Annotated in this window: 65 protein-coding genes (1 of these 65 only partly in view); 16 read left to right on the forward strand and 49 right to left on the reverse strand. The window is 35.7% G+C overall.

Translation table 11 applies throughout. The annotated features are described in order from the left end of the window. Positions 1–115 precede the first annotated feature (115 nt). From P6N22_RS09355 to P6N22_RS09445, 19 genes are all read right to left on the reverse strand, one after another. The gene (locus P6N22_RS09355) at positions 116–757 is read right to left on the reverse strand and encodes a type II secretion system protein (RefSeq protein ID WP_280332349.1); all 642 of its coding nucleotides are present in this window, start codon (positions 755–757) and stop codon (positions 116–118) included. A gap of 81 nt (positions 758–838) precedes the next feature. After that, positions 839–2653 carry a citrate/2-methylcitrate synthase gene (locus P6N22_RS09360; protein ID WP_280332351.1) on the reverse strand — a complete coding sequence of 605 codons (1815 nt, stop codon included), beginning with the start codon at positions 2651–2653 and terminating at the stop codon, positions 839–841. Positions 2654–2662: 9 nt separating this feature from the next. After that, positions 2663–4000, reverse strand: a complete 1338-nt coding sequence (locus tag P6N22_RS09365) for an ATP citrate lyase citrate-binding domain-containing protein (RefSeq protein WP_280332353.1) — start codon at positions 3998–4000, stop codon at positions 2663–2665. 89 nt (positions 4001–4089) lie between these two features. After that, complete coding sequence (locus P6N22_RS09370; RefSeq protein ID WP_280332355.1) at positions 4090–5283, reverse strand: hypothetical protein; 1194 nt, start codon at positions 5281–5283, stop codon at positions 4090–4092. Continuing rightward, positions 5280–5849: an aminodeoxychorismate/anthranilate synthase component II gene (locus P6N22_RS09375; RefSeq protein ID WP_280332357.1), complete on the reverse strand. Its 570-nt coding sequence runs from the start codon at positions 5847–5849 to the stop codon at positions 5280–5282. Before P6N22_RS09375 ends, P6N22_RS09370 begins: the two co-directional genes overlap by 4 nt. Before the next feature lie 54 nt (positions 5850–5903). Beyond that, a complete protein-coding gene (locus P6N22_RS09380) occupies positions 5904–6947 on the reverse strand; it encodes an AI-2E family transporter (RefSeq protein WP_280332359.1) in 1044 nt (347 codons plus the stop codon). Between the two features lie 10 nt (positions 6948–6957). Next, positions 6958–7758 (reverse strand): ABC transporter permease, encoded by an 801-nt coding sequence (locus P6N22_RS09385; RefSeq protein WP_280332360.1) that lies wholly within the window; start codon positions 7756–7758, stop codon positions 6958–6960. A 5-nt stretch (positions 7759–7763) separates the two neighbouring features. Beyond that, a complete protein-coding gene (gene flgK / locus P6N22_RS09390; RefSeq protein WP_280332362.1) occupies positions 7764–9644 on the reverse strand; it encodes a flagellar hook-associated protein FlgK in 1881 nt (626 codons plus the stop codon). 1 nt (position 9645) lies between these two features. Then, positions 9646–10074, reverse strand: a complete 429-nt coding sequence (locus tag P6N22_RS09395; RefSeq protein ID WP_280332363.1) for a hypothetical protein — start codon at positions 10072–10074, stop codon at positions 9646–9648. Between the two features lie 31 nt (positions 10075–10105). Further along, positions 10106–10306: a flagellar biosynthesis anti-sigma factor FlgM gene (locus P6N22_RS09400; RefSeq protein ID WP_280332365.1), complete on the reverse strand. Its 201-nt coding sequence runs from the start codon at positions 10304–10306 to the stop codon at positions 10106–10108. Between the two features lie 74 nt (positions 10307–10380). Beyond that, positions 10381–10686, reverse strand: coding sequence for a rod-binding protein (locus tag P6N22_RS09405; protein WP_280332367.1), 306 nt, complete (start codon positions 10684–10686; stop codon positions 10381–10383). Beyond that, a complete protein-coding gene (locus P6N22_RS09410; RefSeq protein WP_280332369.1) occupies positions 10686–11732 on the reverse strand; it encodes a flagellar basal body P-ring protein FlgI in 1047 nt (348 codons plus the stop codon). The genes P6N22_RS09405 and P6N22_RS09410 overlap by 1 nt, the downstream gene beginning before the upstream one ends. Before the next feature lie 37 nt (positions 11733–11769). Further along, positions 11770–12369, reverse strand: coding sequence for a 16S rRNA (guanine(966)-N(2))-methyltransferase RsmD (gene rsmD, locus P6N22_RS09415; protein ID WP_280332370.1), 600 nt, complete (start codon positions 12367–12369; stop codon positions 11770–11772). Further along, a complete protein-coding gene (locus tag P6N22_RS09420; RefSeq protein ID WP_280332372.1) occupies positions 12359–12532 on the reverse strand; it encodes a hypothetical protein in 174 nt (57 codons plus the stop codon). Before P6N22_RS09420 ends, rsmD begins: the two co-directional genes overlap by 11 nt. Before the next feature lie 179 nt (positions 12533–12711). Next, complete coding sequence (locus P6N22_RS09425) at positions 12712–13089, reverse strand: hypothetical protein (protein ID WP_280332373.1); 378 nt, start codon at positions 13087–13089, stop codon at positions 12712–12714. 3 nt (positions 13090–13092) lie between these two features. After that, a complete protein-coding gene (locus P6N22_RS09430; RefSeq protein WP_280332376.1) occupies positions 13093–13755 on the reverse strand; it encodes an exonuclease domain-containing protein in 663 nt (220 codons plus the stop codon). Next, on the reverse strand, positions 13749–14261 hold the full coding sequence (locus P6N22_RS09435; RefSeq protein ID WP_280332379.1) for a hypothetical protein: 513 nt from the start codon (positions 14259–14261) through the stop codon (positions 13749–13751). Before P6N22_RS09435 ends, P6N22_RS09430 begins: the two co-directional genes overlap by 7 nt. Positions 14262–14263: 2 nt before the next feature. Then, a complete protein-coding gene (locus tag P6N22_RS09440; protein ID WP_280332380.1) occupies positions 14264–14689 on the reverse strand; it encodes a hypothetical protein in 426 nt (141 codons plus the stop codon). A 72-nt stretch (positions 14690–14761) separates the two neighbouring features. After that, positions 14762–14974 carry a hypothetical protein gene (locus P6N22_RS09445; protein WP_280332382.1) on the reverse strand — a complete coding sequence of 71 codons (213 nt, stop codon included), beginning with the start codon at positions 14972–14974 and terminating at the stop codon, positions 14762–14764. A 143-nt stretch (positions 14975–15117) separates the two neighbouring features. On the opposite strand from P6N22_RS09445, the gene murA reads away from it, so the two are divergent. Then, the gene (gene murA / locus P6N22_RS09450) at positions 15118–16380 is read left to right on the forward strand and encodes a UDP-N-acetylglucosamine 1-carboxyvinyltransferase (protein ID WP_280332384.1); all 1263 of its coding nucleotides are present in this window, start codon (positions 15118–15120) and stop codon (positions 16378–16380) included. A gap of 7 nt (positions 16381–16387) precedes the next feature. Here the strand turns inward: murA and P6N22_RS09455 are convergent, their stop codons facing one another. Both P6N22_RS09455 and P6N22_RS09460 read right to left on the reverse strand, forming a co-directional pair. Then, positions 16388–16762: a helix-turn-helix transcriptional regulator gene (locus tag P6N22_RS09455; RefSeq protein WP_280332386.1), complete on the reverse strand. Its 375-nt coding sequence runs from the start codon at positions 16760–16762 to the stop codon at positions 16388–16390. Positions 16763–16776: 14 nt separating this feature from the next. Further along, entirely contained in the window at positions 16777–17667 is an 891-nt protein-coding gene (locus P6N22_RS09460) for a DnaJ C-terminal domain-containing protein (RefSeq protein WP_280332388.1), read from the reverse strand. A gap of 92 nt (positions 17668–17759) precedes the next feature. Here P6N22_RS09460 and P6N22_RS09465 point away from each other — a divergent pair, with 92 nt between their 5' ends. Both P6N22_RS09465 and P6N22_RS09470 read left to right on the forward strand, forming a co-directional pair. After that, a complete protein-coding gene (locus P6N22_RS09465; RefSeq protein ID WP_280332390.1) occupies positions 17760–18257 on the forward strand; it encodes a SprT-like domain-containing protein in 498 nt (165 codons plus the stop codon). A gap of 108 nt (positions 18258–18365) precedes the next feature. Beyond that, positions 18366–19460, forward strand: a complete 1095-nt coding sequence (locus P6N22_RS09470) for a methyl-accepting chemotaxis protein (protein WP_280332394.1) — start codon at positions 18366–18368, stop codon at positions 19458–19460. Between the two features lie 46 nt (positions 19461–19506). On the opposite strand, the gene purH is transcribed toward P6N22_RS09470, so the two are convergent. Beyond that, positions 19507–21042, reverse strand: a complete 1536-nt coding sequence (gene purH / locus P6N22_RS09475; RefSeq protein ID WP_280332395.1) for a bifunctional phosphoribosylaminoimidazolecarboxamide formyltransferase/IMP cyclohydrolase — start codon at positions 21040–21042, stop codon at positions 19507–19509. A 112-nt stretch (positions 21043–21154) separates the two neighbouring features. Here purH and P6N22_RS09480 point away from each other — a divergent pair, with 112 nt between their 5' ends. After that, on the forward strand, positions 21155–22111 hold the full coding sequence (locus P6N22_RS09480; RefSeq protein ID WP_280332396.1) for a 6-phosphofructokinase: 957 nt from the start codon (positions 21155–21157) through the stop codon (positions 22109–22111). A 14-nt stretch (positions 22112–22125) separates the two neighbouring features. Here P6N22_RS09480 and P6N22_RS09485 read toward each other — a convergent pair whose 3' ends face one another. The 9 genes from P6N22_RS09485 to P6N22_RS09525 form a co-directional block, all read right to left on the reverse strand. Next, complete coding sequence (locus P6N22_RS09485) at positions 22126–22686, reverse strand: hypothetical protein (RefSeq protein ID WP_280332397.1); 561 nt, start codon at positions 22684–22686, stop codon at positions 22126–22128. A 42-nt stretch (positions 22687–22728) separates the two neighbouring features. Beyond that, positions 22729–23985, reverse strand: a complete 1257-nt coding sequence (locus tag P6N22_RS09490; RefSeq protein WP_280332398.1) for a SagB family peptide dehydrogenase — start codon at positions 23983–23985, stop codon at positions 22729–22731. A 2-nt stretch (positions 23986–23987) separates the two neighbouring features. Beyond that, entirely contained in the window at positions 23988–24284 is a 297-nt protein-coding gene (locus P6N22_RS09495; protein WP_280332399.1) for a hypothetical protein, read from the reverse strand. Between the two features lie 54 nt (positions 24285–24338). Continuing rightward, entirely contained in the window at positions 24339–25043 is a 705-nt protein-coding gene (locus P6N22_RS09500; RefSeq protein WP_280332400.1) for a pirin family protein, read from the reverse strand. Between the two features lie 21 nt (positions 25044–25064). Continuing rightward, positions 25065–25628 carry a YceI family protein gene (locus P6N22_RS09505; protein WP_280332401.1) on the reverse strand — a complete coding sequence of 188 codons (564 nt, stop codon included), beginning with the start codon at positions 25626–25628 and terminating at the stop codon, positions 25065–25067. Further along, complete coding sequence (locus tag P6N22_RS09510) at positions 25625–26086, reverse strand: MarR family transcriptional regulator (protein ID WP_280332402.1); 462 nt, start codon at positions 26084–26086, stop codon at positions 25625–25627. The genes P6N22_RS09505 and P6N22_RS09510 overlap by 4 nt, the downstream gene beginning before the upstream one ends. Before the next feature lie 79 nt (positions 26087–26165). Beyond that, positions 26166–26867: a hypothetical protein gene (locus tag P6N22_RS09515; RefSeq protein ID WP_280332403.1), complete on the reverse strand. Its 702-nt coding sequence runs from the start codon at positions 26865–26867 to the stop codon at positions 26166–26168. 12 nt (positions 26868–26879) lie between these two features. Further along, positions 26880–28016, reverse strand: a complete 1137-nt coding sequence (locus P6N22_RS09520) for a VWA-like domain-containing protein (RefSeq protein ID WP_280332404.1) — start codon at positions 28014–28016, stop codon at positions 26880–26882. Beyond that, positions 28013–29017: a MoxR family ATPase gene (locus tag P6N22_RS09525; protein WP_280332405.1), complete on the reverse strand. Its 1005-nt coding sequence runs from the start codon at positions 29015–29017 to the stop codon at positions 28013–28015. The genes P6N22_RS09520 and P6N22_RS09525 overlap by 4 nt, the downstream gene beginning before the upstream one ends. Before the next feature lie 149 nt (positions 29018–29166). Between P6N22_RS09525 and P6N22_RS09530 the strand changes: the two genes are divergently transcribed. Further along, positions 29167–31866 carry an ATP-dependent RecD-like DNA helicase gene (locus P6N22_RS09530; protein ID WP_280332407.1) on the forward strand — a complete coding sequence of 900 codons (2700 nt, stop codon included), beginning with the start codon at positions 29167–29169 and terminating at the stop codon, positions 31864–31866. A 14-nt stretch (positions 31867–31880) separates the two neighbouring features. On the opposite strand, the gene P6N22_RS09535 is transcribed toward P6N22_RS09530, so the two are convergent. From P6N22_RS09535 to P6N22_RS09560, 6 genes are read right to left on the reverse strand one after another with little or no spacing between them, the layout of a single operon-like run. Then, the gene (locus P6N22_RS09535; protein ID WP_280332409.1) at positions 31881–33101 is read right to left on the reverse strand and encodes a VWA-like domain-containing protein; all 1221 of its coding nucleotides are present in this window, start codon (positions 33099–33101) and stop codon (positions 31881–31883) included. Beyond that, positions 33082–34089, reverse strand: a complete 1008-nt coding sequence (locus P6N22_RS09540; RefSeq protein WP_280332410.1) for a MoxR family ATPase — start codon at positions 34087–34089, stop codon at positions 33082–33084. The genes P6N22_RS09535 and P6N22_RS09540 overlap by 20 nt, the downstream gene beginning before the upstream one ends. Positions 34090–34097: 8 nt before the next feature. Further along, the gene (locus P6N22_RS09545) at positions 34098–34286 is read right to left on the reverse strand and encodes a hypothetical protein (protein ID WP_280332412.1); all 189 of its coding nucleotides are present in this window, start codon (positions 34284–34286) and stop codon (positions 34098–34100) included. A 1-nt stretch (position 34287) separates the two neighbouring features. Next, positions 34288–34728: a GNAT family N-acetyltransferase gene (locus P6N22_RS09550; protein WP_280332415.1), complete on the reverse strand. Its 441-nt coding sequence runs from the start codon at positions 34726–34728 to the stop codon at positions 34288–34290. Further along, a complete protein-coding gene (locus P6N22_RS09555; protein ID WP_280332417.1) occupies positions 34718–35158 on the reverse strand; it encodes an ankyrin repeat domain-containing protein in 441 nt (146 codons plus the stop codon). Before P6N22_RS09555 ends, P6N22_RS09550 begins: the two co-directional genes overlap by 11 nt. Before the next feature lies 1 nt (position 35159). Then, entirely contained in the window at positions 35160–35657 is a 498-nt protein-coding gene (locus P6N22_RS09560; RefSeq protein WP_280332418.1) for a hypothetical protein, read from the reverse strand. A 105-nt stretch (positions 35658–35762) separates the two neighbouring features. Between P6N22_RS09560 and P6N22_RS09565 the strand changes: the two genes are divergently transcribed. From P6N22_RS09565 to P6N22_RS09590, 6 genes are all read left to right on the forward strand, one after another. Then, on the forward strand, positions 35763–36152 hold the full coding sequence (locus P6N22_RS09565; protein WP_280332420.1) for a 4Fe-4S dicluster domain-containing protein: 390 nt from the start codon (positions 35763–35765) through the stop codon (positions 36150–36152). Positions 36153–36156: 4 nt separating this feature from the next. Continuing rightward, positions 36157–36537 (forward strand): 4Fe-4S dicluster domain-containing protein, encoded by a 381-nt coding sequence (locus P6N22_RS09570; protein ID WP_280332422.1) that lies wholly within the window; start codon positions 36157–36159, stop codon positions 36535–36537. 99 nt (positions 36538–36636) lie between these two features. Beyond that, positions 36637–37032: a hypothetical protein gene (locus P6N22_RS09575; RefSeq protein WP_280332424.1), complete on the forward strand. Its 396-nt coding sequence runs from the start codon at positions 36637–36639 to the stop codon at positions 37030–37032. Between the two features lie 100 nt (positions 37033–37132). Continuing rightward, positions 37133–39034 carry a sensor domain-containing diguanylate cyclase gene (locus P6N22_RS09580; protein WP_280332425.1) on the forward strand — a complete coding sequence of 634 codons (1902 nt, stop codon included), beginning with the start codon at positions 37133–37135 and terminating at the stop codon, positions 39032–39034. 52 nt (positions 39035–39086) lie between these two features. Continuing rightward, positions 39087–40544 carry a nitrogenase cofactor biosynthesis protein NifB gene (gene nifB, locus P6N22_RS09585; protein WP_280332427.1) on the forward strand — a complete coding sequence of 486 codons (1458 nt, stop codon included), beginning with the start codon at positions 39087–39089 and terminating at the stop codon, positions 40542–40544. 24 nt (positions 40545–40568) lie between these two features. Continuing rightward, positions 40569–40850, forward strand: coding sequence for a hypothetical protein (locus tag P6N22_RS09590; RefSeq protein WP_280332430.1), 282 nt, complete (start codon positions 40569–40571; stop codon positions 40848–40850). A gap of 10 nt (positions 40851–40860) precedes the next feature. Here the strand turns inward: P6N22_RS09590 and P6N22_RS09595 are convergent, their stop codons facing one another. Then, the gene (locus P6N22_RS09595; protein WP_280332432.1) at positions 40861–42060 is read right to left on the reverse strand and encodes an FAD-dependent oxidoreductase; all 1200 of its coding nucleotides are present in this window, start codon (positions 42058–42060) and stop codon (positions 40861–40863) included. Positions 42061–42162: 102 nt separating this feature from the next. Here P6N22_RS09595 and nifV point away from each other — a divergent pair, with 102 nt between their 5' ends. From nifV to P6N22_RS09620, 5 genes are all read left to right on the forward strand, one after another. Continuing rightward, positions 42163–43269 carry a homocitrate synthase gene (nifV, locus tag P6N22_RS09600; protein WP_280332434.1) on the forward strand — a complete coding sequence of 369 codons (1107 nt, stop codon included), beginning with the start codon at positions 42163–42165 and terminating at the stop codon, positions 43267–43269. Continuing rightward, a complete protein-coding gene (locus tag P6N22_RS09605; RefSeq protein WP_280332436.1) occupies positions 43260–44075 on the forward strand; it encodes a hypothetical protein in 816 nt (271 codons plus the stop codon). Before nifV ends, P6N22_RS09605 begins: the two co-directional genes overlap by 10 nt. 154 nt (positions 44076–44229) lie before the next feature. Next, the gene (locus P6N22_RS09610; RefSeq protein ID WP_280332438.1) at positions 44230–44436 is read left to right on the forward strand and encodes a CCE_0567 family metalloprotein; all 207 of its coding nucleotides are present in this window, start codon (positions 44230–44232) and stop codon (positions 44434–44436) included. A gap of 8 nt (positions 44437–44444) precedes the next feature. Beyond that, complete coding sequence (locus P6N22_RS09615) at positions 44445–44678, forward strand: hypothetical protein (protein WP_280332440.1); 234 nt, start codon at positions 44445–44447, stop codon at positions 44676–44678. Positions 44679–44686: 8 nt separating this feature from the next. Beyond that, positions 44687–45679, forward strand: coding sequence for a hypothetical protein (locus P6N22_RS09620; protein ID WP_280332442.1), 993 nt, complete (start codon positions 44687–44689; stop codon positions 45677–45679). A 47-nt stretch (positions 45680–45726) separates the two neighbouring features. Here the strand turns inward: P6N22_RS09620 and P6N22_RS09625 are convergent, their stop codons facing one another. The 11 genes from P6N22_RS09625 to nifD form a co-directional block, all read right to left on the reverse strand. Beyond that, positions 45727–46080: a hypothetical protein gene (locus P6N22_RS09625; RefSeq protein WP_280332443.1), complete on the reverse strand. Its 354-nt coding sequence runs from the start codon at positions 46078–46080 to the stop codon at positions 45727–45729. Further along, positions 46080–47294, reverse strand: a complete 1215-nt coding sequence (clpX, locus tag P6N22_RS09630; RefSeq protein WP_280332445.1) for an ATP-dependent Clp protease ATP-binding subunit ClpX — start codon at positions 47292–47294, stop codon at positions 46080–46082. The genes P6N22_RS09625 and clpX overlap by 1 nt, the downstream gene beginning before the upstream one ends. Further along, positions 47291–48115, reverse strand: coding sequence for an SIR2 family protein (locus P6N22_RS09635; RefSeq protein WP_280332447.1), 825 nt, complete (start codon positions 48113–48115; stop codon positions 47291–47293). The genes clpX and P6N22_RS09635 overlap by 4 nt, the downstream gene beginning before the upstream one ends. Beyond that, positions 48108–48647 (reverse strand): hypothetical protein, encoded by a 540-nt coding sequence (locus P6N22_RS09640; protein WP_280332449.1) that lies wholly within the window; start codon positions 48645–48647, stop codon positions 48108–48110. Before P6N22_RS09640 ends, P6N22_RS09635 begins: the two co-directional genes overlap by 8 nt. Further along, positions 48637–50166 carry a sigma 54-interacting transcriptional regulator gene (locus P6N22_RS09645; protein ID WP_280332450.1) on the reverse strand — a complete coding sequence of 510 codons (1530 nt, stop codon included), beginning with the start codon at positions 50164–50166 and terminating at the stop codon, positions 48637–48639. The genes P6N22_RS09640 and P6N22_RS09645 overlap by 11 nt, the downstream gene beginning before the upstream one ends. A gap of 81 nt (positions 50167–50247) precedes the next feature. After that, the gene (gene nifT / locus P6N22_RS09650; protein ID WP_280332452.1) at positions 50248–50457 is read right to left on the reverse strand and encodes a putative nitrogen fixation protein NifT; all 210 of its coding nucleotides are present in this window, start codon (positions 50455–50457) and stop codon (positions 50248–50250) included. Between the two features lie 3 nt (positions 50458–50460). Next, a complete protein-coding gene (locus P6N22_RS09655; protein WP_280332454.1) occupies positions 50461–52101 on the reverse strand; it encodes an FAD-dependent oxidoreductase in 1641 nt (546 codons plus the stop codon). A 2-nt stretch (positions 52102–52103) separates the two neighbouring features. Continuing rightward, entirely contained in the window at positions 52104–53213 is a 1110-nt protein-coding gene (locus P6N22_RS09660) for an aldo/keto reductase (RefSeq protein ID WP_280332456.1), read from the reverse strand. Positions 53214–53377: 164 nt separating this feature from the next. Next, complete coding sequence (locus P6N22_RS09665; RefSeq protein ID WP_280332458.1) at positions 53378–53797, reverse strand: TOBE domain-containing protein; 420 nt, start codon at positions 53795–53797, stop codon at positions 53378–53380. 105 nt (positions 53798–53902) lie between these two features. Then, a complete protein-coding gene (nifK, locus tag P6N22_RS09670; RefSeq protein ID WP_280332460.1) occupies positions 53903–55450 on the reverse strand; it encodes a nitrogenase molybdenum-iron protein subunit beta in 1548 nt (515 codons plus the stop codon). A gap of 1 nt (position 55451) precedes the next feature. Further along, positions 55452–56313, reverse strand: partial view of a nitrogenase molybdenum-iron protein alpha chain gene (gene nifD, locus P6N22_RS09675; RefSeq protein ID WP_280332462.1) — the 3' portion only. It continues 605 nt past the right edge of the window; 862 of the gene's 1467 nt are visible here — the last part of the coding sequence; its start codon lies beyond the right edge, outside the window; its stop codon occupies positions 55452–55454.

Below are 56313 nucleotides of genomic sequence, written 5' to 3' on the forward strand. Positions count from 1 at the left end.
GAAGATTCTGACCCTCTTTCGTTGGCCTCTCATCGTTTGTGGACGGGAATTATAGGGGATTATTCCTTAAAGATTCATTAAAATCTAAAAGGTTTCCGAAAAGTTTTCGTTTTTTCTAATTTGCTATATATGGATAACCTGTTTCATGAGCAATAGTTATTATTACACTTCCAGTATTTCCTGTTAAGGTAATATTACAATCAGCTGTCATAAGTTTTCCTGCCGGATATGGAGAGTTATAAGTAGACAAATCACCTTTGAGAGGTCTACCAAGATGATCAAATGCTATTCTTTCACTTCCGTTATCTTTACAAGAAGCAGTTAACGCAATATTTGCAATACCATAATTTCTTCCTAAGTTCACACTTGTTGTTGCTTCAGGATCATTATAGTTGATTGCACTATCCCCACCTGTTAATTTTTTTGATTTATCTTGAGGATTTGTTGCAATTTCATTTTCTAAATTTGCATTTCCATTATTGTCACTATCAGAAAATATTGTATAACTTTCTTGATTGTTTGTATTGGCAGAGTTTATAAAGCTTAACTGCCATCTACCTTTATACCATTGATTATTACTTGCATCATACTTGTCATCAACTAAAGCTAAATGTTGCGTGTAACGTAAATGCGAAACTAATTGTATTGCAGCTTCACGTACAGGATCACGTTCCATTCTTGGTAATATAACAGCTGCTAAAATACCCATAACAATGATTACAAAAATTAATTCTAACATAGTAAAAGCTTTTTTCATGCTTCTAGTATATCGTAAAAATTTGGAATTTGGAAGAAAATTAAAATTTGAAGAAAAAAAGAAAGAAGTAAAGCGAAGAGATTAAATCTCTTCTGCTTTTTGTACGTCGTAAAGGATATCGTCCATTGGATGGCGATACATTGGCATTGCAAGACGTTTTTCATCAAGTACGTGACCGATGAAACCGATTGTACGTCCAGCGATGAAGAATGCGTTTAGTGTACCAGAAGCGATAAATTCATTGATCTCTTCTTCAGGGTAACCTAATGCTCTCCACATATCTACCATTAAGATACCGATAGTACCGTCAACGTTAAGAATTAAGTTCTCTTTTTTACTTGTAGTTAGAGCTTCAACAGTTCTAGCATAGTCAAGTAATGGAGTTTTAGGGAAATTTTCCGCTGCATAATCCATTAAACCTTTAACACGAAGGTCTGGGTTTTTAAGAGATTTAATACGGTGACCGATACCTGGGATCGGAATACCTAATTTTTTCATATGGTTTAGGAATTCAGCCGGAGTTAAACCGTTATCGTCTGCATATTTGAAATGCTCTGCAGCACCGTCAATTGCACCACCGAATCTTGGACCGATTGTTAAAAGACCAGTTACAAGTGATTCAACAACTGATTTACCAGCACGTGCAGTTACTTTCGCATTGTGAGCACCAGATACTGCCGGACCGTGGTCAGCAACAGTTTTGATTACAGTTTCGATGAAATCTGTAGCCCATTTTGGATATTGTTTTTTGAACCAAAGAAGTGAAATAACATCACCGATACCTTTACCAGTACTTGGTAAAGCAACTGAAGAGATTGGGAATCCTGCGTAAGTAGCTTCTTCACCTCTATCATCAGAAATTGTACAGATGAATTGTTTTGAACGTCTAACTTTTGGTACAACATTCATTTCCGGCTCAGCGATATCTTTAATTACACCCTCAGCTTTTAATTTACCGTAAACTTCAGCAATTTTTGCCGGTAAATCATTGAAAGTTGCAGGTACATAGATACCAGCTTCAGCCATTGCTTTATTTTTAGCTTCAGCAGTTTCAGCAGCAGCATTTGCAGATGCACCAGCGTGACCGAATTGAACACCTGAATCATAATATTTAGCAATTGTACCGATACACCATGCGATGATTGGTTTAGTAATTTTTCCTGATTTAACAGCTTCGATTACTTTGTACTCTTCAGTACCACCAACTTCACCAAGAAGAATCATATATTTAACTTCTGGATTATCTTGCATACGAAGAAGGTTATCGATGAAAACAGAACCTACGAAACGGTCACCACCGATCGCAACACCTTCTGCAATACCATCAGCATTAATCGCAATAATGTTTGAAAGTTCGTTGAATAAACCACCAGAACGAGTTACAAGACCACAAGAACCTGCACGGTGAAGTTTAGAGTTTACGATATTTTCAATTGTACCACCAACGTTAGCAATTTTGAATGCACCTGGAGAGATACCACCAACTGTTGCAGGTCCGATAACGATAACACCAGCATCACGAGCAGTTTGGTTCATTTTTCTTGCTAATCTTTCAGGGATACCTTCAGCAGTAATCATGATAGATTTGAAACCACCGATTTCTAAAGCTTCCATAGTTACATCATAAGCAGTTCTGAATGATGCGAAGTTTAAAAGTACATCAGCTTGTGGCTGAGCAGCTTTTGCTTCTGCAGTAGTTTTGTAAGTTGGGATCATAACTTCGTCAGCACCCCAGAAGAACTTCTCAAATTTACCAGAAGCAGTTGGTGCTACGATAGCAGCTACTGATGGTTTTTCTCTTTTGATAGTGTAATCATAGTCTAACATTCTTTGGATAGCAGTTGAGTTGTTATTCCAAAAAATTGCTTGTGTATCTTTAGTAAATAATTGTGCCATTTCTTCTCCTTATGCCTCTACTGCCATTCTAACAATGTCAGTTACGTGAGTTTCTGGTCCGTATACATCGATCCATAAACCAAGTCTGTCTGCAGCTTCTTTAATGTCTTTTAGACCTTTTTCGTAGTTTGGTCCACCACGTCTAACGTAGATTTTAATACCAACTTCTTTCATTTTGTCTGCATAGTTTTCAAATGCTTGGATGATACCTGTAAATGTTTTTGCAACATCTGTGAAGTTTGCAATAGCACCACCGATGATTAATACTTTATCTCTACCTTGAGCATCTTTAGCTCTAGTCATAAGATCTAGTAAAGTTTCAGCATAGAATTTTGTTTCACCAGTAGTTGGACCACCAGAATATTCACCATAGTTAGCAAGGTCATCGATACCTGCCATATCAGCAATAGTATCAGCGTAAACAACTGAAGCACCACCACCAGCAACCATAGTCCAGATTCTAGCATCTGGTTTTAATAAAGTTAGTTTTAAAGATGCACCAGTTTTCGCATCAGCTTCTTCAACAGCTAATACTTCAGGAGATTTTTCTTCCATACCGAATGCAGTTGGATATTCAACATCACCCCAAGCATCTCTCATTAAGAAACCTGCAGTATCGTCAAGCTTAGCAACCATATCTAAAAGCTCAATTTTGTTTCCTTGCATTACGAATGGGTTAATTTCAAGGTATGCAAAGTTTAATTCACGGTAAGCTCTGAAGAAACCAATTGCAAATTTTGCAAAGTTCTCTTTATCTTCAGCTTTTACATCTGCAGGTACATTTGCAGCAATTTTTTCAGCTATTTCTTCTTCTGTAGCAGTAATAGGGAATGCTACTTCAGTAACTTTTTCATCCCAACCTTCTTCAACTTCCATACCACCTTCAGCTGACATATATAGAACATCGTTGTCACCAACACATGTAGCAGAGATATAGTACTCTTCAGATTGGTCATGCGGAGTAAACGGCTCAACAACAAAGTGAGTTAACATATCTACTTTTGGATCACCTGTTGGAGTGTCACCGTCAAATGAAAAGTATACAGATTGTTTGTCACCTGATTTTTCATCAATCCAAGATGCAGCTTTTGCTAAAGATACATCACCTGGTTTTTGGTCTTTAAATAAAACTAAACCGTTTTTACCACGTTTACCAAATAACATATCTGGTTTTGCAACTAGTGGTTTTTCATTTAACCAAGCTTTTTCTTTTGCAGCATCTTTTAGTTCAGCACCGTTTTGAACCATGATTGTTTCATATGCATAAGTAAAGTCTGGAAAGTACTTGTTCCAATGTTTTGCTAAAATCGACTTCGCGTCATATTCTCGTATCGCTTTTTGAGCCATAGAAACTCCCTATTTTGATATTTGGGGATGATTGTATCATAAAGTTCCTAACAATTATATTCCAGAGTAAGGTTAATTATAAAATTAGCTTATTTTTTGTGAATTTTTGTAACATATGCCCTATACACAGTATGACCACTGTAACTTATTGTTACACTATTGGGCTTATTCTTATCTATTGGAAGCTCTTTGAGAGAATATTCCCTACATTTTTCAATACCGTAAAACTTTAAGCGCTGTTGCATTTTGTAATCTGTTTTAACACATTGAATGTTACGTTTGTGTAATTCTTTGGCTAAATCTTTTGCAATATACATATTGTATGCAAAGTGTTGTTTTGGATTATCCAAAACACCATAAAGATTTTTATTAAATAGTACTAGTAATGTGTGTAAAAATAGGAATAAAAAAGATAATACAAAAATGGTTTTATATCTTTTTCTAAACATTTTGAGTCTTACTCTATATGAGTGTATAAATGTTTGTGCGGCAAGAGGAAGTGCTATCATCAAGTAAGGTGCAAAGTATTCTATATCTAGTCTTTGTCTAAATGAAAGAAGTAAAGAAAAAATAAGTGCAGTAGTTGCAATGTACCATACCTTGTCTATTTTATCTGCCAAATATTTTCTATACAAGGCATATACTAAATATACAAAGACAATAGGAGAGAAAATAGCACTGTAGACTGCAATTGTGTCTAAGAAATGCCCACTTGGAACTCCGTATATTTGTAATCGATACAAATAAGCTGATATGGCCAATAAAATTAAATTATAAACTATATTTTTGTAATCTTTAGCAAATATATTATAGATGAGAACACCTAAAAGTAGATATGCAAAACCACCATCCATAAAAGCATAGATAAGTAATAAAACATTTGTATACCTGCTAGATACTCTTTGATCCAGATAGATAAACAACAGTAAACCGAATAATACTAAAAAAGCGTGACTCAATACTAATGCAGCACTCAGTATTCCCGGCAACATCACATATAAAAGAAGTAACCAAAGTCTATCCCGTGTTCGTTGCAGGTATTTGCCAGAGATACTATAAAAAAGCAAACTGCTTATAAGATGGATAAAAATTATAGGTAAACGAAGTGTGTAATCATTACTGCCGAATTTCGAGATCAAAAAGTTGAAAAATGTACTTAAAAAACTTTGTTCTTCATAAAGTACATAGGCTTCTGCCGAAGAGATAGACAAATTGTCTATCTGAAAAAAGAGTATAGTTACATCTATTCCCAATATTAAGAATAAGATGAGTTTTGGCATCATAGTTTTAAGAAGTTTCCTATGATTTCATGTCCGTACTGACTCATTATAGATTCAGGGTGAAACTGCACCCCGTATATATCTTTATCTTTTATTTTTAGAGCCATAATCTCATTATCGTCTGTAGAATATGCTGTAGGTTCAATCACTTCTGGCAAGGTATTTTTATCTACAATCAAAGAATGGTATCTTGTTGCAATAAACTCTTCTGGTAAATCTTTAAAAATTTCACAAGAAATATGCTGTTTCATCGTTGAAGTTTTACCGTGCATCATATTTTTTGCACGTACTACATCTCCACCAAAGACCTGAGCAATACTTTGATGCCCCAAACAAATTCCAAGTATTGGAAGTTTATCTTTAAAGTGTTCTATTACCGCTAAGGTCACACCTGCTTCATCAGGTGAAGCCGGACCGGGAGAGATAATAATTTTTTCAGGGTTTAGCGCTTCGATCTCTTCAATACTCATCTCGTCATTACGGATAATTTTTAGATCAGCTCCAAGCTCACGACAATACTGAACTATATTGTATGTAAAACTGTCATAGTTATCTATCATTAAAATCATTTAGTTGTTTCCTAAATATATAATACGTATTTTAAACGTATTATACATATTCTACTATTGTTTTATAATTAAAGGATCTTTCTTTTGTAAATTATCCCCATCTCCAAGCATTAAAGCCAGCCACTTTGTCTTCTCGTTGGCATTAAAAATAATCTTAGCCATAATTGTAAGCGGAATTGAAAGAAACATTCCAACTATTCCAAGTAACCATCCCCAAAAAATTAAAGACAGAAAAACAACTAAAGTGGAAACACCCAGACCTTTACCCATCACTTTTGGCTCAACTATAGATCCTATGACAATATTTACTAGTACATATACACCTGCAACGATAGAAGCACTCATAAAGCCTAATTGTACAAGTGAGATTAGCACTGCAGGTACTGCCGCTAAGATTGAACCAATGTTTGGAATAAAATTAAGTAAAAATGCAAGAACAGCCCAAAGGAAAGGATAGTCTGTCCCTATAAGCTGTAAGGCAATATAAATTACAAAAGCGGTTGCAAAAGAGATCAAAGACTTAATAACCATATAGTGTTTAATCTTATGAAAAATCTCCTCTATATGCTCTAACGAGTCTTGAGAACTCACTTGTACTTTTCTTATAAAAGTTTCTGACTCCAACAACATAAAAGCCACTGTCAAAATGATTACAAAGCCGTTTGTAAAAAGTGAACCCACACCTTGAACCATCGAAGAGACAAATTTCATGATCTGCTTAGCATTGAGCATTTCTGAAAGAGATTCTATAGATATGCTGTAGCCGAAAGATTGTAAAAAACTTGCGATATATTCATAATATATCACTAGTTTTTCTGTGTAGTCATCTACATTTACACTGAATTGGTATACAGATGTAGAGATAAGCTTCACGACAAATAATACAACGAGTAAAAAAACTCCAAGTACTGCAATTAGAGCAAGTGATGAAGGTATTTTTTTTGATTTTAAGTATGTGAATGTCGGTGCCAATATAATTGCAATAAAAACAGAAAGTAAAAAAGGAACAATGATTGAAGAAGCATTTTTAATCCCTGCCAAAACAACAACAACACTAGCAAGTACTATAAAATAGTATCCTATCTGCTTCTCTTTCATTATTCTTCCTTTAAGTAGTTTGAATATCTTTCTGATTGGTTATTTGTTGTAGATAATTCGAGATGTTAATAAGTGAGAATGTCACTAAAAATATAAAAAGACCCGGAAAAAAGCTTACCCACCATGCAATCTCTACAACATCTTTTCCACCGCTTAAAATTGTCCCCCAGCTCATTTGAGGTGCAACAATACCAAGTCCTAAGAAACTAAGACCCGATTCTGCAAGAATGGCTCCCCCTACTCCAAATGTAAAACTCACAAAATAGATAGGGGCTAAAATCGGTGCATAATATTTTAGAAGAATTTTTAATTTTGAGACATTTGCAATGTTTAGTATTTTGATATAGCCTTGAAATCCTATCTTGAAACTCTCGGCACGTATTAGCCTTGCTGTTGTCATCCAGCCCGTAATAGAAATAATGACAATTAAGACAAAAATAGAAGCATTCATATAACTTACCAATGCTAAAAGTAAGAAGAATGTAGGAAATGTAAGAAACAGGTCAACTACCAGTACAAATGTTTTATCAACTGTACCTCTAAAATATCCTGCTAGTGAACCTAATATAAGACCAATGAAAGATGCGATTAAAGCACTGCCTACTCCTATAATTAAAGAGACTTTTCCACCTTCAATCAATCGAGCTAGAATATCACGCCCTAATCTATCCGTACCCAATACATGCATCAAAGAAGGAGCTTCCAAGATAGCTTGTGGATTCAGTTCATATGGGCTTACAGTGTAAAAAAACGAACCAAAAAAAGAGAAAAAGAATAAAATAAAGAGAATGAGGCTACTGAAAACCGGCATCTACACTACTGCTTAATTCCAAGTAGTGTTTGCATCATTTGATCAACAGTTGTTATCACTTTTGCAGCTGCACCGTAAGAAGTTTGGTATTTTATAAGATTTGTCATCTCTTCATCTATACTTACTTTCGTAATAGAGTTATATTCCAGTTCCGTCGCATTAAATTGAGTACTGATTGTTTCATTACGGCTGATTGCACTATTTGTTGTAATCCCTACATATGTAGCACTTACATCAAACATTCCGTAAATTGAACTGTTGTAGTTATCTCGACCTACAGCAAAATCATACTTTTCAAATTGCTGTTGTACCATATCTAAAGCAACTCTATTGTCACCGCTTGATGTAGAATATCCAGCTCTGATTGTCGTAGGATTATTTGCCAGATCTGCATTGATTTTGATATCACGTGCATTTTTTCCATCTAAAAATCTATGAAGACCGATAGCACCTGCAAAATTTGAACCTGATGAGAATTCATTAGTTTTTAAATTATCGGCAATTGAAAAAGTATACCCTTGCGCTTTAGATGCTGCATCTATATTTAATTCTAAACGAAGCTCACCCGTTGCTGAAGGCTGAAAATTAAACTGCATAAAATCATCTACATCGTTATTTCCGTTTAGATCTCCGTTATCATCTTTATTTTCTGTAATCTGAGCTTGTATAGAGTTTGAACCTGCTACACCGGACATTGTTGTACCGGCATCGATATTTATTGTTCTTCTTGCTACTTCGTTACCGTCAACGTCATATATAATAACATCAAAAGCACCTTCGTGAATATTCAAATTTGAACTTAGTAGTGCATCACCAACGTTAAGAGGCACAATATTCGACTGCATTGATGTTGTATTACTTTGAGCATATAAATTATTAGTGCTTTCAATCAAGCCTTTTGCAAAAGCATCAAACTGTGCTACAACCGTTTGTATAATACCGTCTGTAGGCATTCCTGTCGTATCATCTAAAGCTCTACCGCGCAGATCGAAAATAGCCCCTATTTTACCACCGTTTAATTCTTCTTCTAAAGGGATCAGTGTTCCATCTTGACGCTCATATGAGACTTCAAAAAAACCATATTCACTTTTTGTTTTATCTATACGAAGAGGGTGATAAGTGCTTCCATCTACAATATTAAAACCATTTACAGAAATAGTATAACTTCCTGTTTTCGTATTTGAATTACTATCAATTTGTATATTAGCTTCAAGCTGCCCTTGATTTACATCTGCACCGATAAGTCTTGCTAAACTTCTTTCAAGTACATTTCTTTTGTCTCTTAGATCACTTGCCTCAAATGTACCTGCAGATTCTGCAGTATCAATACTTAAATTAAGTTCAGCAATTTGTGCTGCAATTTCATTCACTTGATTGATATTGAGTTCAAGCTGACTATTCACTTCTTGTTGTAAAGCAATTATTTGGTCTTGCGTGTCTTTTATGTGGTTTGTTAACGATTCCGTTTGTTTTGCCAAAGCTATTTTAATAGCATCGTTATCCGGATTATCTGCAAATGTCTGCCACATATCGTAGTATGCTGCAAGATCGGCTTTTATACCTACACCGTCAATTTCAGGAAAATAACTTGATAATTCTTCAAGCGTTTTCATCTCAAAATCACTGTACTCTTTATCAGCTGAAACTGATGCATATCTATCAAATACAAAATTATCAAATACACGTTTTATATCTAAAACACGTACGCCGTTTCCAATTTGTCCAGATGTTGTAGAAAGAGGTATAGCAGCTTCGTTTATAACTCTTTGACGTGTATAGCCTTCCGTTTCGGCGTTAGCAATATTATGACCTGTCGTATTGATAGCTACTTGTGCTGCTGAAAGTCCCGAGTAACCTATACCTAATGTATTAAATAAATTAGCCATCTTATACTCTCACTTCCAAGATTGAAGAATCTTTTGATGCAACTTTATTATAGCCCTGCATCTCAGTCGGTACTAGTTTTTCTAGAAAATCATTATATAAATTGCTTACAATAACAACTAACTTTGCATACTCTTTATTTACTTCTCTAAGTTCAGATAATTGTTCTTTTAATTGATCTAATAACGCATGCTGTTCATCATTAAGTAGTTGAGGAAGATCGACACTTGGATTTTGTGTCATAAGCGATGAAATTTCATAATCAATCATCGCTTTTTTAGACTCAAAACTTTTTAATTTTTCATCTTTAATAGAAAGTCTTTCAAATTGGGGATCATGTTGTGCTGCTTTAATATCTTCAATATCTGATTTAGTAATTTGTATAAGATCTTTTAAATCTTCTAAAGCACTTTTTAAATGATGAGTTAACATATCTTCATCCCCTGATTTGATTCACTATTTTTTAAAGTAGTTCATCCGCCATTTTTTTAGATAACGATGATAAATCTACTTTGTACTCGCCAGAGTTTATAGACTCTTTGAGTTGTTCTACCTTACTGCTATCTTTAGCATTTTCAGTACCAACATTTTCCTTTACTTTGTTTTCTGATGCGTTTTTAGCATAAATATTCTGCGCAACAGAGCTGTTTACTCTTGAAATCATAATTTTTCCTTTGTCATCTAAACATTTTCTTAACAGCTATATCGGCAGAATTATAATTTTCTAAACTATTTATATTATTTTTTTTGCGATAAATAATCATAGAGCATCTGAGAAAAACCAAAGCTTCCTGCACTTGCCTTTGAAAGCTCTTCTCTATACATAGATTTATAGATCTTATCACCCGGATCATTTTGTGAAGAGAAGATATTGTTTTCATCTTTCATAGCATTATCCATAAGCATTTTTACCATAATCGCTTCAAATGCATCTGTTTGCTCTCTTAATGCTTTGTCTTCTACTTTCGTATTGATCTGAGGGATATCTTTGTTTTGAGTAACTAACTGTGCCTGAGCCTGTAACGCATTCAATCCGTAACTCATTAGATCACCTCCAGCTCAGCTGAAATACTGCCGACACTTTTCATTGCTTCTAAAATAGCTATGATATCTTTAGGTGTAGCACCCAATTTTTGCAGTGAACGTACTAAATTGGCAACCGTCGTCGTACCTTTTTTCGTATAAAGCTGGTTATCATTCATCCCTATAACCATATTTTTATCTACAGTCATAGAGCCTTCAGGTGCAGTAATATCATTCTCTTCAACAATTTTAATAGTAATATCCCCGTGTGTCAGCATAATAGGCTTTAACTCTATGTCAACACCAGCTACAATCGTACCAGTTCTCTCGTTGATTACAATTTTGTCTTGAGGTTTATATGCCATATCTACATTTTGAACCTCTGCAAGAAATTCAATCATTGAACGGTTTTGAGGACGTTTTAATTTTACACTTCTCGAATCGATTGCGACAGCAACTTGTGTATTAAAATGCTGATTGATCGCATTTTGAACCGATACTGCGTTTGAAAATCCGGCTTCTTTTAATGATAGTGTCGCATATTCCTGGTGAAAAAGGTCAATATTAATTTCACGCTCAACCAAACCGCCGTTAAATACAAGTCCTGTAGTTGGATGAGATTCAGAACCTGCACCTCTTTGATTCATACCACCAATACTCAGCGGTCCTTGTGCTAAAGCATAGATCTTACCGTCTACCCCTTTTAAAGGTGTCATAAGAAGTGTACCGCCTTCTAAACTTTTTGCATCACCAATCGAAGAAACCGTAACATCAAATTTATCCCCTTGTCTTGCAAAAGGTTTGAGTTTTGCAGTAACTACAACTGCGGCAACGTTTTTAGATTTAATATCTACTGGATTCATATCGATATTCATCGCCTTTAGCATGTTAGCGATAGATTGAAGGGTGAATTTTGAAGTAGTACCGTCACCTGTTTTTTTCAAACCGACTACAAGAGAATAGCCGATAATCTGGTTTTCCCTTACTCCGACGATGTTTGAAACATCAGTGATTTTAGTAGCATATAGTGATGATAAAAAAAGTATAAATGTTAGTAGTATTTTCATTCATTCCCCTAAGTTGTTAAGAAGAATGAAGCAAAGTTTATTCCAATTCGTCAGATATTAGGTAAGTTAAGCTGGTTTTCCCAAACTTTTTTGTTTTTTTTGTTGTATATATACCGATTTGTTCCGGTATTTTTAGAGCACTCATATGTTCAATTATGATCATTCTTACAACTTCTTTTGGAAGATTTTCAATAAGCTGCATAGTATTATCATAAATATCTTCCATCCCCTCTCTGTAACTAAAAGGTGGATCTATATAGATATAAGCATCTTCGTTTAGGCGTTTTAAAGAGGAAACAACTGCATTGATATTTACAAAACTGTCTCCGCCGAAAACTTCACAGCTGCTCGGATCTGTTTGTGCTATGTTCTTTTTCAAAACTCTCAAAGCATCTCTGTCTTTTTCCATGAAATAAATTTTTTTCGCTCCACGGCTGAGTGCTTCTAGTCCTATTGAACCGCTGCCGCTAAATACCTCAACAAAATTCGAGTCTATTACGTCAAACTGCAGAGTATTAAAAAATGATTCTAACACTATCGCTTTTGAACTTCTTGTTGTTGTTTTTGAAGGAAGCTCTAATATTTTTCCTTTATATTTTCCCGCTACAATTTTTTTTGTTAATTTGTTACTTTTCATAAAATGCTTTTACTGCTCTTAAAATATTTTCTTTATATTCATTTGTCAAAGATTCAATTCGTTTTTCCAAAATTGAAAAATCCAAACCATCATCTTCAAAAAATTCTTCTTTTTGCTTAGATTGTTGCTCTTTTGGGCTCATTGCTTCATATCTTTTTTCCAATGCCAAAATCAGCTGCGACTTTGAGAAAGGCTTTATGAGATCTGCTTCTTCATCATTTGCTATATAAAAACATTTGGGATCGTTTAAACACTTTGTATCCCTTATAATAATGTCACTTTTTTTGCTTGAGTCTAAATATTTNTTTATATTTTCCCGCTACAATTTTTTTTGTTAATTTGTTACTTTTCATAAAATGCTTTTACTGCTCTTAAAATATTTTCTTTATATTCATTTGTCAAAGATTCAATTCGTTTTTCCAAAATTGAAAAATCCAAACCATCATCTTCAAAAAATTCTTCTTTTTGCTTAGATTGTTGCTCTTTTGGGCTCATTGCTTCATATCTTTTTTCCAATGCCAAAATCAGCTGCGACTTTGAGAAAGGCTTTATGAGATCTGCTTCTTCATCATTTGCTATATAAAAACATTTGGGATCGTTTAAACACTTTGTATCCCTTATAATAATGTCACTTTTTTTGCTTGAGTCTAAATATTTTCCCAAAAAAAGTTCTAAAGACTTTTGTAATAACGGAGATGAACACTCAACGGCTACTCTCATAAACTATCCTTGTAAATAATACTCGATCGAATATCGTAAATCTGCATCTAAATTCTCTAGTGACAACATCCAATGCAGATATTGAGGATCGCTATGCACGATCTCCTCTATATATTTTCCATTGTATTTTCCAAAACTAAACTTTTGAAGTAACACATTTTGAAAACTGAGTTCAAACATCTGCTCTTGTGAGATACTCTCAAGAAGATAATCAAAAAGAGATTTTATCATAACTACATCTTCTAACGGCTTATATATAGGTTCATTCTCATCCGAAAGCTGTAATTCATAGCGTAAATATTGTAAGTCAAATCTATCAATATCGCTTATAATATGTTTTGCAATCCGCTTTGTATCTATAATTTGTCCCGCAATACCTACACCAAAAGGTTCCAGTAAATTACGAATAAATTCATAATCATGTACGACAACTACACTTTTATCATCTAATTCTTGTAAAAACTGGTATATTTTACTATGAAGAAAAGTCCCTTTCTCTTTAATGTGCTGATTACTTATATGATGATATGCTGAAGCCTCCGGTGTAATTTTTTTCCCTTCATTAATCAGTTCTGTAAAGTAATCTTCGCCGCTTAAAACACTAACCGCACAAATCTTATCGTCAAGTTCATTTCCTGTAGCTTTGAAATCTAAAAACACTAGCATTTTACAATCCTGATTTGCTTACATCTTACACCTATAAAAATAAAAGAAAAATAGCCTGAAAGTAAAATAGCCCCATATAATACATAGATATTATAATAATCAAACAGGATAAGATTTATGATCATAAATGCAGCAGTCAGCCATATAAGAAGCATAAACCACTTTCGCCAAAACTTGACGAGGTCTCCGTATCCGATCACATCTATATACTCTTTTTTATTTGGGCACGATAAAAGCTTGAAAGTAAACCCTGCAAAACATCTGTTAAAAATATATTTAACACTTCGAAATAAAGCAATCAAGACTGCAAAATTGAGAGTGATCAAAAACCAAAAATTAAAAAGTTCAAAAAGCGCATTCAATACCTCTTGTTCTAGGGGAACAAACCCCTGTTTTATATAAAGAACAGTCGTTATTATTAATGATAGGACTACAGCTAAAACAATACTCTCCACTATCACTCTAAAAGCCCAGAACAACCAAAGCGTAAAATAAAATTTTTTCATATTTAGGAGAACTGTCCGAGCATTGTATGATAATGTTCAAGAGTCATAAAACTTTTCTCAAATCTGTAACGGATAATAAACTCTACTACTTTGTTTTTAAACTCGATATCAACGTTTTCTGCTCTACCAAAATAGCCCAAAGAGATATTTTTGCTTTTCACCTTAGCAGTCTTGTCATATGCTATTGCCAAAACCTGTAGATAACGACCCTCTTTAATCTCACCCAAATTTTCGATCTGCAGAGAAGCCCCAGAGAGGTTAATAGCTTTAAACTCAAAAAGATCTTCAAAATTGTGTACTTTTTGGTCTATTCCAATCTCTTTGTAGAGCTCTTTTAACTTTGCAAGATTTTCTTTTCTTGCAAGTTCATAATTTGATATAGATATTTTATTTGTTAAGTTTTTTAATCGGTCTAATGCTGAACTCATATATTATTCCTTCTTTTAAAATTATACAATATAAATTTCTAAAAGGTTAATATTAGTAGCACTTGGAAGATATTAAACTATAGTATCAACTTCAAAGTGATAATAATCTTTAATATCGCTATAAAGGAAGTCTTTATATTCAGGTGAAGTAATCTCATAATTGACTTTTACAAGCTCATCGTTTAGACTCTCAATTGAATAGTCAAGTTCTGATAAATGTGGAAATTTAGGCACTATATCTTCAACCGTAGTCGTACTAAAAAAATCATCCGGATTAAAACTCATTGTATCTCCTTTTTAATAATTACATTACGCTGCACTATCTATTCCTTTGTAACAATATTCAATATAATCGGGTAAATGCTAAACGGTAAATTAATCGATTTTCAGCTATAATGAGACAATTATATAAACTATAAAAGAGCAAGATGGATTATTTAAAGATAGAAGGGATAGAGTCCCTCAAGGGCACAATAAAAATTGCAGGTGCGAAGAATGCTTCGCTTCCTCTTATTGCGATGACGATTCTCGCTAAAAACAAACTCAACATTACAAATCTTCCAGACGTTGTAGATATTAAAACTCTTTTAAAACTTTTAAGCAACCTCGGTGCGGAGTGTGAATTTAACGAACATCATGTATCTGTTGATACTGCAAAAATGCATGAAACAAGAGCAACTTATGACATAGTCAAAACTATGCGTGCTTCTATTTTAGTTCTAGGACCGACTCTAGCACGTTTTGGGCACTGTGAGGTTTCTCTTCCGGGTGGATGTGCCATTGGTCAACGTCCTATTGATCTTCATCTAAAAGCATTAGAGCAAATGGGTGCAGAGATAGACATCAAAGCCGGTTACGTAGAGACAAAAGCTCCCAACGGTCTTAAAGGATGTGAAATCATCTTTGATAAGATCACTGTTACAGGTACTGCTAATATTGTCATGGCTGCAGCTCTTGCCCACGGCGAAACAATTCTCGTAAACGCTGCTCGTGAACCTGAAGTTGTACAACTTTGTGAAATTTTAAATGCTAGCGGCGTTAAAATTGAAGGTATCGGTACATCAGTATTGAAAATTCAAGGTAGTTGCGGTGAACTTCTCGATATGCCTGATTTCTCAATTATCCCTGATAGGATTGAAGCAGGTACATATCTGTGTGCAGGTGCAATTACAAACTCTGAACTTACAATTACAGATGTTGAGCCAAAACATCTTGACGCGGTTATAGGCAAACTTGAGGAGATGGGATTTAGTTTTACAATTACACAAGACACCATAACTATCTATCCTGCAAAAGAGATCAAACCAGTTAAAGTTATTACACAAGAGTACCCTGCATTTCCAACTGATATGCAGGCACAGATTATGGCTCTTGCAACTCAGGCAAACGGAACTTCTATCATTGAAGAGAGACTTTTTGAAAATAGATTTATGCACGTAAGTGAACTTCAACGTATGGGTGCAGATATATCATTAAACGGTCATATCGCTACTGTAAACGGTAAAACAGATTTAAGTGGTACTGATGTTATGGCTACAGACTTACGAGCTTCATCGGCACTGGTACTGGCTGCTTTAATTGCCAGAGGGGAAACAAACATTCATCGTATTTATCATCTTGATCGCGGATACGATTCTTTAGAGAAAAAACTTCAAAATGCTGGAGCGAAAGTAGATAGGTTAAAAGAGTAGCGACTGTCTACTCTTCAAAAATAATCATCTCGTATGTACTTCTTTTTGTTACAAGTGCTTTATCGGGAGATACTGAACGTGCATTTTTTGCACGCTGCACTTCATGACGCAATTCTGCAATCTCTTTTTCCATCGCATCAACACCCTCTTTTAATCTCAGGATAATATCAACACCTGCAATATTAACACCCAGTTCACGTGTGAGACGTAAAATCATCTTAATCTTATCAACGTCTCTTTGTGAATAGAGTCTTATTCGACCGTCTGAACGAGAAGGGCAGATAAGATTTTCTCTTTCATACTGTCTCAGTGTTTGAGGATGAATGTCTAGCATTTTTGCAACGATACTTATTAAATAAACCGGTTCGTCATAATGGTGCATGTTTTCTCCTTAATCTATTTCGGCAACTTATCTTGCATCATTTTTACTAAGTCTTCATCTAAATCTTCAACTTTAGGTAAAACAATATTTGCTTTAAGATAAAGGTCACCGCGTTTATTCGTTTTTCTGTTCATTGCTCCCATCTCTTTTACACGGAAGCTTTGTCCATTTTTCGTGTTTTGAGGCACTTTGAGTTTGATCTCTTTTTCCAGTGTTTGAATTGAGACCTTGTCACCAAAGAGTGCTGCATGAAGAGGTACATCAAAAGTTTTTGTCAGGTCATCACCCTCTCTTGTGTATTCAGGTGAAGGAGCTACTGTGATTTTTAAAAATAGATCCCCTACTCTTCCTCTTTGAGCATGCCCTTTTCCACGAACACGCATCTTCTCACCGCTTTTTACACCTGCCGGGATTTTAATGTCAAATCTATCCCCTTGTACACTTACTGAATGGCTACCGCCTAAGATAGATACACTAAAGGGAATCGTCACACTTGTTTCTATATCAAGATTCGGTTCTTGATGGAATCCTCCACCGCCACCGAAGCCGCCGCCAAAGCCGCCGGAACTAAATCCGCCTCCGCCAAAGCCGCCGAAGCCTCCGCCGCCTGAGAACATCTGACGTAATATCTCGTCTAAATCTACATTAGAACCCTGTGCACGACTAAAGTCATGGAAGTTTTGTCCACCGAACATAGAGTCACCGAATTGGTCATACTGTGCTTTTTTTTCTTTATCGCTCAATACTTCATAAGCAGCATTTATCTCTTTAAATTTTTCTTCCGCTTCCGGAGATTTGTTTACATCCGGATGGTATTGACGCGCAAGCTTTCTATAAGCTTTTTTGATCTCTGCTTCAGTAGCATTGTCTGAAATTTCCAATGTTTCATATAATGATTTACTCATAATTTGTTATCCTGTTAATATAGTTTATAGTTTTCTTATCTAAGTTTAATTATAGCACAAGACTTGAGTCAATGTCAATCAAGGTTAAAAACATGTTTAACAATAAACCTTTAGAAGTTACATTTCTTTTTATTATACTTTTCTTCAGTTCCATACTAGCCTATAACTACTACAACACTTATAGTTTCAAACATAATCCTCTACCTCAAAGTTATCAAATTTCTATCAAAAATAAAGAAAATGAAGTTTTAAAAAACATGAAATCTCATTACGGCTTTGTTTATAAGTTTCCACTCATAGTTACTGACAAACTCCAAGGAAAACTTTATGGTGTTACGGCATACGAAAATGGTCATATTTCAATCTATCTCAACAAAAATGTTATGCAGGAAAGTTTTGACTATATTATTGATGAAGTGATCCCTCATGAATACGCTCATGCCTTACTTATGCAAAAAGGATACTTGAATGAATCTAAGCAAGGACATTCACAAAAATGGCACTCTGTTTGTATAGATTTAGGTGGCAAAGAGTGTAAACAATATGTTAATCATGAGGAGATTATAAATGGTAAATTACCTTTTAATTAACTCTGCTAATAAGGTTTAAATACTTTATTCATATGTTCATTTGATTTGTAACTTTAAGATTTTTCTATGCTATAATATTTCAAATTCCTCAAATAAAAGGGAGACGTTATGGGTTTCTTTGGAAGTTCAGACACAGATTTAAAACGTATAGAAGCATTGGAAAATACAAATAGTGCTCTACAACGTGAGAATGATGATTTAAAACATCAGATTCACCAATTACAACAACAACTTGAAAACTCTGCACCGCAAACGTGCAGCAGTGTAGCTGATACTTTAATGCAGATGCAAAATGCTCAACTCAAAGCAAATTTAGTTGATATTCAAGGGAATATGGCAGAATCAGTTACTACATCTAAAACTACTATGCAATGTGCACATGGACTTTTAACCAACATTAATGTTATCAGTGATGACACTAAAGACATTGTTAAAAAACTGCATGCTTTAAATGAAGTATCTTCAAATTCGCTTCATACTGTTTCCGGACTTGCAGAACGTACAAATGACATAACAAGCATATTAGAACTTATTAAAGATATTTCAGACCAAACAAACTTATTGGCATTAAATGCTGCCATAGAAGCTGCACGTGCCGGTGAACACGGACGCGGCTTTGCCGTTGTTGCCGATGAAGTTCGTAAACTTGCTGATCGTACAGATAAAGCTGTAAGTGAGATCAATATCTCTCTTCAAACTATGAAACAAGACGTAGACAGTATCTCAGAACAATCAGGACAGATTCAAGAAGAAGTTGACAACGCTAGTAACTTTATTTCCGAAGTAGACAACAAGCTTCAAGAAAATATGGACGAGATGAAAAATGCATTTAAAGATATCAACTATACTACAGATCGTGTCTTTATGTCTTTGGCAAAACTTGACCATGTATTATGGAAAGTGAACACTTATCTCTCAGCCGTTACTCAAAAAGAGCAGTTTGCATTTGTTGACCATCACAACTGTAGACTAGGAAAATGGTACTATGAAGGTGAAGGTAAAGAAGCATTCTCACATACATCTCACTACTCACAACTTGAAGCCCCACATGCAATAGTACATAACGGTACTCACAAAGTATTTGATCTGATTAAAGATGAAAGTATTGATTTACAAGCGTTAAAAGCAGCGTTTGAAGAGATGGAAAAAGGAAGTGATTCCGTATTTAACATCTTAGATACGATTTTACATGATAAAGATTAAAATAGAAGAATAAGATAAAACCAAAAGGTTTTATCTTGGAGAGTTTTTAGTGTAAGAAGTGACGAACTTCTGAGAAGTAAAGGCTCATACCAAATTCATTAGCAGCTTCAATAATCTCCTCATCACGAATAGAACCGCCCGGTTCAATTACATTTTTAACACCAGCTGCAGCTGCAGCATCAATAGAGTCACGGAACGGGAAGAATGCTTCAGATGCCAATGCACATCCGCTTACATCAAGACCCATCTCTTTAGCTTTTTTCAGTGCACATTGAGCAGCGTCAACACGAGAAGTCATACCCATACCAACAGCAACCATTGCAGCATCTTTTACATATACTACACAGTTAGATTTTGTAAGTGAAGCAACTTTGTAAGCTATCTCAAGGTCTTTCATCTCTTCTGCAGTTGCAGCATTTTTAGACATAAGTTTTGCATTTTTAACTTCGTCATCGTTAACTTTGTCTGCATCTTGGTATACAAAACCGCCGTCAACGTGTTTGAAGTCTTTTTTGTCATTTGCAAGAACTAATCTGTCTGAACCCATCTCGAAAAGTTTGATACGTTTTTTAGCAGCAAATACTTCTTGAGCTTCTTCAGTGATGCGACCAGCAATGATAACTTCTAAAAAGATTTCATTCATTTTCTCAGCTAACTCTTTTGTTACAACACCGTTTACAGCTACAACACCGCCGAATGCTGAAACAGGATCACATTTAAGAGCCTCAACATATGCGTCTACAAGATTGTCACGGATTGCAAAACCACATGGGTTACCGTGTTTAGTGATACATACAGCATTCTCTTCACCGAAAGCAGAAGCGATTTTAACAGCACCGCTTAAGTCGTTTAGGTTATTGAAGCTTGCCTCACCTTTAAGTGTTTTGAAATTGTTTGAGAAATGTTTGTCAAACTCGTAAAGAGCTCCCGCTTGGTGAGGGTTTTCACCGTAACGAGTATCCATAACTTTTTCACCAACGATGAATTGTTTCTCACCGAAACCACCGTTGAATCTTTCATTCATGTAGTTTGCGATCATAGAATCATACGCAGCTGTATGCTCATATGCTTTGATCATGAAACCGCGACGGAAATCTTTTGTATTTTTTTCGTTTTCGATTGCATCGATTACTACAGAGTAATCTTCAACATTTGTAACGATTAATACAGAATCAAAGTTTTTCGCAGCAGAACGAACCATTGCTGGTCCACCGATGTCAATATTTTCGATAATATCATCGAAATCATCAGTTCTCTCTATTGTAGCTTTGAATGGGTAAAGGTTTACACACACTAAGTCAATCGGCTCAACACCAAGTTCTTTTGCTTGATCTAAGTGAGATTGTTTATCACGTCTATGTAAAATCCCACCGTGAACGTATGGATTTAATGTTTTAACACGCCCTTCGAAACACTCAGGGAATTTTGTGATCTCATCGATCTCGATAGCAGCCACACCGCTTTCTTGTAAAAGTTTGAAAGTACCACCTGTAGAGATTATCTCATATCCGTTTTTTACTAACGACTTACAAAAATCAACTACTCCAGTTTTGTCACTTACACTTACTAATGCTCTTTTCATAACTTACCTTGAAAAAAAATATAATGGAATTTTATCAAAACTTATATTATGATTTGATGAAGCGGAAACAATCTGCTAAAATACTCTATTATATACTTGCATTGAGGTTTATATGAGTCAAAATATAGCAATTTTATGTTCCGGCGGTGATGTGTCTGGGATGAATCCGGCACTGAAACACTTTGTCGAAGCATCTTTCAAACAAGGTTTAACGCCCTACTTCATTTATGACGGTTATGAAGGTTTAATAGACAACAATATCGAAAAAGCAACCTATGCGGATGTAGCAGGGATCATTACAAAGGGCGGCACAACCATAGGGAGTGCAAGAAGCGATCGCTTTTTAGAAAAAAAATATAGAAAAATAGCAAAGAAAAACCTCGATAAACATAAGATAGAGATGCTGATTGTTCTCGGAGGTGACGGTTCATTCCGTGGATTAGACATTTTCTATAAAGAACACGGTGTAAAATTTTGCGGTATCCCATCTACAATCGATAATGATATTCACGGCACTGAATACTCTTTAGGAGTTGATACAGCTTTAAATATGATTAGGACAGCTATTGATGCGATCAGAGACACTGCGGCTTCATTCAAACGTGCATTTGTTATTGAAACAATGGGAAGAGACTGTGGTTATTTGGCATTAGTTTCACACATAACTTCAGGAAGTGAACTCTGTTTGATACCTGAAGTACCGTATAACTTAGAGCTTTATGTAGATGAGTTTAAAAAACAACTTATGCACGGAAGAAGATACTTTTTGACTATTATTGCTGAGGGAATCAAACAAGATGCGCAAGAGATTGCCGACTGGTTTGAAAAAGAGATTGGGATAGAGACTCGTACCATCGTTCTTGGTCATATTCAGCGTGGAGGTAATCCAAGTTCTCATGATCGTTTAATGGCCTATAAATTTATACATTATGCAATAGATGCATTAATGTCTGGAAAAGAAGAATCAATCGTCTGCTATGACAAAACAGGATTTAATCTAAAAAGTATAGATTATGTTACAGGACATAAAAAAGAACTTGATCCAGAACTATTACAATGTTTGTCGTAGTGTAAGCAAATCGCTTACACTGCACCCATTAGCTGCTTAGAACTTTCACCGATAAGTTCACACATCTCTTCATAAGTTTTCTTTGCATCAGTTGTATCACTGCCTACAACCTCATCATAAACAGCTTCAATTTTTTCTTCAGCGTCCAGTTTTTTCAAATCACCTTTGTCAAGATCAAGTAATTCTAGGATCTCATTCCATACAGAACTTTCATCTAGAACATATGCAGTAAATGTAACTCCGTCATATTCAAACGTACCGTTTCCTTCTAAGTCTGTTACATATAAAACATAAATACCCTCAGGAGTAAAAAATTCTTTATATTTTTCGTACATTGGTTTGAAATCGTTAAAACTTTCAAGTTCACAAGTAAGAAATTTCATTTTTTCATCATCACATACCATGATTACTTGTCTTGCTTGAATTTTCGGAGGTAGTTTTCTATCAGGTGAAATCTGTTTTCCTTGCTCAACGATTAAGGCACCGCGGTATCCTTCTAAACTTCCAACAGCACCTGTATATGACGGTTGCCATGCTAACTCATTTTCTTTGATAAAATCTAATACTTTAGACATTGTAATCCTTTTTTTTTCAAAACGAATTACATTTAGTGTTCCCTAGCGACCGATTGCTAAAAGATAAAGAATATTGTTCTTTGTTTGCAGGAACTCTTTACACTCATCATCATAATATGCACCTATTCCACTACATCCTATTCCCATAAGTTCTGAACGAATATAGATTATGTGAGCAAGAAAACCACTTAAAATATTAACTTTTTGATACTTTTTAGCCTCATTGGAAGTAAAGAAAAAAGTAACACCGCTTTGCCCTCCAAGATTTTGCTCCAGTGCCAGATAGCGTGATTTACTTCTAAAATCCCCCTCTTCCAAAAGTTCACCGTTTTTATAAAGTCCCTGTGACATATTTGTAACCAGATTAGCCGTGTAATAGATATCGATCGCGTGTTCTTTGGCAAACTGGAAAAGTCCGCCCATAATAAACCAGAATTCTTCATCACTCATCGGCTGTGCACGAAATGCTCTGATAGAACGGCGATTTACAATAGCCTGACGCAATTGCTCTTTAGGGATATTTTCAAAAAAGTTAGGCGGATTGAAGTTTGGCTCTTCATACACAGCACTTTGTTTGTATGCATCTTCAATAAACCTATTTGTTTCAAGGTAATCGCATCCACTTACAAAAGGCAATCCTTGTCTGAGTTTGTCTATACTCGTCTCACTTGCTTCGGAACTACGGACACTGCACATAAACATCTCGTCATCTCTAAAACCGAATACTTCATTGAGAGAAAGCTTGTCAAAATCAAAAACAAATTCGTTTTCCCTACCCATTAATGACAATGCCGTGTATATTGCTCCCAACTGATGTCCTACATCAAGCAGTATGTAGCGTATTGCTCTATCGTTATATTTCCAAGAACTGCGGAAGTAGACACTAGATATTAGAAACACCAAGCCTTTTTGTTTGAGGGAGTCTTTAAAATAATGCTCTACACCGTCACGCCCAATTTCTTGTAAAAGTGTTAGTGATGCACGGTGGGGTTCATAATGATATATACCGTCAAGTAAACCTTTTATTCCACGTACTTGGATATAAACCTCAAAAGGGAAAAGCCCTCCTGCACTCGGAACCGATCTTAGATGATACACGCCGTCAGGATAAGACTTTTCAAAAGTGATACCCCCTATGAGATTAAGGTCTGTTAATTCTTCATACTCTTCTATTTTAAAACGTTGATTGAAATGAGGATAGAGTTTGTGGTTAGTCGGCTGCGACTGCCAGTCTAAAAAGTGGGCATTTTTTCTAACGCTCATGTAAGAATGTTTTGTTTGTTGGTGAAAAATCGGCATCTTTACTTTACGTACCTTTTTGTTAATCTGCAAAAGTCATAAAAATCGCTTAACATCAAATAGCGGATCTCTATATCTTCAAATTTTTTTACTAATGGTGCGTTGCCTTCTCTGTATAATCGTACATCGTTTTGGAACTCTTTCGGAAATTCCAGCTTTTCTTCTTTTAAAGCTGAAAAGCACTCTAAAAAATCAAAAAAAAGCTTTGTGATTTTTTTCTCTTTTTCATGAGACTTGTTTGAAAGAAAGTCTATTGTTTCTTCAAATGTCTCACATATTTGCAACAAACACTCAGTCATAATTTACTCTTTATTTTATACTATTTAAAGAGTATATGCATGAATTATACCTGTCTACAACTTTTGCATCTCTATAAATAAAAAGTGACTATTAGATACCGCTTCTATATTAAGGTTTGCCTCATCGACACATTCACAGGCATCGTGAGCTTTTAAAGTAACACCATTAAGAACTGCTTCACCCTCGATCATAGTAAAATACACCTGTCTCTCAGGCTTCAAGTCAAAGTTCAAACTTTCCCCAGCATCCAATTCACTTACATAAAAGTTGACATCCTGATACAGTTTTATCGGTGCATCGGAGTTTTGAGAGGAAACAATATTTAGTAGTTTGTTTTTTCTCTCCTGCTCTGTAAATTTATGGGAACCGTACAAAACAGGCAGATTTTTTTGCGGAGGAAAGATCCAAATCTGCAATAGTGTCAGAGCTTTACTTGGATGATTATTGTACTCCGAATGGTATACACCTGTCCCGGCACTCATATACTGTACTTCACCGCGGGTCAAAATCTCTTCATTGCCCATGGAGTCTTTATGTGTCAGCTCCCCGTCAATGATATAGGTAACAATCTCCATATCACGGTGGGGATGCATATCAAACCCGCTTTGAGGTTTGATCAGATCATCATTTAAAACCCGAAGTACCCCAAAGTTTACATTACTATGATTGACATACTCGGCAAAAGAGAAATGAAACCTGCTTTGCAGCCAATCTTTATCGGAGAAGAATAACTCCTCCTTAGCTATTTTTCTAAGCATAATTTCTCCCTTCTTTTTCTGTTATTGTTGTAGAATTCCTTCTACACTCACTTCCATTTTTACGGTATCGCCTACAAGTACTCCACCTGTTTCAAGAACTTTGTTCCATTTTAAACCAAAATCTTTTCTGTTGATTTTACCTTCTAAAGTAAGCCCTGCTCTTGTTTGTCCCCATGGATCTTTCATAACACCGCCAAACTCATAATCAAGTACGACATCTTTTGTTACGTCTTTAATTGTCAGTTTTCCGTATGCTTTGTCTCCGTCTACATGATCAAGTACAAAAGTGATCTTCGGATACTTAGCCACATCGAAAAAATCTGCTGAACGCAAATGCTCATCTCTCTCTTTTTTGTCCGTATTTAAAGATGCCGCTTCAATCTCGCCTTTTAAAGCTATAAGATTATTGCCATTAACTTCAAATGAACCGTCAAATTTTTCAAACTTTCCAGTTACGTGGCTTATCATCATGTGTTTTACTTTAAACATTACGTTTGTATGTACCGGATCAACTTTATACGTTGCACCAAACAATACACCTGCACCTAACATTAACGCTATAAAAGCTACATATAACTTTTTCATTTGTGATCCTTTTCGTGTTTTTGCACTTTTCTCAAAAGTTTATAGAGCGTATCTAGTTCATCATCACTTAAAACATCCATCTTTTCAACAAGGTTGTTTATATGCCCCGGGAAAATATTTTCAATAATCTCTTTTCCTTTTGGCTCTAACGATAAACAGAAACTTCTTTTGTCTTTTTCATTTTGAATAGAGCTGATCCAACCATCTCTTTTGAGATTTTTCACAACAACGGTTGTATTTCCCGGTGTAGATAGTGTGAGTTTTGTAATCTCACCTATACTTAAATTACCGCGGTGGTATAGAACCTCTAAAACCTTAAACTGGTTGTATGTCAGACCATGTTCTAAAAAGTATTTCGCTTCATCCGTTACCAATCTGTTGTCCGTACGATGTAACTGAAAAACAGTTTTGAGAACTTTGTCTTGATGTTCTCCGTAAGATTTAACTTTTAATTTCATAACTTAGCCTTTGAAAAATTATACTACTAACTAGTACTAATATCTTATAAATATTACTAACTAGTATTATATTGTAAATTTAGATTAATTTTTTAGTCAGATTTTCAAGACCTTTTTTTTGCAAGATGTGCAGGTCACATTCATCAAGCCACTCGAGCGCTTTTTCGTGATAGTATTCTAAAACAATAGGACTCAGCTGCTGTTTTTGACTCACTATCTTTTCCAGATAACTTTTTATCTCTGAGGCTTCAAACTCTTCAAAATTTTGCAGTTTCCCGTAAAATGCTTCAAGGAAGTTATCTTCTATAAAATCTTTTGCTTTTTCCAAAAAGATTGTAGCTTCGATCTCATTTGCTACTATATCGTTCCACATTCGCCCGTTTATGAGCTGATCAACCGCCACGTCAATGTACATAGGTACCATCTCTAACACTTTGTTTAATTCGTCAAAATCGTTGTCAACCAGATCACGAAAGAGCATTCTCGCCCTGTTGCGTACTTTTTTTCTCAGTTCATCATCTGCGATCACATCTTTGTGCAGCAGAGAAAAACGTTCCAGTGCACCCAAGCGGGAGTGGTTAAATGCCATAATTGAAACAAGGGGATGTTTATCTTCTATCTGTTTAGGGTGTGAGCCTGAAGGGCGGCAAAATGCCCAGTAGAGTCTTGCTTCAAAGTCATCATGCTCTATATATTTTGCATCTCCCAAAGCCTCAAAGTTATCTTCATCTTTTAACTCTTCCACTTCCTCTTTATAGGTGAGATTAAACAACTCTTCCATCACAGACCTCTCTTATAAAATAACTAATTTTCTTCCAAATGGTATGCGTGCCCTGCCACTAGATAACGCCCACAACACTTCATACGACGGTGGAATGCGAGGGAAAAAGCCCTCACCATCCGTAAAATAAAGCAGCATTGTACTCATCGGCAAATTTTGCTCCACATAGTCAAAAACAACACGGTAGTCAGTTCCCCCACCGCCTGTGAGTTGAAAGTTCATCTCGTCAGCTCCGACAAAAGTGTAATGGTGATGCACTTTTGCATCGGCTATTAAAAGCTCGATCCGAATTGAGGGAAAGTTCTGCATTATAGATTCAAATTCAGACTTGAATACTCCCAAAAGTGACTCGTTAATAGAGCCTGAAGTATCGATCGCAACTATGAGTGAAAGAGTGTCACTTGCAAGTGAAGGGAGTGCTACTCCGCGGTAAAGATGTTTTTTGTTCGGAGGCATAAAAGCGTAGTTGTTTCTCATGTGGCGGTTGATCGCATTGTAGAGCTCAAATCTCCAGTCAATGTCATTAGTAACCATTTTTTTTGCAAAACGCTCAAACCCTGAAGGCATGAGTGACTTTTTCTCGGCAACCTCTTTTGCCAAAGTTGCCGCATACTCCCACTCATCTTCCTCTTTTTCACTCGGGTTTTTCTCGATCCTTTTTATTCTGCTAAAAGCTGAATAGGCATTTTTCCCTTCTGTCACTTTATCGAGTGTGTCAAGATCATCGTACAGGTTCACACCCTCGGCGATAAGCTGTTTTTTAAGCTCCTCGTAGATCTCTTCGGCGTACATATCTTTAAACTCTTTATTGTAGTTCACACCTTGAGGGAGTTTAAACTTGTTTTTTACAAGCATGTTGTTGATCGCATAATCGGTCGCAAGCTGCCACAAAGCACCGCGGCGTGCAAGCTTTCTTTGTTTGTGTGCAAGAACATGGTGCATTACGGCATTTGTAAGTATAAACTGTAACTCTTCAACCGAACAGCTCTCTATAAACTCTGGGTTATATAAAAACCGTACCCCGTTACTTGCGTAGTGTTCTATCTTTTCACTGGCTTCATGCTTGAGGCGTGAAGCCAACATCCCGAAGTAAGGATGTTTGTTAATGAGCTGGCTTTTTGCTTTTGTTAAGAGTTCTTCGGCGGTCATGTATGTAGTATCTTCGTAAAGTTTTTACTCCATAGCGGCCAGTTACCAAGATAATCAAGCTCTATGTTACGTCCGCGCAGGTCTTGTACGATCATGATCGCAAACTCTGCAGGTAGGTTCAGTGTATATCCCAAAAGATTATTCAGCTCGTTTGCACGTGTATCTTCATCTATGCGCATCGTAAGTGCCGTTGACAAAATATGCAGAGCTGAAGCTTCCTGTGGTACCTCTTTTGATTCCCCTGCCAAAATAGCTTCAATATTCGGTAGTGATTTTTCAACCGATAAAAATCCTAAAAACGAAGCGGCAAGATCTTCACCGATTGCACCGCTAAGCATAGGAAGCAGTAAGTCATCTTCAGGCTCACTCTCGAGTATCTCATTTACATATTCCCAAGTTCTCGGCGTTGCAAACGCTTTTTCCTCAGAATTTTTTCCAAATGTAAAAAGTGCATCAGGTCTGTACGAGATAAATGCAATGATCGAGTGACGAAGGTGTGATTGTTGTGCCCACGTTTTCCAGTCTTCTACGTTTGACTCCATATCTAAGTGGATAAAACGGTTTGCCAAAGGTGCCGCCATGCGAAATACAACCCCACGATCGCTTTCACGGTTACCCGCAGCTACAATTGCCCAGCCATCTGGAAGCGTGTACTCTCCAACTTTACGGTCAAGGATCAGCTGGTACGCTGAAGCTTGAACCATAGGTGCGGCAGTATTTAACTCATCCAAAAACAAGATCCCTTTTGAATCCTTGTCAGTCGGTAAAAAAGATGCGGGTGCCCATACAGCTTTGTCGTTGCTTGCATCAAAAAACGGGATACCGCGCAAGTCTGTCGGATCTAAAAGTGAAAGACGAAGATCGATATACTCCAGTTCATTTTCCTTTGCGATCTGTTTTACGATCGAAGACTTCCCGATCCCCGGAGGTCCCCATACAAACATAGGTACTTTTCGATCAACAAGATGAGCAATTGCTCTTTTGGCACTTTGTGGATTCATTCACACTCCTTTTATTCAAGGAGTATTTACAAGTTTTGTGCCGAAGGCATGGTTTTATCATTTAAAATAATATTTTTTGTTTTTTTTAATTTAGATACAATAGCTACAACAAATAAAATTTGGAAAATACATTAAAATCGAGAATTACAATGAATGATGTTGATAAAAAAATATTCGATACAAATAAAGTTATTGAAAAAAATATACATAAATTTGATGATAGTGAAAGGGGACTACTTTCTCAAAATATCTTAGCACAACTTAGAAATTTAGTTGAATATATATTTTTGAAAATATACAATCAAAGAAAGAATCTATCTCTTGAACCAAAATATGAAAATTTTAGAACAGCAGAAAAATTTGTGAAAGCAATTGGAACACTTAGTTTTTTAGGTAAATTTCATAATTTATTACAAATTTCAGCATCACATTACACTCTTGATGAAAATGCTTCAGAAAGATTAATGCTTAAGTATTATGAATATCTTTTAAAAATAAAGTCATTTTTACTTAAAGAATATGATATGGAAGTTTTTTCTAATATTAATGAGTTTCCTATCAAACTGGATAAAAACACGCAAGAATATTATGAAAAGATTGCAGAAAAAATAAACATTCCTCTACTAAGTCAAATTCATAAAGATAGATACTATATTCAAAAAATCAAACCTTTTTTTGTGAATAATGAAGTTTATTATGAAGTCACCTTTACAAAATCCCATGATAGAGTAAGTAAGTTTGATAGAATAATTGCTTTTACAAACTTAGATATTACTCAAAACTATGCCGTTCATCTTTTTATTGGAAAAGGATATATAGAAATTTTAGGTAAACAAATGCCTATCAATATCATTCAAGATTGGGAAGTATCTATCAGACCTTGTGAACTAGATAATTTTGCAAGACTTTTTGGCACATATATAGAGGTTAGGTCTAATCATAAAGAGTACAAAGAATTAATGCAGTTTTTAACTCAAACAGGATTCAGCCTTAATGAATATGTTATAGTTGAACAAAGTTATTACGACTTTATTAAGAATAAAATAACTGATGGTAGTAAAATACAAATTTTTGATATTTTAGATTCTTGTAGAGAATTATTATTACATAATAGAGCTGGTTCAAATATCATTCGGTATCTTTTATATATTATGAATAATAAAATAATCAAATCACAACGACATAATGAATCCAATTCTCAACTATCTAACTTATTACTTAAATGGGGATGTATTCCTTTTGAACAAATGCCCTTTACGACATCACTAATCAATCATAATCCAAGAATCTATGACTTATTTGAATGTATAAGTTATGAAAATAGAGAACATGAATTTTTAGCAAGGTTTATTGAAAACAATACAACAATCAAAGGAGAACTTTTTACTTCCATGAAAGAAGTAGAAAATTTTGATAATCTAAATACTACGATAAAAAAATATAACAACTTGATTTATAGAAAAACACAATCAAATCGTCTAATTGAATTGCATAAGGATAGTTTTCTCTATATAAAAGGATACAAAGAGAATACTCTAGAAATAATCAAAAAACTAGAAGCACTATCACACGAAGGAATTGAAAACTATTCCAATTTTGTAAAATCTTGGTTAGAAGAGACAGATCATAAAATAGATTGTGAAGACAAAAAGAAATTTTTAAAGACAATGTTTATAAATTCAAAAATAGCTATGATTTATGGGGCTGCTGGAACAGGAAAATCTACAATGATAAATCATATTTCTAATTTGTTTAAAGACCATAAAAAAATTTATTTGGCACAAACAAATCCAGCAACTGATAATTTAGAAAGAAAAGTTGATGCTTCGCATTGTGAATTTATGACGATTACAAAATTTTTATATAAAAAAAATACTGATACTAAATATCCAATATTGTTTTTAGATGAAAGTAGTACAGTAAGTAATTCTGATATGCTTGCTGTTTTAAATAAAGCTTCTTTTTCACTGCTGGTATTAGTTGGTGATATTTTTCAGATAGAAGCTATAAGATTTGGAAATTGGTTCGAAATTTCTAAAGAATTTTTACCTAACAATACAATTTTTGAGCTCACTAAACCATGGAGAAGCAAAAATGATGATTTACTTGAACTATGGGATAAAGTTCGACGTTTAAAAGATGATATTTCAGAGCATATTCAAAGAAATGGGTACTCTACCAATTTAGATGAATCTATTTTTGAAAATCATAAAGATGATGAAATAATACTTTGCTTAAATTATGATGGACTTTATGGAATCAATAATATAAATAGGTTTTTGCAAGCTAATAATTCAAATCAACCTATTGAATGGGGAACTTTAATATATAAAGTGAATGACCCAATTTTATTTAACGAAACAAAAAGATTTGGGGATGCTATATATAATAATTTGAAAGGAAAAATAGTTGATATAAAAATTTTAGATAAACAAATAAAATTTGAAATAGAAATAGATAAAGTAGTAACTGAATTAGATACATTATTGCATGATTTTGAATTTGTAAGTAGTGATAGTAATAGATCAGTTATTAGCTTCAAAGTTAATCAATTTAAAACAACAGATGAGGATGATGATTCATCAGATGCTATAGTTCCATTTCAAGTTGCTTATGCTGTATCTATTCATAAAGCCCAAGGCTTAGAATATAGTTCTGTCAAAATAGTAATCACAGATGAAGTAGAAGAACAAATAACACATAACATCTTTTATACTGCAATAACAAGGGCAAAAGAAGACTTAAAAATATACTGGTCACCTGAGACAGAAAACAAAATTTTAAAAGATTTGAAACGAAGGAATAATCAAAAAGACGTTGGATTACTAAGAGGCATTATGAGTTCATAACAAGCTTTATATTTTTACACTGAAAACTCAATAACCCTGCCATAAGACTCAAACTTCCTCAAATTCTTTTTCTCATTCAAGACAAAAAGGGTTTGACACACTAAAGACTCGTTAATCTCAAACTCCCCGTCACTCAGAACTAAAAGCAGATCGTTTGAGCGAGTATCTGTGGTTTTTAGGTAACGCAACACGGCATCAAAATTTGTCCCGCCGTCACTTTTAGGGATGTACCAGTCAACCTCGTCTATGGCTGTAAAACTGTCAAAACTCACTATCAGTTCCTCTTTTACATCAACATCAAAAGGGAGTACCTCTATTTTGTACTCGTAAAACCCTTCACACACATCTGCGATCACACCCAAGAACTTTTTGTACTCATCCATTGTCACACTCGATGAGCTGTCAAGAGCTACTTTTACCTCAAGAAGTTCTTGCTTTTTTTGCGAGCCCGGCAGATATAACCCTTGAGATATAAAACGTCTGTCGGGTTTTGAAAATGTACTCTCTTTCTCGAACACGGAAGTGATAAGATACTCTTTTAAAAGATCGGAGAAATTCACCTGAGGTTTTATGAGAGAGTCGATCTCAACTAACATGCCGCTGTATTTTGAGCGCTCTTTTTGTGCAATTGAAAGTGCTTGGATGATGATTCCGTCTAACTTTTCCTGATCGCCGCTGGAGGTTTTCTCATCGGCTACTTCTTGGATATCCTGCTTGCTTTCATCGTAGATGTGCGCTTTTAGGTCTCCTTTTTCATCTGGAGTCGTTTTGGCTTCATTATCCTCTTTTTCTTCACCTGAACCGTCATCATCTTTTTCCTGTTCTTTGTAGAGAATCTCATACACTTCTTCAACACATTTGTCTTTGAGCGTTTCATCGAAAAGCTCATCTTGTGGCATCTCGCCAACATCTTTGAAAGTTGCAAGAATGTTGTTTATAACGATGTCACAGCTTTGGTTCCAAAGTGCGGCTTCTCTTGTTTTTTGTCTAAATGGGTGTTTGAGTGCAATGTGCAAAAGTACGTGAGCATACAAATATGTAAGTTGCTCTTCAGAGTACTTGCTCAGCTTTTGTAGATCCACTTCCAAAGATGTGCCGTTTGTTTCAAAGGCACTTTTTTCGTTGGTAGTGAATACTGTTGGAATCGAGAGCGCTAAGACAGATAAGAATGGATGATGAAATAAAAAGTGGATCCGAACTTTTTGAAAAAGTTCCTCAAAGGATAAAGTTTCCATATTTCTCTAGCCACGCTTCAAAACTCTCCAGTTCTGCAATAGATTCATCTTTGACGATAAGGTCTTTCATAAGCATAACGTTAAACTCTACAGGAAGTTTCTCTGCATAAGCAAATACGTTCTCACCATGCTCACTCTTTTTATACTTTTCTACCAAAGCTGCACAGAGTGCATAAAGCGCACTCGGTTCATTTGGAACTTCTTGGCTGTTACCTTCTAAAATTGCTTCGATATTCGGCAGTGTCTTGTACACTTTTACAAATGAAAGAAATTCTATTCCTGCACCGTAACCAACTGTACCGTGAACTATGGCACTAATGCTGTTTACATCTTTTACCGCATGCAAAATATCTGAGAGCATATTCCAAGCACGAGGTGTTGCAAAAGCAGGGTTTGCTTCCGCTGCACTTGGTATCTCGCTACTTAAAAGATCTGGACGGAACCCTAAAAAACCGAGAATGTAAGAGTGGATACTGTTATTGATTCCCCACACTTTAAAGTCATCATAACGAGCTTCTAAAACAATGTGCACCATTCTGTTAATAAGCGGCGAAGGGAGTTTAAAAACGATCCCTTTGTCATCTATTTTATTTCCCGCACAAATGATTCTCCACCCTTTTGGCAGAGTATATTCCCCTATTTTACGATCGAGTACCAGCTGGTAGATCGCAGCCTGGACTGAAAGAGGTGCCGAGTTTAACTCATCTAAAAACAAAATCCCTTTAGAGTCTTTGTCATCGGGTAAAAAGACAGGAGGCATCCATTTTGTTTGCTCATTGTGAATTGAAGGGATTCCTCTTAAATCGACAGCGTCAAGTTGTGAAAGACGTACATCTCTGATCTCTAAATCATTACTAGATGCCAGATCATTAACTATATATGACTTTCCAATTCCCGGACTTCCGTGTATAAATACAGGAGTATCGGTTTTAATAAGCAATTCTAAATGCTTGTAAAGGTCTGAAACCCCGATTGCAGGTGTTGTCATCTAAATCCCTAAGAGAGTTTTACATTTTTTAAGACAAGTACTAAACCGTCATTCATTGCATTGATTCTCTCAATGATTTTTTGACGCTCCTCTTCTCCTAAGGCAAATCTGCTCTCAATAAACTCATAAATCGCTACACTGTCTGCATAAATATTTTGCAGTAAATCTACTTTGATTTGATCTTCTATTTTTCCCATTTTATAATCCTTTTCTGAGTACTATCATCTCTGAATGTTTAAAACCGAATTTTCCATACATTTTCTGTGCAAGTTCATTATCTGCATCTGTGAGTAACGTCAGTCGCTTAAGACCTTTTTTATTTGCATACTCGATCAGATGTTCAAGAAGTGCACTTCCTACACCTATGCCTCTGTAATCAGACTGCACTATCATATCTTCGACTATTCCGACTTTAGCGCTGAGAGCAGTCGAATAGCTGTAAAGCAGACTTACCATCCCTACAATTTTGTCTTCAATCTTGTAAACGAAGATACGCCCGACTTTTTTCTTTTTCAGAATTTTCTCAATAGCTTTCGCGTGCAGTCCTTTTTTGTACTTAAACTCTTTTTCCTGCGCAAAAAGCTCTTTGAGTAATAACTCTAAACTTTTAATATCTTTTTTTTTGGCTTTATAAACCATTTTTTAAAGCCTTGTAGATCGATGGAGTAGCCGCAAGATCTATCGCTTTGAAACCGTCAAGGTTTTCAAGATCCGTTTTTGCTCCAAACTCTAAAAGTAACTTCACCATATCTAGTTTTCCTGCACTTGCACTGTACATCAGCGCAGTAACACCGTTGTCGTTCATACTGTCAAGTACGATACCCGCTTTTACCAAAAGCTCGACACATTTATAGTCTTGCCCGAAACAAGCATTCCAAAGTGCCGTATTGCCGTCAACATTTTTAACTTCTAAATCTGCACCCGCACTAATCAGCTCAGATGCGATTTCGCTTTTTGCTTCACGTACCGCTTTCATAAGTGCTGAGTTGCCGTGCTTGCCTACTTTGTTAACATCGTTACTGTCGTAATCGTTTTCAGACATCCACGTCAGCGTCGCTGCACTTAACATCTTATACACCCATCCAGTTTTCGTGTGTATGACCTTTTTTCTTGAATTTAATAGCGCGATCAAGTTCATTTTCCAAGATCTCTAAATTAAATTCGCTTACAAGATCATCTAACACCTCTTTGTAAACTATCTCACCGTCTTTGTCGATAATGAAAATAGATTTTGCACAAGAACTGTCATCTATATTTACCCCGTATTTCAGAGTAAAATCTTTAAAGTCATACGAAAGCATATCTTCATCGTAACTGTTCTCTAATTCTTTAGAAGCAATTACATAAATGTTTGCTTTGTCTTTATGTTTTGCCAATACCTCTAAAAGAGCCTCGTTAAGATCATACGTGTTTGTCAAAGTGATCATACACTGAACTTTGTCAGCCATCATACCGATCACTTTTGTTTCACCGTTTAGCATCTTTACTCTAGCAGCCGGAGCTTCCCCACCTACTTTACGCTCTTTCTTTTGTAATTCCAATTTTCTACCGTTTACAACAACTTCCAAAATGCCCCCTTTAGATATTGTTTTGAGTTACTATACAAATACTATACCCTTAGAAAAGGAACACTATCTGAATAGAGAAATTCAACTATTATTAAAGGAGCTATTATGGCAGTTATGATTACGGAAGAGTGTATCTCTTGTGATGCGTGTGCACCTGAGTGTCCCGTTGCAGCAATTTTAGATGAAAACAATGAAAAAAATCCTCAAGATTCTTTCTTTTATGTAAAACCTGAGAGTTGTGTAGAGTGTGTAGGTCATGCAGACGCACCTCGTTGTGTTGAAGCTTGTCCAACTGAAGGTGCTATCGTTTGGGATATGCCTTATACTAAAGAGTATAACGATTATTGGCAAGCAGGTCAGGATGCAGGAACATACAACATTCGTGTACATAAGAAAAAAGGTCTTATGCTTCCTGAACAAAAAGAACAACCATTTATTGCTGACGTTTCTATGAGCGACAGAGAGTCTAACGCAAACATCGGACGTTGGTCATAAAAAAATGTCTGTTCGTATAACCGATCTTTGTATTAACTGTGATGCCTGTATAGAGGAATGCCCTGCAACTGCAATTGTAAGTGCGGACGAATCTCCTCTGGCTGACGGTGAATACACTTATGTGAAACCGGAGAAATGTATAGAGTGTGTAGACTCTACAGTTCCAAAATGTGCCGATGTGTGTCCGACAGAAGGTGCAATTGTTTGGGACATGCCTTATTTTGCAGAGTTTGATGAATACTATATCAAAGGGCAAGAAGAAGGTATCTACATGATCCGTACACATAAGAAAAAAGGTTTGCTCTCTCCGGCAAACCAACCAAGACCTTTCCGTGATACGATCTCTATCCAAGACAGAGAAAACGCTATGACGGTAGAGGCATAAACGAGGGCTTTTTCCGCCCTTTTATTTATAAAGAATTTTTAAACAAAATTCCTGCTACAATTTTTGAAAACCATATTACATCAACAAAGGTATATCGATATGAAAATAGCTATTCCCGTTAAAGATGACAACTTGACATTTTTCGGCAATGCAGGACACACTCCTAAGTTTGCCATTTTTTCAATGCAAGGTGGAGGGATGTTTAAATCATTTACATTAGATGAGATTAAAAACAATCCTAGAACAGATATAGATCACGATCATGCAGACGAAGATCATGTGTGCGACCATGAACATGATGATGCAGAGCATATCGCACAACATAACAAAATGGGTACAGTTTTAGAAGGGTGTAACTATATTGTAGTAAATCGTGCTTGTAAAAATACGGCGAATGCAATGGCCGAGCACGGTGTGGACATTGTAAAATACTCTGGAAACTCTCATGATGCAAATGAGATCTTAAAAGAGCTCTCTGGGAAATTTACACTTTAAAAACTTTGTGCTTTTAAAAACTTATAGGGTTTTATAGTATATAAACTCCATAAGTTTTACTAAACTCTAATCTGCTATACTTGAAATAGTAAGGATTATCATGCGTGCTAAAAAGTTGTTTTTCAATCCTAAAATCATCATACCTCTTACTTTTTTAGTACTGGTAAATATCACAGTGGGGATAACCGCTTACATTTACGCAGACAAAAATGAGCAGCTCTCTTACACTCTAGCGTTTAAACACCTCGAAGCCATTAACAACATTAAAGAGCACAAACTCAAACTCTTTTTTAATCATAGACTTAAAGATATCAATACGCTGGCATATGACCAAAGTATTTTAGAGCTATCTCAGGGCATTATAAATAAAAAAAATGATTTTTATATCTCCGTCTTTATAAATCAGTATGACTATAGTGATCTGTTGCTGCTTGATCCCTATAATTCAAAAATAGTTTTTAGTGCTAAGAACAACTCCCTTGTCAATCAATACATAAACTCTGATACATTTAATAACTCAAACATTAATAAACTTTACAAAAATGTTTTAGACACATATAAAACACATATCTCAGATACAGAGTTTTCAGTTTTCGATAAAAAAGACCCATACCTGCTTTTTGCAACCCCGATAAAAAAAGACAACGAACTCTTAAAAATTTTGGTTTTGGTTATGCCTGTCAATGTTATTGATGATATCATTTTCTTTAGAACCGGTATGGAAAATACTGCCGAAAGCTACATGGTGGGTTCTGATCATCTTTTAAGAAGCAATTCCTATCTCAAAAAAACATTTAACTTGAAAAACTCTTTTGCAGAACCGCAAAAATATAAAATAGAAACCAAAGCCGTCAAAGAAGCTTTAGCGGGTAAAAGTTCACATGAGATTATTAAAGATTACAGAAATGTTGATGTACTCTCTGTATACAAACCTTTTATCTTTGACACTATTCATTGGGCACTTATATCTGAAATTGACGAAAGTGAACTCATACAACACTACACAAATATTCGCTACGACATTATGTTTTGGAGTATTCTGATATCTTTATTCATCACTATCGTTGGTTACCTGATAATAATGAAAATATTAAAAGTAAGTGTACTTACCCCTTTACAAAAAAGTTATAAACGGGCAAAAGGGTTTGAGGAAATTATTCACAACTCGCTTAACGAGATCTATATTTTTGATCCCCAAACACTTAAATTTACTTATATAAACAGCAGTGCAATAGAAAACTGCGGCTACAGCTATGAAGAGTTTTTAAATATGACCCCTCTGGATATTAAACCTAGATTTGATGCAGACCTTTTTGCACAAGTGATCAAACCGCTGCGCAAAAAGGAACTTGGTCAAATCTATTTTGAGACAAAACATAGAAGAAAAGACGGTTCACTTTATGATGTTGAAATTCAGTTGCAATTGATGCATATAGACAATCAAGACAGATTTGTCGCCTTTATTCAAGATATTACCAAGCGCAATAAAGCTATTCAGGAAAAAGAGAAGTTTTACAATATTGCAACACATGACTATTTAACCAAAATTTACAACAGACAAATGTTTGATGACATCTATAAACGTGAATTCAACACTTTTGTTCGCTACAAAACACCACTGAGTTTAATTTTGTTTGATATAGACGACTTTAAGAAGATTAATGACGAATACGGACACGATGTCGGCGACAAAGTTTTGAGGAAACTTGTAAAGATTGTAGAGAAAAATGTAAGGGAGTCTGACATTTTTGCACGATGGGGTGGTGAAGAATTTGTTATTTTGATGAAAGAGACAACTTTAGATGTTGCATATAAAAAAGCACAGCATATTTGTAAAGAGGTTGGCAAACATACATTTGAAGGTGTCGGACATGTTACTTGCAGCTTCGGTGTAGCAGCACCTAGCGATGAAAAACACCCTATGAGTATTTTTAAAGATGCAGATAAAGCTTTATACAAAGCAAAAGAAAATGGGAAAAACAGAGTAGAAAAAAGCTCTTAAGGAACAGTTTGTGAAACTCTAAGCCTAAGAAATAAACGGCAAAGGAGATTTCATGAGTTGTTCAACTGGAGGATGCGGTACGTCACCTGATATGGGGTTTGATCCTAATAATCCTGAGGCTATGGCTATCCAAGAAAAGATCAATAATCATCCGTGTTATAGTGAGGGAGCTCACCAACATTATGCAAGGATTCACGTTGCAGTTGCACCTGCGTGTAACATTCAATGTAACTACTGTAATAGAAAATATGACTGCTCGAACGAGTCACGTCCGGGAGTTACGAGTTCAAAACTAACACCTGAAGAAGCTGTAAAAAAAGTACTTTACGTTGGTGGAGATATCCAACAGCTTTCAGTAGTTGGTGTTGCAGGTCCTGGTGATGCATTAGCAAATCCTAAAAAAACATTTGATACTTTTAGAATGCTTCAAGAAAAAGCACCTGACTTAAAATTATGTTTATCAACTAATGGTCTTCGTTTACCTGACTATATTGACGAAATTGAAAAATACAATGTAGACCACGTAACGGTTACTATCAATACTGTTGATCCAACTGGTGAAATTGGTTCTCAAATCTATCCTTGGGTACACTGGGATCATAAAAAGATCTGGGGTGCTGAAGGGGCTAAGCTTCTTTTAGAAAAACAACTTGAAGGTATCCGTCTTTTAACTGAACGCGGTATTTTGGTAAAAGCGAACTCTGTTTTAATTCCTGGAGTTAATGACAAAGATCTTCCAAATGTTGCTAAAAAACTTAAAGAGATGAATGTATTTTTACATAACATTATGCCTTTACTTTCTTCTCCTGAATTCGGTACAAAATTCGGACTTGACGGAGTACCTAGTGCTACGGATCAAGAGACTATGGCTGCACAAGAAGCGTGTGGTATGGATATGAAACTAATGAGTCACTGTCGTCAATGTCGTGCTGACGCAGTAGGACTTATCGGTGAAGACAGAGGTGAAGAGTTTACAAAAGAAAGCTTTGTAAATATGACATTCACAGCTCTTGAAGAGAAGTACAACATCGACGCTCGTAATAAAAAACACGAGATGATTGAGAGCTGGAGAAGCCATCTTGAAGAAGCAAACAAACGTATTAAAATTGAACAAGCTGCTAAAGATCAGTTAAGTTCAACTGGTGAGACTAAACTTGTAGCAATTACAACTGCCGGTGAAGGTATGATTAACCAACACTTCGGTTCAGCTCAAGAGTTCTTAATTTACGAAGCTGGTGACAAAGCGATCAAATTTGTAATGCACAGAAAAATAGAGAGTTCATACTCTGGTGCCGAAGTTGCTGAAGATTACAATCCAATCGATGAGATCAAAACAACACTGAAAGATGTAGATATTTTACTTACTGCAAAAATCGGTGAGTGTCCAATGAGTGACTTAAATGAGATCGGGCTTATTTGTGATGACAGTTATGCAAATGAACCAATTGAGATCTCAGTACACGAAGCTGCTAAAAAATACTTCTTCGATACTGCAAAAGAGTTAGGCTAAGCCCTACTCTTTTTACCTAAAAACATGCAAAACAATCCAAAAATAGTCTTACTAAACGGTTATGGTCCAATTTCCATAAACAATGAACTTTTAGAACTTTATCCCGTTACAACTTCACACGGTGCCATAGGATTTCCCCTCAAATCGCTTAGAGCCGAAAATGTGACTATCGTAACCAACCTCATCAACTTTTGGTCACTTACGAAAAAAATGAAGCCTGAAAATATGTGTTATCTGTATGCATATGGCGGACTTGAAGATGAGGATATGGAAAAAATAAAAGCGACTTCTATAAAGTCGACATAAATTTATTTTCTCATTCCTCTTGTAAACTACTGCGTCTCATAAATCCTGTATTGAGGCGCAGTTTCAAGCCTATATAATAGCTTTTCGTAATCAGTTTCTTGAGAAGATATGCCAACTTCCCTTTTACTTTTATATACTGAAACAACTCTCCAACCGCATAGTATCCGCCAAGAGCCACAAACACACCGTCTACTCTAGCTCTAAAAGTTTCTATATCTTCATTAGAAAGTAGCTGATTAATCGTTTTTACAACGTACTCTGCACTTCTTTCTGCCGTTTGAGCCGTCGGAGGCAAAATAGCATCTTTAGAGTCTTTTAACTCTACACAATCACCTACTGCAAAAATGTTCTTTGTAATTCTCAAAGTCTCATCACAGATATACTGTCCCATTCTATTTAATTCAACTTCTTGATCCATAGGAATTGTATTTGCAATAATACCGCCTGTAAAGATCATAAACGTATAATGCAGCTGTGAGTCGTCTTGAAAATAGATCGTATCGTGATCAATACTAGAGATAAAACTTTTTGTCATTATGTGTACGCCAAGTTCTTCTAGTCTTGTTTTTGTATTTTCAATTATGTATGGACTCATCCCCGGTAAAATAGTATCGCTTGCATCTATAAGATAAATTTTGAGCTCTTGAGCAGAATCGCCTATACTTTTCGTATGGCGTTTGATCACATCTGCCATCTCTGCCGCGATCTCTACACCGCTTAGCCCTGCACCGCCAATTGCAAGATTCATATTTTGTTGCTGAACGCTTGGTTCAAGCAATTTTTCATAAAGCAATTTTTCAAAAGCGGTACGAAAACCGTGAGAGCGAAAAAGTTTTTTCACACCGTAACCATACTTATCAAGACCCTTAATCTGCTTAAAGAAGTTTGTTCTTGCACCCGTAGCAATAATACAGAAATCGAAATCGTATGTTTTATTTTTTGTCGTAATTGTATTGTTTGCAGAATCTATAAAAGTCACTTCATCTTGAACAAATTTCACTTTGTTATCAAACCCAAGACACCAGTTTTGAAGATCTAGCGCAACATCATGCAGATCAAATCTTCCTGCTATATAGCCGTAAGCTTCCGTCTGTAAATAGTGGTAAGAGTTCATATCAAAAAGAGTGATGGAGAAGTCTTTGTTTTTTGCAAGGTGTTCTATAGCACGTAATCCCCCGTAACCACCACCGATAACTGCAACTTTTTTCACTCTTTTTCCTTTGTAAAATATTCAAAATTATAGCCCAATTTTACCCTTCTGCAAAGGAACACTTTATGTATATATATAGCCAACTACATTTAAGGGGTTCTCATGGCAATTATTAATGATACGACGCTTAGAGACGGGGAACAAGCACCTTACGTTGCTTTTAACACTCATGAGAAACTGGAAATTGCCAAACTCCTTTACGCTTCAGGAGCTGACGAGCTTGAAGTGGGTATCCCTGCTATGGGGACAAAAGAGCAAGAAGATATAAAAGAGATCCTAAATCTTAATCTTCCGCTTCGCATTATGACTTGGAACAGAGCAACGCTTCACGATCTTGAAGCATCACTTGCTTGCGGAGTACAAGCAGTTGATCTCTCTGTCCCTGTATCTCAAACACTTATTGACGTTAAATTCGGCGGTGACAAAGAGAAACTTTTTAGAAATCTTGAAGATGTTGTAAGCCTGGCTAAAAAAGAGGGTTTATTTGTATGTATCGGCGGAGAAGATTCTAGCCGTGCAGATGATGAGTTCTTGGTAGAGCTTATGAGCTTCGGCGAAACACTTGGAGCTGATCGCTTCCGTTACTGTGACACGGTAGGGATTCTTACACCTCATGCGACTTATGAGAAGATCGATTTTTTAACTACTCATACAAACACTCCTATCGAGATGCATATGCACAACGATTTCGGAATGGCTACTGCAAACTCTATAGCAGGTTTTGAAGCAGGAGCACTCAGTGCTAATACAACAGTAATAGGTTTAGGTGAGCGTGCAGGAAATGCATCTTTTGAACAGGTATTAATGAGTCTAAAACACCAGTTTAAAGAGGAGCGTTCAATCGATCCTATCGTATTGCAAAACTTGGTACAAAGTGTAGCGCTCGCTGCAAATCGTCCTATTAGTACAAACAGACCAATTGTTGGACGTGATATCTTTTCTCACGAATCAGGGATTCATGTTAGCGGTATGATCAAATCTTTAAATGCTTATGAAGCATTTGAACCTGAGATGGTAGGTCTGCACCGTTTCTTTCCGATTGGAAAACACTCAGGCAGTGCTACAATCAACTATCATCTGCAATCTTTTGGTATTACACCTGTAAAAGAGAAAGTTCAAACTCTTTTACCGAAAGTTCGTGAGATAGTTACTCAAAGAAAATCAGTTTTAGAACCAAATGAATTAATGGAGTTATATTTATGTTCATAGGATGGATACGTGCAAAAAATTTTAGTAGTGATCTTGAAATATTTAGCAACACTATAACTATCGACAAATCACTGGTACTCAAAACTTTTGAACAAAATCCTTCATTATGTTTTGGAGCTTACAATGAGAATAAGCTGGTTGCATTTATCTCTGCTTATGAGATGCCAAACTCTATATTGATTAACAATTTTTACTATATGAACGAAATTACCGACGATACGAAAAAGCGTCTTGTAAAACTTCTACTCAACAATGCTTCACAGACAAACAAGTCTATATGTGTTATGAGTAAAAAAGATGAAAAAACGATGTTAATGGCATTTGGTTTTAAAGAATATGCAAAGTTCAAAAAAGCAATCTATGTAGGCGGAGCTGCGGCATTTAATTTCTCAAACGCAACTGCAAAAAGCATAGCAAACGAGAACTATATTCCTACAATTACAAAACTCGATAAGAAAGCATTCGGTGAATCGAGAATGGAGTATATAAGAGATATTTTATTTAAACAATCATCCCTTGTTCTCTCTACAGACTTTGGGTATCAGCACTCATATGCGATTGACAAAACATTGGTAAAAATATCTCCATGGATTATGGAAGATGCTGCATATATAGATGCAGAAAAGATTTTACGCGGTGTTATTTATCACAGGGGTCTTAAGAAACTTTTTGCTTTCATCCCTAGTGATGTTGCAGAGATTACAAATTTGTACAAGACTTACAATTTTAATCTTGATGAAGAGTACTCACTACTTTACATTAATGAAAAACCCGACATCAACTTAGAGATGGTGTATGGGTTTTAGGGAAAGTTTTTTGCATATTTAAAAACATCTAAGGTTGTGAGCTTCCCGCTGAGGGAAACTAAGCGTTAGCGTAAGATATGGAATTACTTCCATATCTGTATAAAAAGATGAGGGATTCCCTTCATTTTATGAAATAAAATTAAGGAAGTATATTATGGCATTAACAGAAGAACAAAAAGAACTGAAAAAAGAGTTAGCAGGTTACAAAAGAAAAGTTGTAGAACTTGCAGGTGAGATCCACGACATAGTTGAAGATACAATCTGGACAGACTATGCAAGACTCATGACACTTAGCCAAGATGTCCAAAACGCTATGAAAGTAGTTGAAGATTTCAAAGCTGAGCATACCTTTTTACAATAACAAATACTATGGAACCGGTACAAGATAAAATCATTTGCGAATGCGGTGATAAAACTGTTGCCCAAGCAGAGAATATTTTACGCGCTACTGATCTTCCATATAAAAAAGCGAAAAAACTTGTTACCGGATGTAATAAGACATGTTGTAGACGTCCATTGATGGCACTTTTTAACATGATCCAATTCGGAGAAGTTGACTATGAGGAGATAGGATTTCTCATAGAACAAAAAAATGCGGTATAGGTGTTAAGATGGAGACAATTTTAAACGATTTTGCAAGATGGATGAAAAGTCACGGTTTTAGCTCTAAGATACCTGCGGATTTAGAAAAACTCAAAACTCTTACTATGCTTGATCTTTCAAAGTGTAAGATTCGCGAGCTTCCTGAGAGTATAGGTTTTTTACCAAATCTTATGGTCTTAAAACTTTCAAACAATCGTCTTGAAAAACTTCCAAACAGCATCGGAAATCTCAAACAACTAAAAAACTTACAGTGTGAAAACAATCTGCTGAGTTCTCTGCCTGAGTCTATAGGCGGACTTGAAGAGCTGATGATTTTAAATCTTAACGGCAACAGATTGACAAAACTTCCAAAGAGTTTTTCAAAACTGACAACTATAACACGTTTAACAATGGCTGCTAACGCTTTAGAATCAATCCCTGCAGATATGAAAAATTTAAAAAAGCTGCTCTACTTCTCGCTTGATACAAACAAGCTTCAAGAACTGCCGGAGATCTTTGCACAGATGCGTTCTCTTTACTATCTCGATCTCTCTTACAATGACTTTACGCATCTGCCTAAGTCTTTAGGTGAGATTGACGAGTTGGAGACACTTTTGCTAGAGGGAAACAATATTCAAGACCTTCCATCACTTGAAGCTCATGATATGCTTATTAAACTCAATCTCAACGATAATGACCTAACAAAAATTGACTTTGACATAAGTGCATTAGAAGATCTTCAAATCCTTACACTGGATAATAACAATTTGGAATATCTTCCTGACAATGTTTGTAAACTGAAAAAACTGAATCATCTAAGTGTCAGTGCAAATCAGTTGAAAAAACTTCCGGAATGTATTGGAGAGTTAGAAAATCTATTGGAGTTGGATATTGAAGAAAATCAGCTTCATGAGTACCCGGCCTCATTTAATAAACTGACAAAGTTAAAAAATCTCTATATTCTAGAGAATGATCTAGAACGTCCAAATCTGCCGAACCTGGAGTTCTGCGATTTAGACTAATATTATAGTTTCTAAGCTGCAAACACAAAGAAGTTTGCATTTGCTAACTAACAGCTTACTACATCCCACACAAGGTTTTTATACGCCTTCATGATAGGTTTTTCCATATCTTTCATCATAGTTACACGCAACTCACCGATCATATCTTTGTATATAGGATCAGCTTTGATCGGATCCTTGGCACGAGCTAAGTCTATAATAGAGTGTACACTCAAATTAAACGGTGTATTTACTTTATCTTTAATACCGTCATATACAGACATAAAAAGATTGTAATTGTCATAATCCATTTGACACTCATCATCTAAAATTTTAAGTGCTAAAATCGTAGCGTAATGGATCTCTTGTTCTGTGAAATTATACGTTTTTGCCCATTCGTATGCAGTTGATTGATCGTCCATTAGTTGGCCTCCTTCTTTTCTTCATAACGAAGTTTAATCTCTTCATCACCGTCGATGAAAGCTTTAGTAATAGTACACCCTTCAACATTCTCTTTTGCAGGAAGTTCATATTGAAGAGGAAGCATGATTTTCTCAATAATTCCACGAAGACCTCTGGCACCTACACCTTTATCATCAGCTTCGTGTGCGATAGCTTCTAGTGCGTCTTCACTAAAATCAAGCTCAATACCGTCAAGTTCAAATAGAGCCTGATACTGTTTAATGATTGCATTCTTAGGCTCTTTAAGTACACGGATAAGGTCTTCAATTGTAAGAGGATTCAGTGTTGCAATTACAGGAATACGTCCAATAAACTCAGGGATCAGACCAAAGTTGATTAAGTCTTTTGATTCTATCTCTTTTTGTACAGTCTCTTCATCGCTAGATTTTAAAAATCCCATCTTTTTCGCTTTGAATTTTTTTCTACGCTCATCATCTCCGACTAGGCCGACAAATGCACCACCACAAATGAAAAGTACATGAGTAGTATCAAACAGAATCGTTTCTGCCGAAGAGCTTTTACGGCTTCCTTTTACTGGTACGTAAACTTCTCCACCTTCTAGGATTTTTAAAAGTCCCTGTTGTACACCCTCACCAGATACATCACGTCCGCTTGTCGCACTTTCACTTTTATTTGCAATTTTGTCAATCTCATCAATATAGATGATCCCTTTTTGCGCACGTTCAATATCATAATCAGCAGATGCCAAAAGACGAGAAAGTATAGACTCAACATCCTCACCGACATATCCTGCTTCAGTCAGAGCAGTAGCATCAGCTACCGCAAAAGGTACATCCATAATTTTTGCTAAGGATTTTGCCAAAAGTGTTTTACCGCTTCCCGTTGGACCGACAAGTAAAATATTACTTTTTTCGATCTCTACGTTTTTAAAAGTCGGTTTGTCTATACGTTTATAGTGAGAATATAGAGCAACTGCAAGCACTTTTTTAGCATCTTCTTGCCCAATTACATAATTGTCGAGATGCTCTTTGATCTGTGTAGGAATGCTTAGTCCCTTGCGAAACTCTGCTCTCTCTTTTTTGAGATGTTCTTTTCCTATAATATCTGAACAAGTATCTATACACTCATTACAAATATGTGCACCTTCAGCACTAAAAATTCTCTCTACTTCTTTGATCCCTTTACCACAAAAGCTACAAACTAAATCACTCATGCTAGAGCCTTTAAAAAGTTGTCACAGTCTTGATTTACAACTTGTAAATTATGTGTGCTAACAAATTTGTTCTCTTTTTTTGTAAGTTCCTCTTTTGGAAGTACCACAAGTCCTTCATTGAGTCCCAATGTTGTTTCATGAGCAACCATTCTAAAAGTATCGCGTGAAAAATCAACACCTAGGAACAGGTATGATTTGTCTTTTTTGTACTCTTTTAAAAACGGTGGTAATGCATATCCGCCCATAGCTTCAGTAAGCCAGTCCACGAAATCCGCATCTGAAATGATAAAGTTCATTTGTGGTTTCATACATCCCATAGGCTTAAATAAAATCGGTAGAGAATCATTCAGTTCACTTTTATCAACAACCGTATACTCTTTTGTTTCCGGATCGTATTTATAAATGATAAATCTATCATAGTCAGCCGTAATACGTGAAACTCCAGTAATCATAAAGTGTTCTACATCTTCGTACACTTTACATCCGCTGTCATCTACATTTGTATCGATCATATATTTTGGTTGGATTGTTTTTAAAAATTCATAAGTGAAAGGAAGGTCGTATTCTTTTGAAGCGTAAATGTGGTTTGTCATCTGAACGATAAATTCTCGTCCTTTTCTTTGCTCCAAACTCATTGCCGCTCTAGAGTACTCATACATAAGTCTTGGACTCATAGCACGCCCGTTATTAAGTGCTAGTATCATACTGTCACTGTCATACGGCAACACTGAGCCATCTTTGGCTTTCGTGTTTGCAAACACTCCCATCCCGATAAAAGGGACAAGCTCTCCATTTTGTAGTCTTTCTATTACATTATCCATGACATCCTACTCCGGTGTAGCTAGTATAGGCTTTGTTTAACTCTACTCTCAATCTATCCAAGTCAAGTTCTTTTTCCAAATTACTCGGCATCTCAAGATAAAAAACAGCACCGTCTTTACTTATTAAAAATAAAGACTTCGTTAACTCGCCTTCTAAACTTCCACTTACAAGTTTTGTACCGTACATAGATCCGAACTCTTCTTCAGCGTCAAAAACTAGTTCAAATTTTTTCAGTCTGTTTTTTAAAACTACTTGACTTTCATCCTCTTTGGCAAAGATTAAATAACAATGAATAGGCACTTGAATATGATCCATTAATTCATCTATTTTTAAAATTTCATTAACAAAGCTTTCTGAAGTAGAGGGAAAAGAGATCAAAAGAGTCATCGATTTATCCGGATGGCTTCTTCTGATCTCTTTGGACTCCCCTTTGAGATCAGAAACTTCAATGTTCTCAGCCATATAGCCGATATCAATAAAATCTTCACACAGTTCTAAACTTTCATCTTTGTAAAGTATATTAGAGTCCATATTTTTTCACCTTATATCCAATTTGTCTTTGTGTAATTCCTAAACTTTTTGCCGCTTCAGCCTGATTACCGTCACTTTTTTCAAGTGCACGTATAACTGCATCTTTTTCAAGATCTTCTAAAGTCATGTTTTGATCAAGCACTTCGTGAGCATGTTTTTCATTTTCTATTAAGTACTCATTTTTCAGTGCCGGAAGCAGTAATGTCATATCACTTGCTGTAATTCCGTCTTCATTCCCCATAAGTACAATACGCTCAATAGTATTTTCAAGTTCACGGACATTTCCCGGCCAAGGATAAGACATAAGTTTATCCATCGCTTCATCCGTAATTTTTACTATTTTTTTATGGTTTTTCATAGAACGTTCTAAGAAAAAGTTTACCAATAACTTAATATCCTCACCACGTTCACGAAGTGGTGGCAGATCAATTGGAATTACATTTAAACGGTAGTAAAGATCCTCTCTAAACTCACCATCTTTTACCATCTGCTCTAGATCCCTGTTTGTTGCAGCGACCAGACGAACGTTTACGCGAATAGTTTTACTTCCGCCAACACGCTCAAACTCTCTCTCTTGTAAAACACGTAAAAGTTTTACCTGAGCAGAGGCAGAAATATCTCCTATCTCGTCTAGGAAAAGTGTCCCGCCGTCCGCAAGTTCAAAACGACCTTTACGTGTCTCTTTTGCGTCGGTAAAAGCACCTTTTTCATGCCCAAAAAGTTCACTTTCTAAAAGAGTGTCTGTAATTGCCGCACAATTGAGCTTAATAAACGGTTCTTCATTTCTTTTTGAACGTTTATGAATTGCAGCAGCGACTAACTCTTTACCCGTTCCTGTTTCACCACGAACTAAAACAGTTACATCACTTTGTGCAATTCTCTCAATCACTTGATAAACAGTTTGCATTTTAGGGCTTTCACCTATAATGTCACCAAAATTGTGTACCTTTGAATCCCATTCCATTTTATAATAAAGTTTTAACTCCTTAAGCCTTTCCTTCTCTTTCTCCACAAAATCATTCGAGCTGATATATTGTGCAAATAAAGAACTAATAATTGTGAGTATTCTCACCGTCTCTTCAAAATCAATTTGTGTGTCTTTTGTTAGGTTAGCCCCAATTACTCCGACAACATCTTTACCTGCAATCATAGGTACTGCAATATATGAAATCGTATGATTTGTTTTATTACCAGATTTATTGAGAAATAAAATATCGTTATGGATATTCTCAATAACTACAGGCTCCATACTTTTTGCTGCAAGACCCGTAGCACCCTCTCCTAGTTTATACTCAGAGTTTACTTTTTGAAATTTGCTAAAACCTAAAGATGCAAAAACATTTAAAGTCTCATCCTCTAGTTTATAGATTACACAATTTTCCAATTGCAGAGAGTTTTTCAATGCTTGTAAACTTTTCTCTAAAGATTTTTGAATATCTCTTGAATCAGATATTAATGCCGCAATATCATATAAAACCAACAGCTCTTTATGAGTTAAACAATGATCGCAAGTTATCATAATTATTTCTTCTTTTTATTTTTTATATAAATTATATAACTATTTGAATATTTTTTATGATGTTTTATGTATAACTTTTAATCAGTCAGCCAGCTTCTTGCAGACTTCCTCTTTTGGCAGGTTTTTAGGACCTGGTTGAATCCACCAAGTTTCACCATTACTAAGCTCTACTTCTCCACCCCATTTTTCATCAGTGTTAAACTCTAAAGACTCTATAGTTTCTTCCATATCTTTTTTTGCAATGTAGAAAAAAATCTCTCCATCATTTTCTCTTAACATAACTTTTGCCATTTTTTATCCTTTAATTAAATTTCGTATCCATTTGATGAGCCCTTTGTCTTCATAACGCACATCAAAAAACCCTTTTTTAGGTTCGCTCACCAAGATAGATTTTTGTAAAGTAATATCATCTTTTTTATAGTCATCTCTGTGATGAGCACCCCGACTCTCTTTTCTAAACATAGCCGATAAAACAACTGCTTCTGCAACCTCCAAGGCATTTCTAAGTTCTAAAATTGAAATAAGTTCAACATTATTTGCCCTGCCTTTATCGATACAATGTAGTGTGATAGCTTCTTTACGAAGATATTTTAAATAATCAAACAATTTTTGTAGCCCATCTTCATCTCTATGAATACCTGCATATTTAAACATTGCTTCACCCATGGATACTCTCATGGCATTAAAATTCTTTGAACTGTCCATATCGAAGATCCAATCTATAAGTTTTTGATCTTTTATTACCAAATTGTAGTCTATCGGCAAGAAGTCTCTGTTTTGTGAGCAAGCAAGTGCATTTTTACCTGCTAATTCACCGAAAACAGCACCTTCAAGTAAAGAATTTCCTCCTAAACGATTGGCTCCGTGAATACCTTCAGCTGCACATTCACCACATACAAACAGTCCTTTTATAGAAGTTTTAGTCATATTGGATTCTATACCGCCCATCGAATAGTGAGCAACGGGACGGATCTCTAAAGGCTCTTGTGTTACATCTATTCCTGCTTGGTTATATGCAGCTTTGTACAGACTTGGCAGTCTTGTCTCAATTAACTCTTTTGGCAGATGACGCAGATCTATGTACACTTTGTGTCCGGCTTCAATTTGTCTTGATATTGCTGAACTCACAACGTTACGTCGTTCAAGTTCATTCACAAAACGTTCACCTTTTTCATTGATCAGATATCCACCTTCACCGCGTGCCGCTTCACTTACCAAATAAGATGTTTTATGCAGACCTGTCGGATGAAATTGAACAAATTCCATATCTTTTAAATTGAGTCCGGCTCTTAGAGCAAGTGCCAACATATCACCTGCATAATCTTGCGCATTTGTCGTATGCCCTCTATAGATCCCTGCGTATCCCCCACCAGCTAAAACAACCGATTTTGCAGGGTAAACCATTAAAGAGGAATCTGATCTTCTTAATGCTACGACACCGCTGACACGATTGTTCAGGTGTGTTAAGTTCATAACAAAATTATTTACTAGAAACGTCACTCCCACACTTTTGGCTTTTTTTATCAGTGCCTGTGTTATTGCAGCACCAGTTTTATCACCTACAAAACAAGTTCTTTGCGTCCTGCCGCCTCCAAAACTTCTTTGTGCAATCTTGCCGTTTTCATCTTTGTCAAATGCAACACCGAAATCAACCAGTTTCTCGATTATATGAGGTGCACGTTCACACATATATGTAATCGCTTTTCTTTTTTCAATCCCAAAACATGCACGCATTGTATCGACTACGTGAAAGCGAATTCCATCTTTATCATTCGGATCTAAAACGGCATTAATACCACCACTTGCGATGGAAGAATTTGATTTAAACAGATTCCCTTTTGTTATTAGAGCTACTTTGTTGTTGTTTGTTTTTGCTTCAATAGCCGCCATAAGTCCGGCTACACCGCCGCCTACTACAATTACATCATATAACATGCTTATAACCTGTAGAGTAGATCATATTTTGTACGAGGAACTGCTCTTACTTTTGAAATCTCACAATTTTCTCTAATATTTACAGGTACTTTCGAACCAAACAGGGAAGTAACGATTCCCGGAGTTGAACGAACAAACTGAAGTGCAAGCTGAATATCATTTTTTAAAGTCATAGAATTGTCTAACACTACACCTGTCTCGGCAGAAAATGACTTTTTAAACAGATTCATCTGTAATAGTGAAGATGAACTGATAACTCCAATACCTAAATTATGTGCTGCATTTATCACCGAACAAGCTACACCGTCTACTTTTTGTGTCTCTGCCGTATAGGCAGTTGTTTTTCCCATATTAAACGGTAGTTGGATATACTTAAATCTGTGTCCCATGCCACCGACTTTAATAGCACACTCGACAAGTTTTTCCAAACTAATTAGCTCACTTGAATTTTCCGATGTAAATCCGTTCCAAACGGCTACACCGTAACTTTGAATAAGTCCGAGATCAGCAAGTTTTTCAAAACGTTCAAATACTTTTTCTATCTGTTTGTAAAAAGCTTTATGCCCTAAACGAAGTAACTGCATTTCAGGATTATGAAGGTAATAAATATCAAGAGAGTCTACACCTAAATTTTTTAGACTTTTTCTACAACTAGCTTCAAGATAATCAGGTGTTATGCAGTGTTGGTCTAGTTCTATATCGTCTTTTGTTGCAAGACCAGCCTCAATAATGTTTTCTGCAATCCAAGTATAAGGATTTTCAGGAAAAGGATATTCAAGCTCTATAAAACCGCCTTTTGAAGCTATTATCAACTCTTCACGTTTTACTTCACCCTCTGCAATAAGTTCTGCCAAGGCTTCACCTATCTCTTTTTCACTTTGGCCATAACGGTAGTTACTTGCAGTATCAATAACATTGATCCCTTGTCTTATTGCTTCTTTAACAGCCTCAATATAGTGAAAAACATAATTTTCCTCTTTATAAGGTTCTTTTACAAAAGTCCCCAAACCCAGTTTTGAAAAAATCAGATTATTGTGTTTAATATAAAAATCTTTGTATTGAGAAAATTTTTTGGCAAAATTATATGTATCTTCCAGTGTAGCGTGACTCATTAGTTACTCTTTGTCTTTGCAGCTACTCTTTGAACATATAATCCAATTCCCACAGCGTAAGTCAGCATAGTTAATCCTAAAATTATATATTCCATAAGAGATTCCTCATAATTTTTACATTATCTATTCAAAAAGTGTTCCTTTGAGAAATATCTAGAAAAAATTTATTTTGCCAACATGACATCTGTAGCTTTAATTATCGCACTCACAGCATCTCCGCAGTGCAACTCTAAAGTCCTTGTCGATATTTTTGTAATCACCGAAACAATTTTGTCACTAGCCCCTATTTCGATTTCTATTTCTGCCGTCACTGTGCCTTCATTGATATTACTTATAGTGCCTTGGAATTTATTTCTAGCACTGATATTCAGAGTTATATCTGTTGTAATAAGCGTAGAACTTGATTTAAAAAATGCAAGTACTTTATCACCTATTTGCAGATTCAAGTCTTCAACTGCAGTGTTTGTAATAACACTTACCAGGGTATAGCCGCTTTTTAGTTTTATATACACAGACGAATTTATCATCCCCTTATCTAGATATTCCACAATACCGTGTAATTGATTTCTGGCACTCAGTTTCATATTAAGCCTTTTTATTTTCTTTATATCTTTTTTGATACAATGGTGGATTAAAAAAAAACTAGAGAGAAACCTCTCTAGTTTTGGAGAATAAATGAATTTTTTTAACTATCTTACACAGTCGAAGAAGTAGTCAGTTTTTGCGATATCTTTTGTTTCTTCATCTAGTTGGTCAAGAACAGCGTTCGTAATCCAAGTAAGTAAGTTTAACGCACCTTTGTAACCACTCATAGAGTATCTATGTAGGTGGTGTCTATCAAAGATAGGGAATCCGATTCTGATTAACGGAGTTCCTGTATCACGGTAAAGTTCTTTACCATATACGTTACCGATCATGAAGTCAACCGGCTCAGTGAATAGTAATGAACGTAAGTGCCATAAGTCTTTACCTGGCCAAATTTGACAATCTTCAGCCCATTGAGATTTAGCAATGATAGCTTTCATATCATCTTCCCAACCTTTTCTTGGCGCATTATGGCAAAGAACGTGAGTTGGAATACCACCCATCTCAACGATGAAAGATACAAGACCTAATAAGAAGTCAGGATCTCCATAGATTGCGAATTTTTTACCGTGCATATACGGATAAGAATCTTGCATAGCATCAACAAGTTGACCACGTTGTGCTTTTAATTCTTCTGGTACTTCTTTACCAGTAAGTTCAGCTAGTTTCATAACAAACGCATCAGTTCCAGCTAAACCGATTGGATTACAAGTTTCATAACCTTGTTTCCATTTATTTTTAATAGTCTTAGCAGTTTGCACTGTAGAATATTTTTGTAAAGAGATAGTCGATTCTGCATTGATAGCAGTTTTAACGATATCTAATGGAGTACCACCAGCATATAGTGAATATGAACCAGCACCTGTATTCCATTGAGCTTCATGATCACCGATCATGTGAATTTTGTCAGAGAACATTTTAGAGATCTCTTTTACCTCTGCTAAAGAACCTAAGTATGGTTCAAAACCAGGGATGATGTTGATACGACCCTCTTCAACAACTTTTTCGCTTCTTTCTGGGTTAAGTTGCTCTAAAGTTGATTTCATCATGTTATCGTAACCAGTAATATGGCTACCAACAAATGATGGAGTGTGAGCATATGTGATAGGTAAATCATCTAATTCACCCTCAGCATCTTCTCTAGCACCTGTAATGAAAGCATTTAAGTCATCACCGATAACTTCAGCCATACAAGTAGTAGAAACAGAGATATGCTCTGGTTTATACATAGCGTTACAGTTACGTAAACCGTCTTTCATATTTGCAAGACCACCGAATACCGCTGCAGATTCACTCATAGAGTCAGATACACATGGTGTTGGCTCTTTGAAGTGACGTGTAAAGTATGAACGGAAGTAAGCAACACAACCGTGTGAACCATGAACGTATGGCATAGTGTTTTCTATACCAAGACCAACCATGATAGCACCAAGTGGTTGACAAGCTTTCGCAGGGTTTACAGTGATAGCCTCACGAGCAAGGTTTTTCTCACGGTATTCCCAAGTTTTAGTCCACTCAGCAACTTCTTCAACTTTAGCAGGGTTTACAGCACCCATAGCACCTTCGAATTGTTTTTTATTTTTAAGTACTTCTTGGTACTCCGGTTTTAAAAATAATTTTTGACCGTTAACAATGTTTTCTACGTCTTGCATCTTAAGCTCCTACTTCTTCTTTTTCCCATGGAGCTTTAGTATGGTTCCAAACTGGAGAGTTCATAGCTAAATCCATATCTTTTGCAAATACTGCGAATGCGTCATACCCGTGGTAAGGACCAGAATAATCCCAAGAGTGCATTTGTCTAAATGGAAGACCCATTTTTTGGAATACATATTTCTCTTTAACACCAGCAGCTACTAAATCCGGTTTTAATTTTTTAACGAATTTTTCAAGTTCATACTCGTTAACATCATCATAGATAAGAGTAGATCTTGCAATATCTTCTTTAGTACGTTTATAGTCATCACCGTGAGCGAACTCATAACCAGTACCGATAACTTCCATACCAAGATCTTCGTAAGCACCGATAACGTGACGAGGACGTAAACCACCAACGTATAACATTACTTGTTTACCCTCTAATTTCGGTTTAAATTTTGCGATAACCGCATCAGTCATAGCTGTATATTTAGCGATAACTTCTTCTGCTTTTTTCTGAATAGACTCATCAAAGAAAGCAGCAATTTTTCTTAAAGACTCAGTCGTTTTAGTTGGTCCGAAGAAGTTATATTCCATCCAAGGAATACCGAATTCTTGTTCCATGTGACGTGAGATATAGTTCATTGAACGGTAGCAGTGAAGTAAGTTTAACTTCGCTTTTGGAGCTACAGCTAATTCTTTATATGAAGCATCACCTGACCATTGTGCAATAACACGAAGACCGATCTCTTCAAGTAAGATACGAGTTGCCCAAGCATCTCCACCGATATTGTAATCCCCGATAATAGATACATCATAATCAGTAGATTCGAAATCAGCTCTTGCAGCAGCATCTGGCATAACTTCATCACGGATCATA

The organism is Sulfurimonas sp. C5 (assembly GCF_029872055.1).
GTDB lineage: Bacteria > Campylobacterota > Campylobacteria > Campylobacterales > Sulfurimonadaceae > Sulfurimonas.

What these genes read in the sequence shown, in the direction of transcription:
- P6N22_RS09620 (WP_280332442.1), top strand. Translation starts at nt 44,687, where the DNA reads ATGGAGACAATTTTAAACGATTTTGCAAGATGGATGAAAAGTCACGGT.
- P6N22_RS09380 (WP_280332359.1), bottom strand. Translation starts at nt 6,947, where the DNA reads ATGAAAGAGAAGCAGATAGGATACTATTTTATAGTACTTGCTAGTGTT.
- P6N22_RS09445 (WP_280332382.1), bottom strand. Translation starts at nt 14,974, where the DNA reads ATGAGTTTTAATCCGGATGATTTTTTTAGTACGACTACGGTTGAAGAT.
- P6N22_RS09540 (WP_280332410.1), bottom strand. Translation starts at nt 34,089, where the DNA reads ATGACAACACCTGCAATCGGGGTTTCAGACCTTTACAAGCATTTAGAA.
- P6N22_RS09485 (WP_280332397.1), bottom strand. Translation starts at nt 22,686, where the DNA reads ATGTCTAAAGTATTAGATTTTATCAAAGAAAATGAGTTAGCATGGCAA.
- P6N22_RS09570 (WP_280332422.1), top strand. Translation starts at nt 36,157, where the DNA reads ATGTCTGTTCGTATAACCGATCTTTGTATTAACTGTGATGCCTGTATA.
- P6N22_RS09525 (WP_280332405.1), bottom strand. Translation starts at nt 29,017, where the DNA reads ATGAATCCACAAAGTGCCAAAAGAGCAATTGCTCATCTTGTTGATCGA.
- P6N22_RS09470 (WP_280332394.1), top strand. Translation starts at nt 18,366, where the DNA reads ATGGGTTTCTTTGGAAGTTCAGACACAGATTTAAAACGTATAGAAGCA.
- P6N22_RS09635 (WP_280332447.1), bottom strand. Translation starts at nt 48,115, where the DNA reads ATGGATAATGTAATAGAAAGACTACAAAATGGAGAGCTTGTCCCTTTT.
- P6N22_RS09500 (WP_280332400.1), bottom strand. Translation starts at nt 25,043, where the DNA reads ATGCTTAGAAAAATAGCTAAGGAGGAGTTATTCTTCTCCGATAAAGAT.
- P6N22_RS09520 (WP_280332404.1), bottom strand. Translation starts at nt 28,016, where the DNA reads ATGACCGCCGAAGAACTCTTAACAAAAGCAAAAAGCCAGCTCATTAAC.
- murA (WP_280332384.1), top strand. Translation starts at nt 15,118, where the DNA reads ATGGATTATTTAAAGATAGAAGGGATAGAGTCCCTCAAGGGCACAATA.
- P6N22_RS09665 (WP_280332458.1), bottom strand. Translation starts at nt 53,797, where the DNA reads ATGAAACTGAGTGCCAGAAATCAATTACACGGTATTGTGGAATATCTA.
- rsmD (WP_280332370.1), bottom strand. Translation starts at nt 12,369, where the DNA reads ATGAAAAGTAACAAATTAACAAAAAAAATTGTAGCGGGAAAATATAAA.
- P6N22_RS09530 (WP_280332407.1), top strand. Translation starts at nt 29,167, where the DNA reads ATGAATGATGTTGATAAAAAAATATTCGATACAAATAAAGTTATTGAA.
- P6N22_RS09505 (WP_280332401.1), bottom strand. Translation starts at nt 25,628, where the DNA reads ATGAAAAAGTTATATGTAGCTTTTATAGCGTTAATGTTAGGTGCAGGT.
- nifB (WP_280332427.1), top strand. Translation starts at nt 39,087, where the DNA reads ATGAGTTGTTCAACTGGAGGATGCGGTACGTCACCTGATATGGGGTTT.
- P6N22_RS09575 (WP_280332424.1), top strand. Translation starts at nt 36,637, where the DNA reads ATGAAAATAGCTATTCCCGTTAAAGATGACAACTTGACATTTTTCGGC.
- P6N22_RS09385 (WP_280332360.1), bottom strand. Translation starts at nt 7,758, where the DNA reads ATGCCGGTTTTCAGTAGCCTCATTCTCTTTATTTTATTCTTTTTCTCT.
- P6N22_RS09440 (WP_280332380.1), bottom strand. Translation starts at nt 14,689, where the DNA reads ATGAGTTCAGCATTAGACCGATTAAAAAACTTAACAAATAAAATATCT.
- P6N22_RS09660 (WP_280332456.1), bottom strand. Translation starts at nt 53,213, where the DNA reads ATGAGTCACGCTACACTGGAAGATACATATAATTTTGCCAAAAAATTT.
- P6N22_RS09375 (WP_280332357.1), bottom strand. Translation starts at nt 5,849, where the DNA reads ATGATTTTAATGATAGATAACTATGACAGTTTTACATACAATATAGTT.
- purH (WP_280332395.1), bottom strand. Translation starts at nt 21,042, where the DNA reads ATGAAAAGAGCATTAGTAAGTGTAAGTGACAAAACTGGAGTAGTTGAT.
- P6N22_RS09355 (WP_280332349.1), bottom strand. Translation starts at nt 757, where the DNA reads ATGAAAAAAGCTTTTACTATGTTAGAATTAATTTTTGTAATCATTGTT.
- P6N22_RS09545 (WP_280332412.1), bottom strand. Translation starts at nt 34,286, where the DNA reads ATGGGAAAAATAGAAGATCAAATCAAAGTAGATTTACTGCAAAATATT.
- P6N22_RS09640 (WP_280332449.1), bottom strand. Translation starts at nt 48,647, where the DNA reads ATGGACTCTAATATACTTTACAAAGATGAAAGTTTAGAACTGTGTGAA.
- nifV (WP_280332434.1), top strand. Translation starts at nt 42,163, where the DNA reads ATGGCAATTATTAATGATACGACGCTTAGAGACGGGGAACAAGCACCT.
- P6N22_RS09460 (WP_280332388.1), bottom strand. Translation starts at nt 17,667, where the DNA reads ATGAGTAAATCATTATATGAAACATTGGAAATTTCAGACAATGCTACT.
- P6N22_RS09490 (WP_280332398.1), bottom strand. Translation starts at nt 23,985, where the DNA reads ATGCCGATTTTTCACCAACAAACAAAACATTCTTACATGAGCGTTAGA.
- nifT (WP_280332452.1), bottom strand. Translation starts at nt 50,457, where the DNA reads ATGGCAAAAGTTATGTTAAGAGAAAATGATGGAGAGATTTTTTTCTAC.
- P6N22_RS09480 (WP_280332396.1), top strand. Translation starts at nt 21,155, where the DNA reads ATGAGTCAAAATATAGCAATTTTATGTTCCGGCGGTGATGTGTCTGGG.
- P6N22_RS09645 (WP_280332450.1), bottom strand. Translation starts at nt 50,166, where the DNA reads ATGATAACTTGCGATCATTGTTTAACTCATAAAGAGCTGTTGGTTTTA.
- P6N22_RS09510 (WP_280332402.1), bottom strand. Translation starts at nt 26,086, where the DNA reads ATGAAATTAAAAGTTAAATCTTACGGAGAACATCAAGACAAAGTTCTC.
- P6N22_RS09360 (WP_280332351.1), bottom strand. Translation starts at nt 2,653, where the DNA reads ATGGCACAATTATTTACTAAAGATACACAAGCAATTTTTTGGAATAAC.
- P6N22_RS09435 (WP_280332379.1), bottom strand. Translation starts at nt 14,261, where the DNA reads ATGAAAAAATTTTATTTTACGCTTTGGTTGTTCTGGGCTTTTAGAGTG.
- P6N22_RS09405 (WP_280332367.1), bottom strand. Translation starts at nt 10,686, where the DNA reads ATGAGTTACGGATTGAATGCGTTACAGGCTCAGGCACAGTTAGTTACT.
- P6N22_RS09535 (WP_280332409.1), bottom strand. Translation starts at nt 33,101, where the DNA reads ATGGAAACTTTATCCTTTGAGGAACTTTTTCAAAAAGTTCGGATCCAC.
- P6N22_RS09610 (WP_280332438.1), top strand. Translation starts at nt 44,230, where the DNA reads ATGGCATTAACAGAAGAACAAAAAGAACTGAAAAAAGAGTTAGCAGGT.
- P6N22_RS09555 (WP_280332417.1), bottom strand. Translation starts at nt 35,158, where the DNA reads ATGTTAAGTGCAGCGACGCTGACGTGGATGTCTGAAAACGATTACGAC.
- P6N22_RS09590 (WP_280332430.1), top strand. Translation starts at nt 40,569, where the DNA reads ATGCAAAACAATCCAAAAATAGTCTTACTAAACGGTTATGGTCCAATT.
- P6N22_RS09370 (WP_280332355.1), bottom strand. Translation starts at nt 5,283, where the DNA reads ATGATGCCAAAACTCATCTTATTCTTAATATTGGGAATAGATGTAACT.
- nifK (WP_280332460.1), bottom strand. Translation starts at nt 55,450, where the DNA reads ATGCAAGACGTAGAAAACATTGTTAACGGTCAAAAATTATTTTTAAAA.
- P6N22_RS09565 (WP_280332420.1), top strand. Translation starts at nt 35,763, where the DNA reads ATGGCAGTTATGATTACGGAAGAGTGTATCTCTTGTGATGCGTGTGCA.
- P6N22_RS09495 (WP_280332399.1), bottom strand. Translation starts at nt 24,284, where the DNA reads ATGACTGAGTGTTTGTTGCAAATATGTGAGACATTTGAAGAAACAATA.
- P6N22_RS09605 (WP_280332436.1), top strand. Translation starts at nt 43,260, where the DNA reads ATGTTCATAGGATGGATACGTGCAAAAAATTTTAGTAGTGATCTTGAA.
- P6N22_RS09430 (WP_280332376.1), bottom strand. Translation starts at nt 13,755, where the DNA reads ATGCTAGTGTTTTTAGATTTCAAAGCTACAGGAAATGAACTTGACGAT.
- P6N22_RS09410 (WP_280332369.1), bottom strand. Translation starts at nt 11,732, where the DNA reads ATGAAAATACTACTAACATTTATACTTTTTTTATCATCACTATATGCT.
- P6N22_RS09625 (WP_280332443.1), bottom strand. Translation starts at nt 46,080, where the DNA reads ATGGACGATCAATCAACTGCATACGAATGGGCAAAAACGTATAATTTC.
- clpX (WP_280332445.1), bottom strand. Translation starts at nt 47,294, where the DNA reads ATGAGTGATTTAGTTTGTAGCTTTTGTGGTAAAGGGATCAAAGAAGTA.
- P6N22_RS09400 (WP_280332365.1), bottom strand. Translation starts at nt 10,306, where the DNA reads ATGATTTCAAGAGTAAACAGCTCTGTTGCGCAGAATATTTATGCTAAA.
- P6N22_RS09580 (WP_280332425.1), top strand. Translation starts at nt 37,133, where the DNA reads ATGCGTGCTAAAAAGTTGTTTTTCAATCCTAAAATCATCATACCTCTT.
- P6N22_RS09515 (WP_280332403.1), bottom strand. Translation starts at nt 26,867, where the DNA reads ATGGAAGAGTTGTTTAATCTCACCTATAAAGAGGAAGTGGAAGAGTTA.
- P6N22_RS09465 (WP_280332390.1), top strand. Translation starts at nt 17,760, where the DNA reads ATGTTTAACAATAAACCTTTAGAAGTTACATTTCTTTTTATTATACTT.
- P6N22_RS09455 (WP_280332386.1), bottom strand. Translation starts at nt 16,762, where the DNA reads ATGCACCATTATGACGAACCGGTTTATTTAATAAGTATCGTTGCAAAA.
- flgK (WP_280332362.1), bottom strand. Translation starts at nt 9,644, where the DNA reads ATGGCTAATTTATTTAATACATTAGGTATAGGTTACTCGGGACTTTCA.
- P6N22_RS09425 (WP_280332373.1), bottom strand. Translation starts at nt 13,089, where the DNA reads ATGAGAGTAGCCGTTGAGTGTTCATCTCCGTTATTACAAAAGTCTTTA.
- P6N22_RS09395 (WP_280332363.1), bottom strand. Translation starts at nt 10,074, where the DNA reads ATGTTAACTCATCATTTAAAAAGTGCTTTAGAAGATTTAAAAGATCTT.
- P6N22_RS09550 (WP_280332415.1), bottom strand. Translation starts at nt 34,728, where the DNA reads ATGGTTTATAAAGCCAAAAAAAAAGATATTAAAAGTTTAGAGTTATTA.
- P6N22_RS09655 (WP_280332454.1), bottom strand. Translation starts at nt 52,101, where the DNA reads ATGTTATATGATGTAATTGTAGTAGGCGGCGGTGTAGCCGGACTTATG.
- P6N22_RS09615 (WP_280332440.1), top strand. Translation starts at nt 44,445, where the DNA reads ATGGAACCGGTACAAGATAAAATCATTTGCGAATGCGGTGATAAAACT.
- P6N22_RS09365 (WP_280332353.1), bottom strand. Translation starts at nt 4,000, where the DNA reads ATGGCTCAAAAAGCGATACGAGAATATGACGCGAAGTCGATTTTAGCA.